This window comes from Kitasatospora sp. RG8, from assembly GCF_017813315.1.
Taxonomy (GTDB): Bacteria; Actinomycetota; Actinomycetes; order Streptomycetales; family Streptomycetaceae; genus Kitasatospora.
The window spans coordinates 341,298-398,968 of sequence record NZ_JAGIYX010000002.1; the positions used below are offsets into that span (position 1 = coordinate 341,298).

The following is a 57,671-nucleotide window of genomic DNA, read 5'->3' on the forward strand; positions in this document are numbered from 1 at the left end:
GGCCGGAGGTGGGCCTGGTCACCGTGGCGACGATCCGCATCAGCGAGGACTTGCCCGCGCCGTTGGGGCCGAGCAGTCCCAGCAGGCCGGGGCCCAGGTGCAGCGAGAGGCCGTCGACGGCCCGTTTGCCGCCCTTGTAGACCTTGGTGATGTCGATCAGTTCGAGCATGCGCTCCGCTTTCTCGGTCGGCCCGGTGGTGACGCGGACGAGCCTTCCGGACCGGCGGTCCGTTGCCATCTGCCGTTCGGCAGAGATCCACTCCCGACTTTCGACATACGCCCACCGCCCGCCGCCCCGGTCCTTCGTCATGCCCCGGCCTGTACGGCACCCCGCGGTGGCGCTCGCGGAGCATCCCGCCGCCGCTGCGGCAGCACCCCGATGCGTCCCCGTGGCAGCGCCCCGCCGCGCCCCGTGACACTGGGCCCCCGCCGCCCCGGTCCCGCAGAGCCCCGCCGCCCCCGCGGGGCCCCGACCTGCGTGGCAACCCTTGACAGTCGGTGCGGCGGCTGGATTACTTGGCCTTGTTCGAGGGCTGACCGAATGGTCGGTCGGCGAACGCCACACTCGGGCCCCCGGACGGCTGAGGAGACGCGATGAGCAGAGCGACCGGCCCGGAGCCCGCGCGGACGCGTCTGGGCGAGCCGCTCCCCGACGAGTTGCTGGACGCCGGCGAGCGGATGACCGGCGAGGAGCTGCGGGCGCACCAGCTCACCCACCTGCGCCGCACGTTGCGCCACGCGTACGACAACGTCGAGTTGTACCGGCGCAAGTTCGACGCGGCCGGCGTGCGCCCCGAGGACTGCCGGACCCTCGCCGACCTGGCCCGCTTCCCCTTCACCACCAAGGCCGACCTGCGGGACACCTACCCGTTCGGCATGTTCGCCGTCCCGATGGAGGACGTCCGCCGGATCCACGCCTCCAGCGGCACCACCGGGCGGCCCACCGTGGTCGGCTACACCGAGCACGACCTCTCGGTCTGGGCGGACGTGATGGCCCGTTCGATCCGCGCGGCGGGCGGCCGGGCCGGTCACAAGGTGCACGTCGCGTACGGGTACGGGCTGTTCACCGGGGGCCTGGGCGCGCACTACGGCGCCGAGCGGGCCGGCTGCACCGTGATCCCCGCCTCGGGCGGCATGACGGCCCGGCAGGTGCAGCTGATCCGGGACTTCCGGCCCGAGATCATCATGGTCACCCCGTCCTATCTGCTCACCCTGCTCGACGAGTTCGAGAAGCAGGGCGTCGACCCGCGCGGCACCTCGCTGAGGGTCGGCGTCTTCGGTGCCGAGCCGTGGACGGAGGAGATGCGCCGCGAGATCGAGGAGCGGATGGACCTCCACGCCGTCGACATATACGGCCTCTCCGAGGTGATGGGCCCGGGCATCGCCCAGGAGTGCGTGGAGACCAAGGACGGCCTGCACATCTGGGAGGACCACTTCTACCCCGAGGTGGTGGACCCGCTCACCGACGAGGTGCTGCCGGACGGCGAGAGCGGCGAGATCGTCTTCACCTCGCTCACCAAGGAGGCCCTGCCGGTCATCCGCTACCGCACCCGCGACCTCACCCGCCTGCTGCCCGGCACCGCCCGTCCGGCGTTCCGGCGGATGGAGAAGGTCACCGGGCGCAGCGACGACATGATCATCCTGCGTGGGGTGAACGTCTTCCCCACCCAGATCGAGGAGATCCTGCTCCGCACCCCGGCCGTGGCGCCGCACTTCCAGCTGCGCCTGACCCGCCGAGGCCGGATGGACCACATGACGGTCCGCGTCGAGGCCCGGCCGGACGCCGCCTCCGAGCAGCGGGAGGCCGCCGAGGCGGAGATCGTCCGGGCCGTCAAGGACGGTGTCGGGGTGACGGTGGAGGTGGAGGTCCTGGACCCGTACGGCCTGGAGCGCTCGGTCGGCAAGATCCGCCGGATCGCCGACCTGCGCGACCGGTAGCGCGGAGGGGGCGGACGGGGGAGCGGGCCGGGGCCGCGCGGTGACGCCGCCGGCCCCGGTGCGGCGTCCGGGCCGGGAACCCCGGGCGCCCTTCCCGTCCTGGGCCGGATCCACGCCGGCGGCTGCGTCGCCGGGTGCCCCGCCGGCCGCTGCGGGGCGGTGTCGGTGCCGCTCGCGGCGAGGGTGGTGAGACTGCCGGTCCGTGTCGTGCGACGAAGCCGGCCGGTGGGCCGTCAGGACACCGGTGGCGCAGCGTGAACCGGGGTGTGACCGGGCCAGGGGAGAACGGACGCGCCGCACGGCAGCGGCCCGAGGGGGCTCTCCATCCCCCTCGGGCCGGACCCCTCCTGCGGATCCTCAGTTCGCCGTGTAGACCAACTCGCCTCCCACGTAGGTGCGTTCGACTCGCGCCTCGGCGATCTCCGCGGCGGGGGCGGTGAGGATGTCGCGGTCCAGGACGACCAGGTCGGCCAGCTGGCCGGCCCGGAGGCTTCCGGCGTCGTCGTGGCCGTTCACGTGGGCGGAGCCCGCCGTGTAGGCGGCCAGCGCGGAGACCAGGTCGAGCCGCTGCTCGGGCAGGAAGACCCGTCCGTCGGTGGCCTCGGGCTCCATCCGGTTGACCGCCACGTGCAGCCCGGCCAGCGGGTCGGGGCTGCTGACCGGCCAGTCGCTGCCGGCGGCCAGGGTGGCGCCGGCCCGCAGCAGGTCGCCGAACGGGTACTGCCAGGCGGCGCGCTCGGGGCCGAGGAAGGGGATGGTCAGCTCGTCCATCTGCGGCTCGTGCGCCGCCCAGAGCGGCTGGATGTTGGCGATCGCGCCGAGCAGGGCGAACCGGGCGATGTCCTGCGGGTGGACGACCTGGAGGTGGGCGAGGTGGTGCCGGTTCCCGCGCCGGCCGTTGGCGGCGGCGGAGGCCTCGACGGCGTCCAGCGCCTCGCGCACGGCGCGGTCGCCGAGCGCGTGGAAGTGCACCTGGAAGTCGAGCGCGTCCAGTGCGGTGACGTGCTCGCGCAGGGCATCGGGGTCGACGAAGCTCAGGCCGCTGTTGGCGGTCGCGCAGCCGCAGCCGTCCAGGTAGGGGCTGGTCATCGCGGCGGTGAAGTTCTCCGCGATGCCGTCCTGCATGATCTTCACCGAGCCGGCCCGGAACCGGCCGTGCTCCAGCTCCTTGCGCCGGGCGACGAGCTCGGGGATCTGCTCGGCCCCGCGGGAACGGTCCCACCAGAGCGCGCCGGTGACCCGGGCGGTCAGCGTGCCGGCCCGGGCGGCGGCCAGGTAGGCGTCGGAGGGGTCGGGCTGGCCGTTGAACTCGCCGAGCAGCGCGTCCTGCCAGCCGGTGATGCCGAGCGAGTGGAGCAGCTGCTGCGCCCGCAGCAGGCCGGCCAGCCGGTCGGCGGCGGTGATCGGCGGGACGAGCTGGGCGACCAGCCTGGTGGCGCCCTCCTGGAGGACGCCGCTCGGGGAGCCGTCGGCCTCGCGCTCGATCCGCCCGTCGGCCGGGTCGGGGCTCTCCCGGGTGAGTCCGGCGAGCTCCAGGGCCCGGGAGTTGGCCCAGGCGCCGTGGTGGTCGCGGTTGACCAGGTAGACCGGGCGGTCCGGGACCACCGAGTCGAGCAGCTGCCGGGTCGGCAGGCCGCCCTCGAAGCTCTCCATCGACCAGCCGCTGCCGGTGATCCAGGCCTGGTCGGGGTTGGCGTCGGCGTAGGAGCGGATCCGGTCGAGGTAGTCGTCCACGCCGACGGTGCCGGTCAGGTCGCAGTCGGCCAGCTCGGTGCCGCCGTAGACGGCGTGGACGTGCGAGTCCTGGAAGCCGGGGATCAGCAGCTTGCCGGTGAGGTCGACGACCTCGGTGCCCGGCCCGACCAGCTCCCGCACCTCGTCGTGGCCGACGGCGGTGATCCGCTCGCCGGTCACGGCCAGGGTGGTCGCCCGGGTGCGGGCCGGGTCGCCGGTGTGGACCGGTCCGTGGGTGAAGACCAGGTCGGCCTTGCTCATGGGTGGTGCTCCAGACGGGTTCGTGTGCGGGTCGTCGGCGAGGTACCCCGGATGCTCCGGTGGTACTCGCCGTGGCCGACGGGACGTGGGGGACGTAGGGGCCCCGAGGGGCGCGAGGGGCGCGGGGGTGCGAGGGGCGGGGGCGGGGGCGTCAGACCGTCGGCGTCGCGGTGTCGGCCACGGCCGGCCGGTCGAAGTACGCCGAGCGGCGCCGCCACCGGGCCCAGGCCGCCGCCACCAGGCCGGAGGCGATCATCAGGACGGGCACCAGCAACTCGAACCAGCCGTTGTCGGCGGCGAGCTCGAAGTGGTCGGCGGAGTCGTAGAAGGTCCAGGCGAGGTAACCGCCGACGAAGAGCAGCGCGGCCGCGCCGAGCAGCGGCCCGACCACCGCGCGCAGGCCCTCCAGCGGCGCGGTGCGCAGCAGGTGGCGGAACCGCACGGCCGCGGCGACGGCGGTGAGCGCGTAGTAGAGGGCGACCACGATGCCGATCGCGTTGACGGCGGCGGAGATGAGGTCGCCGACGGTGGGGATGGCGATCGAGAGCAGGGAGAGCACGCAGGCGATGCCGGTGATCAGCAGGGTGCCGACCGCCGGGGTGGTGTGCTTGGGGTGCAGCTTCGTCCAGACCGGGCCGAGCACGCCGTCGCGTCCCATGGCGAACAGGCCGCGGGCGGTGGGGATGACGGCCGCCTGCAGTGACGCGACGGCGGAGAAGGTCAGGGCGATCAGCGGCAGCGCGGCGAGCGGCTGGTGGGCCAGCTTGGTGCCGAAGTAGGCCAGTCCCTGCGCGCCGTTGTCGGCCAGCTCGTCCAGTGGCAGGACCCGCTGGAAGGCGGTGCCGGCGAGCAGGAAGAGCAGCATCATCACGACCAGGGCGAGGATGCCCGCGCGGGAGGCGTCCCTCGGGTCGCGGACCTCCTCGCCGACGCTGAACACCGACTCGAAGCCCCAGTAGCAGAACACCGCGAGCACCATGCCCTGGGCGAGCGCGCTGAGCGAGGGGATGTCGAAGGGGTTGAACCACTGCAGCGAGAACGGCTGGTCCCCGGCGAACAGGCCGTAGCCGCAGAACGCGAGCAGCACGCCGTACTCGAAGACCAGCAGGTACTTCTGCAGGCGGGCGGCGAGGTCGAGGCCGCGGACGGCGACCAGCGAGGCGGCGATCAGCACGACCAGCCCGAGCAGGGTGCACTGGAGGGTGGAGTCCGGGTCCAGGCGCAGGCCGAGGACGGAGTGGACGGTGGCCTGGCCGAGCAGCTGGATGATCGCGGAGCCGGTCACCGTCGTGGTGTACGCCATGAAGACGACGGTGCCGACCGTGTTGACCCAGCCGGTGAGGAAGCCGAGCCAGGGGTTGAGCGTGCGGCCGACCCAGCGGTAGCTGCTGCCGGCGTCGGGGTCGACCTGGTTGAGCCGGCCGTAGCCGCCGGCGATGGCGAGCACGGGCAGGAAGGCGAGCAGCATGATCGCCGGGAGGTGGAGTCCGACGATGCCGGCGGTCAGCCCGAGGCCGATGCCGATGCTGCTGGTGGCCGCCGTACTGGAGGCGGCGATCGCCGCCCCGTCGAGCAGACCGAGGGACTTGCGCATGGAGACGGGGGAGTCGGTGGAGTGGACTCTCGGACCGGTACCCGTGTCCTGGACGGTTTCTGCCAAGGGAACACCGCCTTGCGTGTGGGGGGATGGGGTGGCGGCCGAACGGCCGGTGGCTGGCCATGAAACCGCCGCTCCCGCTGCACGTCAATGCTGTTGTCATAAGCCTGGGACGTGGCGGGACGGGCGGTCCCGGATGTGGCCGGGCGGGCGGTCCCGCAGTCGCGCGACAGCCGAACGGCCGGAGGGCCGCACTTATGTCAACACCATTGACGTTGTTGTGCGGGTGACGTTCTCATGGCGGGAGGAGGAGCCCGTCACTCCCGGCACCAGAAGGAGACCCGCATGGATCCCGTCCACGCGCTGCAGGACGCCCGGCCCACCCCGTTCTGGCTGGACGACCCCGGTCGGCCGGAGCCGCGCCCCGCGCTGGTCGGCACCACCCGGTGCGACCTCCTGGTGGTCGGCGGGGGCTACTCCGGCCTGTGGACCGCGCTGATCGCCAAGGAGCGGGACCCTTCGCTGGACGTCGTCCTGGTCGACGGCCACGAGGTCGGCTGGGCCGCCTCCGGCCGCAACGGCGGCTTCTGCGAGTCGAGCCTCACCCACGGCCTGGCCAACGGCCACGAGCGCTGGCCGGGCGAGCTGGCCAGGCTGGAGCGGCTCGGCGAGCAGAACCTCCAGGCGATGGAGGACGCCGTCAAGCGCTACGGCATCGACTGCGACTGGGAGCGGACCGGCGCGCTGACCGTGGCGACCGAGCCCCACCAGGTCGACGAACTGCACGGGTTCGCCGAACTGGCGGCCCGCTACGGCACGGAGCTCACACCGCTGGACGCCGCCGCCGTGCGGGCCGAGATCGACTCGCCGACCTTCCTGGGCGGGCTCTGGGACCGCGAGGGCGTGGCGATGGTCAACCCGGCGCGGCTCGCCTGGGGCCTCAAGCGGGCCTGTCTGGAGCGGGGCGTGCGGATCCACGAGCACACCCCCGCCGTCGCACTCACCGCCTCGGGCCCCGGCATCGCCGTCCGCACCGGGTACGGCCGGGTGCTCGCGGGCAAGGTCGCGCTCGCCACCAACGCCTTCCCCTCGCTGCTGCGGCGCCACCGCCCCTACACCGTCCCGGTGTACGACTACGCGCTGATGACGGAGCCGCTCACCGCCGATCAGCTCGCCGCCGTCGGCTGGCGGGGCCGCCAGGGCTTCTCGGACAGCGCCAACCAGTTCCACTACGTGCGGCTCTCCGCCGACAACCGGATCCTCTGGGGCGGCTACGACGCGGTCTACCACTACCGGGGCAGGGTCCGGGCCGAGCACGACCGCCGGCCGGAGACCTTCGCCACCCTGGCCCGGCACTTCGCCCGGACCTTTCCGCAGCTGGAGGGGCTGCGCTTCACCCACGCCTGGGGCGGCGCGATCGACACCTGCACCCGGTTCAGCGCCTTCTTCGACCTCGCGCACGGGGGGCGGGTCGCCTACGCGGCCGGCTACACCGGCCTCGGCGTGGGCGCCACCCGCTTCGGCGCGGAGGTGATGCTGGACCTGCTCGCGGGTGAGCGCACCGAGCGGACCGCGCTGGAGATGGTCCGCCGCAAGCCGCTGCCGTTCCCGCCCGAGCCGGTCCGCTGGGCCGGCATCACCGCGACCCGCTGGTCGCTCGCGCAGGCGGACCGCAACGCCGGCCGCCGCAACCTCTGGCTGCGGAGCCTGGACCGGCTCGGCCTCGGCTTCGACAGCTGACCGGCCCCGGCCGCCCCGTGACAAGGCCGCCCGTGACCAGGCCGCCCAGTGACAAGGCCGCCCAGTGACAAGGCCGCCCAGTGACAAGGCCGGCCGTGACCAGGCCGTCCCTGAGGTCCAGGCGCTCAAGCGGCCCGGGCGTTCAAGTGGCCCAGAATTCAGGGACACAACCGGCCCTGTCCATCGGTCCACATCACTCCTAGGCTGGGCACCGTGACCAACAAAGTCGACTTCTACTTCGATCCCGTCTGCCCCTTCGCATGGATCACCTCCCGCTGGATCCTGGAGGTCGAGCGCCACCGCGAACTCGACCTCACCTTCCGGGTGATGAGCCTCTCCGTCCTCAACGAGGGCCGCGAGGACCTCCCCGAGCGCTACCGCCGGCTGCTGGACACCGGCTGGGGCCCGGTGCGGGTCTGCATCGCCGCCGCCGAACAGCACGGGGAGCACGTCCTGCGCGACCTCTACACCGCGCTCGGCACCCGCCTGCACGACCAGGACCGGGCCGCCGACGACACCGTCCTGCGCGAGGCCCTGGTCGAGGCCGGGCTCCCCGAGTCGCTGGCCGACGCGGCCCACAGCACGGCGTTCGACGTCGCGCTGCGCAAGAGCCACCACGAGGGCATGGACCCGGTCGGCGAGGAGGTCGGGACGCCCACCATCCACGTGGACGGCACCGCGTTCTTCGGGCCGGTGCTCAGCGCGATCCCGCGCGGGCAGGACGCCGTGAACGTCTTCGACGGCGTGCGGCTGCTGGCCGGCTACCCGAAGTTCTTCGAGCTCAAGCGCACCCGCACGGGGTCGCTGGACTTCTCCTGAGCCGGGCGAACGAGCCGGGCGAACGAGCCGGACGAACACCGCTGCGCGCCAGGAGGGTGAGGCGCCGTCGAGGGGACATCGGGGGAGTGTCGGAGCCGTATCAGGGTGGCGGGCCGGGCTTGCCCGCGCATCGCGCGCCACCTCATCCCGCACTGCACCGCCCCTCCCGCACCACCCCTCCGGGTGCCGCCCGCCGCCGGTTGCCGGTGTCGTGACCGCGGTCGTGACCGGGGCCGCCGCCGGGAAGGCCGGGGGCGCGGGCCGGTCGGTGGCGCCGCGTGCGTACAGGTGGGCCGCCGCGTGCGCCCTCTACGATGAGCCCATGAGCGGGAGCCTTCAGCTATCAGGTGCGCATCGGTCGCAGCAGCCGGACGCCGACGAGCGGCTGCGGAACGACGAACGGCTGGAGACGGCCGCCGGGATCCTCGTGCTGCTCGCCGACCGCACCCGGCTCGCGCTGATGCAGCGCCTCGGCGAGGGCGAGGCCGATGTGACGACGCTGACCGAGGCCTGCGGCGCGGCCCGGCCCTCGGTCAGCCAGCACCTGAGCAAGCTCCGGCTGGCCGGGTTGGTCACCACCCGCAAGGACGGCCGGCGGGTCGTATACGCGCTGCGGCACGGGCACCTGCGCCGGCTGGTCAACGAGGCGCTGAACGTCGCCGACCACCAGATCAGCGGGCTGCCCCCGCACGACTGAGCGGCGGGGCGGTGGCCGGCGGCGGGGCGGCCGCGCGACGGACGGAAGACGGTGGGGCGGCGGCACGGCCGTGGGCGGGGCCTTCTTCCGATCAATAGGTGCACACGTATGCACATGTTGTCCTATGCTGATGTCGTCGCCCCGGTCCTCCGGCGTCCGCTCCGCCGCTGCTCGTGTTGCTGCCGTACGGCGGCCCTTCGTCCTGCGGCTGTCCGTGCGCCGTGCCGGTGCCCTGTCGTCCTGCGCGCCGTCGCCGTGCGCGCCGAGCCCGAGCGGGGTCCCCATGCTGTCCGTGCTGCGCGAGCCCACCTACCGGCACCTGTTCGCCGCCCAGGTCGTCGCCCTCGTGGGTACCGGTCTGGCGACGATCGCCCTCGGCCTGCTCGCCTACGACCTCGCGGGGGCGGACGCCGGCTCCGTGCTCGGCACCGCGCTGGCGATCAAGATGGTCGCCTACGTCGGCATCGCGCCGGTCGTCGGCGCGCTGGCCCACCGGATCCCGCGCCGCCGTCTGATGGTCGCCTCCGACCTGACCCGGGCGACCGTCGCCCTCGTGCTGCCGTTCGTCACCACGGTCTGGCAGGTCTACCTGCTGATCTTCCTGCTCCAGGCCGCCTCGGCGGCGTTCACCCCGGCGTTCCAGTCGGTGATCCCCGAAGTCCTGCTCGCCGAGCGCGACTACACCCGCGCACTGTCGCTCTCCCGGCTCGCGTACGACCTGGAGAGCGTCGCCGGTCCGGTGCTCGCCGCGGGACTGCTGGCGCTGGTCGGCTACCACTGGCTGTTCTGGGGCACCACGGCCGGGTTCCTCGCCTCGGCGGCCCTGGTCGTCTCCGTCGTCCTCCCCAAGCCGACGCCGTCCGCCCTCCCCGGCGGCGTCCTGGAGCGCTCGGTCCGCGGAGGGCGCCTCTTCCTGGCCGCGCCCCGGCTGCGCGCGATGCTCGCCCTCGACCTCGCGGTCGCCGCCGGCGGCGCTATGGTGATCGTCAACACCGTGGTCTACGTCCGCGACCAGCTCGGCCGCCCGGTTGGTGACGTCCCCCTCGCACTGGGCGCGTACGGCGCGGGCTCGATGGCCGTCGCGTTGCTGCTGCCCCGCGCGCTGGACCGGGTGACCGACCGCGCGGTGATGCTCCCGGCGGCGTTCGGCACCGCCGGACTCCTCGCCGCGCTCGCCGCACTCACGGTGGCCGGCCCGGACGGCACCGCCGGCTGGCGCTGGCCCGCCCTGCTCGCACTCTGGACCGGCTTCGGCGCCGCGGGTTCGCTGATCCTCACCCCGACCGGACGCGTCCTGCGCGACGCGGTGTGCCCGGCCGACCTGCCCGCCGTGTTCGCCGCCCAGTTCTCCCTCTCGCACGGCTGCTGGCTGCTGACCTATCCGCTGGCCGGCTGGCTCGGCGCCACCGCGGGCCTTCCGGCCGCGACGGTCGTCCTGGGCGTACTGGCGCTGGTGGCGGGCACGGTCGCGGCCCGGGTCTGGCCCGCGGGGCCGGCGCCGGAACCCCGGGCGACCGTCGACGCGGGCCCGGCGACCGCCCCCGTCGGCCGGGCCGCCGCCGGCCGGTCCGTCGGCCGGGCCCGGTAGGGAGGCCGGGCCCCGAGAGGGAGGTCGGGCCCCGAGAGGGAGGTCGGGCCCCGAGAGGGAGGTCGGGCCCCGCGCGGCCGGAAGGGTGGCCCTGCCGGACCCCGGTTGCGGCGGGCCTGGTGGGCGGGGGCGGGTGGCCACGAGGGTGGGGGCATGACCTCCACGGACAAGACCCCCACGGACAAGACCCCCACGGACGAGACCCCCGACACCACCTCCGCGAACGACACCTTCACGAACGACACCTCCGGCAACACCTCCGCGCGCGCGACCGCCCCGGACGAGGCCTCCGGAGGCTGGAAGGGCCGGTGCCCGGGCGGCTCCCGGGAGTTCGACGGCAAGGTGGTGCTGATCACCGGCGGCAGCCGGGGGATGGGCCTCGCCACGGCGAGGCTGCTGCTGGACGGCGGTGCGAGCGTGGTGATCACCGGACGGGACGAGGCCAAGCTGGCGCGCGCCGCGGCGGAGCTGGTCGCGGGTGGGCGCCTCCTCGCGGTTCGCGCCGATGCCGGCGTGCCGACCGAGCTGAAGCACCTGATGGACGTGACCGGCGAGCGGTTCGGGCGGTTGGACGGCGTGTTCGCCAACGCCGGCGTCGCCGTCTTCCAGCGCGGCGACGAGGTCACCGAGAAGGACTTCGACCACACCGTGGACGTCAACTTCAAGGGCGTCTTCTTCACCGTCCAGTACGCGCTGCCGCTGCTCGACGCGGCGGGTGGCGGGTCCGTCGTCCTCAACGCCTCCTGGACGCTGCACCGGGGCCCTGCCCACGCGTCGGTCTACGCGGCCACCAAGGCCGCCGTGCACAACCTCGCCCGCACGCTCGGCGGCGAGCTGGCCGGTCGGGGCATCAGGGTCAACTCGGTGAGCCCCGGGTTCATCGTCACCGACATCTTCGCGGAGGCCTTCCCGGACCCGGCGGACCACGGCGCCCTCCGGGCCCAGGTGCCGACCGGCCGGCTCGGCACCTCCGAGGACGTCGCCGAGACGGTGGCATTCCTGCTCTCGCCCCGCTCGTCGTACATCACCGCGCAGGACATCGTCGTGGACGGCGGCATGGTGACGGCCGTCCCGGCAGCCTGACGAGGCCCGGTCCCGGACGGTCCCGTCCCGAAGTCCTGTCCCGGAGTCCCGTCCCGGGCGGTCCCGTCCCGAAGTCCTGTCCCGGAGTCCCGTCCCGGGCGGTCCCGTCCCGAAGTCCTGACCCGGAGTCCCGCCCGGGGCGCTCCGGCCCGCAGCCTGGTCCTGCCAGGGCCAGGCTGCCGGCCACCGCCGGGGAGACAATCCTCCTGTGAACACCACCATCAGCCTGAGCGAGTTCCTCCGGACCAGGCGCGCCCGGCTCCGGCCCGAGGACGTCGACCTGCCCGACTTCGGCGGCCGCCGTCGGGTCGCCGGGCTGCGACGGGAGGAGCTGGCGCAGCTCGCCGGGGTGAGCGTCGACTACTACACCCGGCTCGAACAGGGCCGGGTCGGCAACCCGTCGGAGGCGGTGCTCGACGCGCTGGCCCGAGGCCTGCGGCTCGACCCCGACGAGGTCCGCCACCTGCACCGGCTGGCCCGCCCCCGCCCCGCCCGCCGCTCCGGCCGGGGCCCGTCCGCGCAGCGGGGTCCGCAGCCGGTCCGGCCGATGCTCACCCGGTTGCTGGAGAAACTGACCGATGCACCAGCGATGGTGATGGGCCGTCGGATGGACGTACTGGCCTGGAACCGTGCCGCCGCCGCCCTCTTCGGCGACTTCGAGAGGCTCGTTCCGGCGGAGCGGAACATCGCCCGGATCACCTTCCTCGACCCCGCCTCGCGCGAGCTGTACGTGGACTGGAGCTCCTGCGCGCGGGAGAACGTCGCCTTCCTCCACCTGGAGGCCGGGCGCCGGCCCGACGACCCGAGGCTGGCCGAGCTGATCGGCGAACTCTCCATGTGCAGTGAGGAGTTCCGCCGCTGGTGGGCGGAGCATCCGGTGCAGGACAAGACCTCCGGTCGCAAGCGCTTCTGCCACCCGCTGGTCGGCGGGCTGGACCTGGCCTACGACACCCTGCGCCCGGCCGACGACCCCGACCAGGCGCTGATCACCTACGCGGCCGATCCCGGTACGCCGTCGGACGACGCCCTGCGCATGCTGCTCTCCTGGTCCGCCGCCCCGGTCTCCTGAACGCCGCCGTCGTGACCGCGCGTTGAAGTGTGTCTGGACGTTGACTCGCGGCCGGGGGGTCGTCGTGAGTCAACGCTCTCGGGTGCGCGGCTGACGCCCAGCCGTCCGAGCAGGTCGTCCAGCATGTGGTCGAACAGTGGAAGGCAGTCGTCGAAGGTGGCGGCCAGGTGGCGGTAGACGGCCATGCAGAGCAGCCCGTAGATCTGCCGCCAGCAGGTGATCATCAGCAGTGCGACGCCCGGCGGGTAGTCCGGCCCCAACAGTTCGGCGTACAAGCGGAGTTGGCCGAGCAGTGCAGGGTCGATCTCCTCCTCGGCCGGGTACACCAGTCGGCCGTCCTCCCGGAGCCGGGTGAACAGGATGCCGAAGAGGCCGCCGAGTTCGCGGACGAGCACCTGGTCCAGTGACCGTTCGGAGGCGGCGAGCCGGGCGTAGCCGGCGCCCATGATGATGTCGAACTCGGCCGGGTTGGCGACCGCCCAGTCCAGGACGGCGCGGGTGGCGGCGTAGAGCTGGGCGCCCACGCCGTCGAACGCGGCCCGTTGGGCCGCGGCGGCGACCTCGGCCACGAAGTCGACGGTGACGTCCTCGTACACCGCCAGCACCAGGCCGCGCTTCCCGTCGAAGTACCGGTAGAGGGCGGGCGGGGAGACACCCACGCCGCGGGCGACGGCGGAGAGGCTGAGCCCCTCCACGCCGTGGGCGGCGGTCAGCCGGCGGGCCTCGGCCCGGGCGGCGCGTTCGAGTTCCGCCCGGAGCCGCTGGCGGCGGGTGGGGGAGCCGGATCCGCTGTCGTCCGGGGTGGTTCCCTGCATTCCTGCCGCCTCTTCGGTCGTGGGCGTCGGCCGCCGCGGGCGGCAGCCGTTCCGGCGTCAACATCGTTTCTGTACGCACTCCTTCGAGTGCATCGGCTTGCGCTGGCGCCATGGTAGGTCGTTAATGGTCTTCACGAAGTGACGATGGTTCACCAAATGAGCCCGTCCCTCGTCTCGAAGGCCTTCGTCCACCCCACCCGCCCTCTCCCCGGAGGAGTGCGCCCATGCGCCGCTTCCTGACCTCTCTGCTCACCCTCGGCTTCGCCGCCGTGTTGTCCGTCGCCGCCCCGGTGGCCGGCGCCGGCGCCGCCACGACCGGCACCGCCGCCTGCCCGTCGGGCTACCTCTGCGTCTGGGACCAGACCGAGTACCGCGGCAACATGTACAAGTTCAAGGACGCCAACTCCTGGGAGTCCTGGGCGATCAACAACCACGACGCCTCCTGGTACAACCACGGCACCTCGGGCCTGTGCGCCTACGTCTGGCAGTACTCGGACTACTCGGGCACCGTCAAGGTGATCAAGCCGGGCACCTCCTCCCCGAGCGACTCCGCCCACGCGCACCGGGGAAGCGCCAACAGCTGGGGCAACTGCTGACCCCACCGTACCGACCGCACCAGCCGGCCGGGCCCGCGCACCTCGCGCAGGCCCGGCCGGGGCGTCCCGCAGCGGAGTGATCCACCGGCCGCACGCCACCAACTCGCCGCCGCCGACACGGAATCGACCTGATCGAGTGAGACCGGCCGGGACACGCCGAGCGCCCCGCCGAGGCGCTGCCAGGATCGGGGACCGCACCGGCACCCGCCCCCGGAGCAGCGTGCTCCCACCCGCACCGCTGCGATCCCGACACGCCCGTCACCGGCCCGTCCGGCGGTCCGGGCTGCCCGTGCACAGCGCCAACCCCCGTACCAGCACCGGCCACCGGCCGCCGAACCGAGGGAGCAACGTGTCCGAGCCCAACACGCAAGATCCCAACACGCAGGAGCCCAAAACCAGAGAGCCCGGCCCGAAGCCGCCCGGCCCGAAGCCGCCCGGCCCGAAGCCGCCCGGCGCGAAGGAGCCCGGCACCCGGTCCGCCGCGAACGGGCCGGCCGCGAACGGGCCCGCCGTGAACGCACCCGGCCCGGGCCCGGCTCCGGAGCCGGACCACCCGGACCACGCGGACCACGCGGGACGCCCGCGAAACCCGGAACGGCCCGAGCAGGACGAACGCGACGAGGAGCTGCGCCTCCGCTTCCCCGGCGACAACCGGGCCAAGGCCGGCGCCTCGATGTCCACCACCGCCATGCTGCGCCGCCTCCCCCACCTGGTCCGCCGCGCCCTCGCCCTCGCCTGGGCCGCCGACCGGACCTCCACCGTGCTGCTGTTGGTCTGCCAGCTGCTGGCAGGCGTCTTCGGCGCCCTCGCCCTCTACGCCACCACCGGCACCCTGGACGCCCTGCTCGTCCCCGGCCCGGTCGCGGACCACCTGCACGCCGCCGCGCCGTCGCTCGTCCTGCTCACCACCGCGACGGGCCTGCGCGCCGTGCTGGGCATCACCGTCGTCGGCCTCTCCGGCCGGGTCTCACCGCGGATCAACCGCGAGGCCGAACTGGCCCTGGTCGCCGCCGGCTGCGCGGCCGAACTGAAGGCGTACGACGAACCCGCCTACAACGAGCAGTGGGAGGCCGCCGACCGGGGCGCCTCCACCACGCCCGACCTGCTCTCCAACGCCCAGGACGTGATCGCCTCCACGGTCTCGCTCGCCGCCGCGGCCGGAGTGCTCGCCACCCTGCACCCCTGGCTGGTGCCCTTCCTGCTGCTCGGCTCCGTCCCGACCGGAGTGGCCGCCGTCCGGACCGCCCGGATCCACTACCTCGCGGCCGTCACCACCGACGAGGACCGCCAGGCCCTGCGGGTCTACCGCTGGTTCCTCGTCGACAAGGCCCGCGCCGACCAGGTCCGTTCGGACCAGGTCACCCCCTTCATGATGGCGAAGTACCGCCGCGCCGAGGCCAAGATCGTGGCGGCCACCGACCGGGCCACCCGGGAGGCGGCCCGGGTCTCCCTGCTCGCCGCGCTCGGCACCGGCGCCGGCAGCGCGCTGATCTGGGGCACCCTGCTCTTCCTGGTCGCCACCGGGCGGATCGACCTGGCCGCGGCCGGCACCGCCACCTTCGCGCTGCGCACCGCCGCCTCCGGTCTGCAGGGCGTGGTAGGCAACGGCGCGCGGCTCTACCGGATGGGCCTCTACCTCGACGACTACTTCACCTTCCTGGACGAGGCCGGCGGCCACCGCATCCGGCGTGGTGACCACACCCCCGACGCCCCCGCCGTGGTGGAGGTCCTCGGGCTCTCCCACGCCTACCCGGGCGAACAACAGGAACCGGCGCTGCGGGACGTCAGCATGACGCTGCGCCGGGGCGAGGTGGTCGCGGTGATCGGGCAGAACGGCAGCGGCAAGTCCACCCTGCTCAAGCTCCTGGCCGGCCTCTACCTGCCGCAGCGGGGGCAGATCCTCTGGGACGGCGTGCCGGTCGAGCGGCTGGACGCCGAGGGGATGTGGACCAGGGTGGCGCGCGTCCCCCAGGAGTTCGCCCGCTGGCCGCTCGGCGCCGCCGAGAACATCCACCTGGGCCACCTCACCGACGACCTGATGGCCGAGGTGGAACGGGCCGCCCGGCAGACCGGGTTCGACGAGGTGGTGGCGCGGCTGCGCTCCGGCTGGCGCACCCTGCTGGCCCAGGGCTGGTGGGGCGGGGCCGAGTTGTCCGGCGGCGGCTGGCAGCGCGCGGCCGTCGCCCGGGCGCTCTACCGGACCACCCGCAGTCCGGGGCTGCTGATCCTGGACGAGCCGACCTCCGACCTCGACCCGCGCGCCGAGCACCGGATCCTGCACGCGCTGCGCGCACTCGCGCCCGGGCGGATCACCCTCCTGGTGACCCACAACATCGCCAACGCGGCGGTGGCGGACCGGGTGATCGTGATGGACGCGGGCCGGATCGTCCAGACCGGCACCTGGCACGAGCTGGCCGCCCTGGAGGATGGGCTCTTCCGGGAGCTGCTGGACCTCCAGCGCGACCGTTCGATCCCCGGCCAGCGCACCGCGGCGCCGTAGCCGGCGGCACCGGCGACGGGCGTCCCTCCGCATGACGCCGCGCCCGCCCGGACGGGGTCCGGGCGGGCGCGGCGTTCAGGACCGGTCTCCCGGTACTGCGTTCTTGGTACTGCGTTCTTGGTATCGGCAAATCCGGTTACGGTGTGACCACCGGCTTACTGGTACTGCGTGGTGACGCTGACGCCGCTGAAGGACTGGTTGGCGGCGAGGCTGAAGTACACCCAGCCGGACGGCGGGTTGGCGATGGTCAGGGTCTCGCCGTTGCCCGCGTTGGTGGACTTGGCCAGGAAGTTGCCGGTGGTGGCCCAGTTGCTGCCGCCGTAGTACAGGTCCGCGTTGCCGGTGCCGCCGCTGCTGGTGATGGTCAGCTGCTTGACGCCGGCCGGCAGGTACATGAAGTGGTAGTCGTAGTTGCCGGTGGTGGCGGACAGGTTGTCCCGGCGGCAGTCCTTGTCGAACTGGCGCGGGTCGGCGACGGTGCAGACCGGGACGTTCGGGGTGACCGGGCCGGTCGGGGCCTCCGGCAGCGGGCCGCAGTCGTTGCTTGCGCAGGCGGTCAGCCAGGCGTCGAAGCCGGCGTCGTAGCGGGTGCCGATGGTCTGCTTCAGGATGGTGCGGGCACCGTTCCAGTCGCCGGTGCGGTACTTGGCGAGGACGGCGTCCATGTCCGCGCGGTGCTCCTGGAGCATGTAGCGCACGGCCAGCCAGCCCCAGCGGTAGACGCGGTTGGAGTTGACGGTGGCGTCGCCGGTCTGGTCGTAGACGGTGTCGAACAGCTCGCTGAGCTTGTAGGTCTTCTTGGCGGCCTCGGCGATCGCGTCGTCGTTGCGCACGTTGCGGTAGCCGTACGAGATGTTCTCCGCGATGCCCTCGACCCACCAGATGGTCGGGGTGGTGATGCCGGCCTCGAAGTCGCCGTACATGTTGTAGCGGCCGTCGAGGTAGTGGGTGTACTCGTGGTTCAGGTTCCAGATCGAGAACGACGGCCGCAGCCAGGACGCCTCGTGGGCGATGAAGCGGGCCTGGTTGCCCGGCTTGCTCGGGTCGCCCTCCTCGTACATGCCGCCGTTGTCCACGTCGATGTCGTAGAAGGCCCAGGCGTACAGCGCGTACTGGTCGTAGTCGTCGAAGGCGACGACCTCCAGGTTGGTGTTCACGTCGCCGGGGATGGCGCCCTTGTCACCGATGATCTTGTGGAAGTAGGCGTCCTCGTTGATCAGGCTGGTGCACGTGGTGGCCAGCTGCTCCGGGGACATGTCCTGGGCGCGGATCTTCAGGCCGTCGTTGCAGACCTTCTGGGTCGGCAGGATCACCGGGATCAGGCGGGTGCCCAGGTCGCAGATGCCGTAGGACGAGCAGTTGCCCTTGTCGAACTGACGGGTCGCCCAGCCCAGGTTCATGGTGATCGGGGCGGTCGGTCCGACGTTCGGGTAGCGGTTGATCAGGTCCTTCATCAGCGGCCGGAGCGGGGCCTTGAGCTCGGGGACCTGGAGCGCGTAGCCGAGGTAGCGGCCGATGTTGCTGACGACGTCCCAGCGGTTCAGCAGCGGGCCGTTGCGGGTGATGAAGTCGGACCAGGTGTTGAGGATGCCGGGGTCGGCCTTGAGCGCGGCCTTGAAGCCCTGGGGGTCGCCGCCCTTCTCGTCGAAGGCCTCCTTGAGGATCCACTCCAGGTGCTCGACGGACTGGGTCATCGAGGCGGACCAGCTGCCGCCGTAGTTGGCCAGCAGCCACTTGACGACGCCGGCGTACCGGCCGAGCGAACGCGCCTGGCCGATCACGGTGACGACCTCGTTGAGGGTGTCGCCGTTGGCGCTGGTGACGTCCTTGCTGTGCGGGTTGGCGAAGAAGGCGTCCAGCGCGCCGTGGATGGCGGTGTCCAGCGCGGTGCCGTAGGTGCCGACGGTGTTCGGGTACGTGTCGTGGACGTAGTAGCCGGCGCGCAGGAACATCACCAGCTGGCCGACGGAGGTGCTGTTGTCGCCCGGGTAGGTGGCGGAGGCGTCGCGCAGCGCGTTGGCGACGGTCACCATCTGGGACTCGCTGAAGGTCTTCGCCGCGGCGTCGCCGGTGAGGTTGAACAGCGGGTACACGCAGGGGACGTTCGGCAGCGCCTTGAGCTGCTGGATCAGCGCGCTGCCCGTGGCGCTGATCCCCCCGGAGATGTCCGGACAGGCCTCCCCGGCGGCGGCGGAGAACTGCTTGGCCGCCTTGGCGGGCGCGGTGGCCGGCGCCGCCGGCGCCTTCGTCGCCTCGCCGGTGTCCTGTCCGGAGATCCTGAAGGGGTTGTTGGTCTTCGCGTCCGGCGACTTCGGAACCGGTATCGACCGCGGGGTCGAGGGGGTGGCGCTGGTGCCGGCCGGAGCCGCGGAGCCGACGGGGGCCGCCTGGCTCGCCGGGGCGAACAGGCCGAGCGAGATGAAGAAGGCGGCGCCGAGCGCAGGGAGTCTGCGCGCGTTGGCCTGGGAAATCCGGGAGGGACGCATCTGTGGGGGCCTCCGGGGCCGTTCGGGGCCGCGGTTTGGGGCGCGGCCACTCGATGTGTGACATGTAAAATGGCACATTGCGTACGGCGGTGGAAGACCTGGGAACGGATTGGTGTGCAGTGAAACCGAAACGTTGTCAGGGGCCGGTGATGTGGGGGCTTTCGGGGCCCGTCGGCCGGGTTGGGCCGAATCCGGCCCCGTTTCCCGAAACTCCGTAAGCTCCCGGAACGCCTGATTCGCCCCGGGAGGTCCGGAGCATCCGGGGCGTCCCGGGCATCCGGGGCATCCGGGGCATCCGGAGTGACCGGGGCGTCCCGGGGTCGGCTACGCCGCCACCGCCCGCGCGCGGGTGAGCGGGGTCAGTGCGGCGTACTCCAGCGGCGCGGAGGGATCGGTCGAGAGCTCCGCCGGTGCGGGCCCGGCCCCGGCGCGGACCAGCAGGTCTCCGACGGCGGCGACCATCGCGCCGTTGTCGGTGCAGAGTCGCGGCGCCGGCACCCGCAGGGTGATCCCGGCGGCGGCGCAGCGCTGCTCGGCGAGCGCCCGGACGCGGGAGTTGGCCGCCACGCCGCCGACCACCACGAGGGTGCCGATGCCGTGGTCGGTGCAGGCCCGGACGGCCTTGCGGGTGAGCACGTCGGCCACGGCCTCCTGCAACGAGGCGGCCGCGTCGGGGACGTGCGGCTCCGTCCCGGCCGTGCGGTGCGCCTCGACCCAGCGGGCGGCGGCGGTCTTGAGGCCGGAGAAGGAGAATGCGTACGGGTCGTCACGCGGCCCGGTGAGCGGGCGCGGGAGCCGGACGGCGTGCGGGTCGCCGTCGCGGGCGGCGCGGTCGATCGCGGGCCCGCCGGGGTAGGGCAGGCGCAGGATCCGGGCGACCTTGTCGAAGCACTCGCCGGCCGCGTCGTCCAGCGTGTCGCCGAGGTGGACGATCGGGTCGCGGGCCAGGTCGCGGACCAGCAGCAGCGAGGTGTGCCCGCCGGAGACGACCAGTACCACGGAGGGGTTCGGCAGCGGCCCGCCGTCCAGCGTCGCGGCGGCCACGTGCCCGGCCAGGTGGTGCACCCCGTAGAGCGGGACTCCGAGCGAGAAGGCGTAGCCCTTGGCGGCGGCCACCCCCACCTGGAGGGCCCCGGACAGCCCCGGGCCGGCCGTCACCGCGACGGCGCCGACGTCGGCGAGGCTGAGCCCGGCCCGGTCGAGGGCCTCGCGGATCACCGGTGCCATCGCGTGGACGTGCGCGCGGGCGGCGATCTCGGGCACCACCCCGCCGTAGCGGGCGTGCTCGTCCATGCTGGACGCCACCGCCTGGCCGAGCAGCACGCCGTCGCGGACCAGCCCCGCGCCGGTCTCGTCGCAGGAGGATTCGATCCCCAGCACCACCGGCGATCCGGTCACAGTCACTCATCCTTGTCGGTCATTACCTCCCGTTGCGACCATTGTGCCCGACGGGGCGTGAGGAATAAGCAGGAGCCCATGCTTCGCTGTTGCAACTGCTACGCAATAGTGTGGACCCGGCACGACCACCACCGTTCAACCCGCCGAAAGGGGCTGTGTCCTGATGGGCACCTACTCGCTTCCCGACCTGCCGTACGACTACTCCGCGCTGGAGCGGGCGATGTCGGCCGAGATCCTGGAGTTGCACCACTCCAAGCACCACGCCGCCTACGTCAAGGGCGCGAACGACACCCTGGAGCAGCTCGCCGAGGCGCGCGACAAGGAGCAGTTCGGCGGTCTGGTCGGCCTTCAGAAGACCTTCGCCTTCCACCTGTCCGGCCACGTGCTGCACTCGCTGTTCTGGCAGAACCTCTCCCCGGAGGGTGGCGACCGCCCCGAGGGCGAGCTGGCCGACGCCATCACCGAGCACTTCGGCAGCTTCGAGGCCTTCAAGAAGCAGCTCACCACCGCCACCACCGGCGTCCAGGGCTCCGGCTGGGGCATCCTCTCCTGGGAGCCGCTCGGCAAGCGCCTGATCGTCGAGCAGGTCTACGACCACCACGGCAACGTCGGCCAGGGCACCACCCCGCTGCTCGCCTTCGACGCCTGGGAGCACGCCTACTACCTCCAGTACCGCAACGTCCGCCCCGACTACGTCACGAAGCTCTGGGACGTCGTCAACTGGCAGGACGTGACGGAGCGCTTCACCGCCGCCAAGTCCGCCTGACGCGGGGGACGGCAGCAGGACGGCCCCGGACCGACCGGTCCGGGGCCGTTCCCGCGAACGACGAAGCGCCCCGCCCTCCCGGGAGAGGAGGACGGGGCGCTCGGGTTCCACGGAGCTACGGGGCGCCGAAGAAGCCGTCGAGGATCTGCTGCGCGGCCAGGCCCGCCGGGAGGGTGCCCGCCCGGACCCGGGCCTCCAGCTCCGGGGCGAGCCGCTGCACCTGCGGGTGTTCGTGGAGCCTGGCGAACAGCTGGTCGTGGACCATCGCCCACGTCCACTCCACCTGCTGCTCCCGTCGCTTGGCCGCCAGCGCGCCGGTGGCGTCGAGGACCTTGCGGTGCTGCTGGAGACGCTCCCAGAGCACGTCCAGCCCGGCGCCGTCCCGGCCGCTGCAGGTCAGCACCGGCGGCGTCCACGGCGCGTCCGGGGCCTGCAACAGCCGCAGCGCGCCCGCGAGTTCACGGGCCGCGGCCTTCGCGTCGGTCTCGTGCGGGCCGTCCGCCTTGTTCACCGCGATGACGTCCGCCAGCTCCAGCACGCCCTTCTTGATGCCCTGGAGCTGGTCCCCGGTGCGGGCCAGCGAGAGCAGCAGGAAGGAGTCGACCATGCCGGCCACCGTGGTCTCCGACTGCCCGACGCCGACCGTCTCGATCAGCACCACGTCGTAACCGGCCGCCTCCATCACCACCATCGACTCGCGGGTGGCCTTGGCGACCCCGCCGAGGGTTCCGGACGTCGGCGAGGGACGGACGAAGGCGTCCGGGTCGACCGCCAGGCGCTCCATCCGGGTCTTGTCACCCAGGATGGAGCCGCCGGTGCGGCTGGACGTCGGGTCGACGGCGAGCACCGCGACCCGGTGGCCCAGCCCCGTCAGCATGGTGCCGAAGGAGTCGATGAAGGTCGACTTGCCGACACCGGGAACGCCGGTGATGCCGACCCGGACCGCCCCGCCCGCGTGCGGCAGCAGCCGCTGGAGCAGCTGCTGCGCCAGGGCGCGGTGGTCGGGCCGGGTGGACTCGACGAGGGTGACGGCCCGCGCGATCCAGGCGCGCGAGCCCTCCAGGACACCCGTCACGTAGCTGTCGAGGTCGATCGTCCGCGGTGGCATCGGCTAGAGGCTCCGGCTCACAGCTCGTGGCCGAGATCGGCCGCCAGCGACTTCAGCAGGTCGTACGCGGCGTCCGGGATCACCGTGCCGGGCGGGAAGACCGCCGCGGCACCCGCCTCGTACAGCGCGTCGAAGTCGCCGGGCGGGATGACCCCGCCGACCACGATGGTGATGTCCTCCCGGCCGGCCGCGGCCAGCTCGGTGCGGAGCGCCGGCACCAGGGTGAGGTGACCGGCGGCCAGCGAGGAGACGCCGACGATGTGCACGTCCGCCTCGACGGCCTGGCGGGCCACCTCGGCCGGGGTCTGGAACAGCGGGCCCACGTCCACCGTGAAACCGAGGTCGGCGAAGGCGGTCGCGATCACCTTCTGCCCGCGGTCGTGGCCGTCCTGGCCCATCTTGGCGACCAGGATGCGCGGCCGCCGGCCCTCGGCCTGCTCGAACCGCTCGACCAGGTCCCGGGTGCGCTGGAGGGGCGCCGACGCCCCGGCTTCGTCTCGGTACACACCCGAGATCGTACGGATCTGGCCCGAGTGCCGGCCGTACACCTTCTCCAGGGCGTCCGAGATCTCGCCGACGGTGGCCTTCGCCCGGGCCGCGTTCACAGCCAGGTGCAGCAGGTTGCCGTCCAGCGAACCGCCGCGCTGCGGACCGGCCTCGGCGGCCCGGGTCAGCGCGTTCAGCGCGTCCTGGGTCGCGGCCTCGTCGCGCTCGTCGCGCAGCCGGCGCAGCTTCTCGATCTGCCGGGCCCGCACCGAGGAGTTGTCGACCTTGAGCACGTCGATCTGCTCGTCGCTGTCCACCCGGTACTTGTTGACCCCGATCACCGGCTGGCGGCCGGAGTCGATCCGCGCCTGGGTCCGGGCCGCGGCCTCCTCCACGCGCAGCTTGGGGATGCCCGCGTCGATCGCCTTGGCCATGCCGCCCGCCGCCTCCACCTCCTGGATGTGCTGCCAGGCACGGCGGGCCAGGTCGTGGGTCAGCTTCTCGACGTACGCGGAACCGCCCCACGGGTCGATGACCCGGCAGGTCCCGGACTCCTGCTGGAGCAGCAGCTGGGTGTTGCGGGCGATCCGGGCCGAGAAGTCGGTCGGCAGGGCGAGCGCCTCGTCGAGCGCGTTGGTGTGCAGCGACTGGGTGTGGCCCTGGGTCGCCGCCATCGCCTCCACGCAGGTGCGGGTGACGTTGTTGAACACGTCCTGCGCGGTGAGCGACCAGCCGGAGGTCTGCGAATGGGTGCGCAGCGACAGCGACTTGGTGTTCTTCGGGTCGAACTGCTTGACCAGCTTGGCCCAGAGCAGACGGGCCGCGCGCAGCTTGGCGACCTCCATGAAGAAGTTCATCCCGATCGCCCAGAAGAACGACAGCCGCGGCGCGAAGGCGTCCACGTCCAGCCCGACGTCCAGGCCCGCCCGCAGGTACTCCACGCCGTCGGCCAGGGTGTAGGCCAGCTCCAGGTCGGCGGTGGCCCCGGCCTCCTGGATGTGGTAGCCGGAGATGGAGATCGAGTTGTACCGCGGCATCTTCTGCGAGGTGTACGCGAAGATGTCCGAGATGATCCGCATCGACGGCTGCGGCGGGTAGATGTAGGTGTTGCGGACCATGAACTCCTTGAGGATGTCGTTCTGGATGGTCCCCGCCAGCTTCTCCGGCGGCACCCCCTGCTCCTCGGCGGCCACGATGTACAGCGCCAGCACGGGCAGCACCGCGCCGTTCATGGTCATCGACACCGACATCTTGTCCAGCGGGATGCCGTCGAACAGCTGGCGCATGTCGTAGATCGAGTCGATGGCGACACCCGCCATGCCGACGTCGCCGGTGACCCGCGGGTGGTCGCTGTCGTAGCCGCGGTGGGTCGGCAGGTCGAAGGCGACCGAGAGGCCCTTCTGGCCGGCCGCCAGGTTGCGGCGGTAGAAGGCGTTGGACTCCTCGGCGGTGGAGAAGCCGGCGTACTGGCGGACCGTCCACGGCTGGTTGACGTACATCGTCGGGTACGGGCCGCGCAGGTACGGGGCGATGCCCGGGTAGGTGCCCAGGAAGTCCAGGCCCGCCAGGTCGTCCGCGGTGTACAGCGGCTTGACGCCGATGCCCTCGGGCGTGTCCCAGAGCAGCTCGTCGACGTCCTTGCCGGTGGCCTGCCGCCAGGCGGTGCGCCACTGCCCGTCGGTGACGTCCGCCGCGGCGTCCCCGTCCAGCCCGATTCCGGTGAAGTCGGGGATCATCACGCCACTCCGCTTTCGTCGAGGCTTGCGCCCGTGATCTCGTCCAGCAGCCCGGTCAGGGTCGCGACGGCGTCGCCGCCCGCGAACACGAACTCGTCCACGCCGGCCGCTTCGTAGGCCTCCCGCTGCTCGCCGGGCCGGCCGGCCAGCAGCACCCGCCGGGCGCCCGCGGCCTTCAGCGCCGCGGTCACCGCCCCGGCGTGCTCGCCGTACAGCTGGTCACTGGAGCAGAGGCAGGCCACCCGCACGCCGGAGGCGGCGAACGCCTCGGCGAACGCGGCCGGGTCGGTGGACTCGACGGCCGTCGTCGCGATGCCGCCGGCCTGGAACAGGTTGGCCGCGAAGGTGGTCCGCGCGGTGTGCGCGGCGGCGGTCCCGATCGAGGCCAGGAAGAGCCGCGGCCGGTCGCCGGTCGCTTCGAGGACGGCGTCCGAACGGTCCCGCAGCGCCTCGTACGCCTCGGCGCGGCGCACCCGCGGCAGCCCGCCGCCCGGCCCGGCCGGGCCCGGCTCGCGGACCAGCGGCTGCTCGTCCAGGTTCGGGAACTCGCTGACACCGGTGACCGGTTCGCGACGCTTGGCCAGCCGGGCCGAACGCTCCGCCCAGGTCGCGGCGATCCGCTCGCCGACCAGGCCCGACGCCAGCGCGGCCGCCTGGCCGCCGGCCCGCTCGATCTCCTGGAACCACGCCCAGGCGGCGTGCGCCAGCTCGTCCGTCAGCTGCTCCACGTACCAGGAGCCGCCGGCCGGGTCGACCACCCGGGCCAGGTGCGACTCCTCCAGCAGGACGGACTGGGTGTTGCGGGCGATCCGCCGGGCGAACGCGTCCGGCAGGCCCAGCGCGCTGTCGAACGGCTGGACGCTCACCGCGTCCGCGCCGCCGACCCCGGCGGCCATGCAGGCCACCGTGGTGCGCAGCATGTTCACCCACGGGTCGCGCGCGGTCATCATCACGGCCGAGGTGACGGCGTGCTGACGCTGCGCCGACGCCTCCGGGGCGGCCCCCGACACCTCGGCCACCCGGGCCCAGAGGCGGCGCGCCGCACGGAACTTGGCGATCGTCAGGAACTGGTCGGCGTCGGCCGCGTAACGGAACTCCAGCTGGCCCAGCGCGGCGTCGACGGAGAGCCCGGCCCCGGTCAGCGCACGCAGGTAGGCGACGCCGGTGGCGAGCGAGCAGCCCACCTCCTGCGCGGGCGAGGCGCCGGCCTCGTGGTACGGCAGGGCGTCGACCGCCAGCGCGCGCAGGCCCGGGTAGCCGTCGGCGCAGCGCGCGGCGAGCGCCGTGGCGTCGGTGAGCAGCGCGTCGGTGCGCCCGGCGTCGCCGGTGCGGGCCGCCAGGCCCAGCGGGTCGGCGCCCAGATTGCCGGCGGCGGCGCCGGGGGAGACCTCGCGCTCCTGGTACAGCTTGAACAACTGCTCGGCGGCCTCGGCGAATTCGGCGCCCGCGTCGAGCACCACGCCGGCCAGGTCCAGGTAGACGCCGGTCAGCGCCTGCGGCAGGGCCGCGACCGGCAGGCCGTCGCCACCCAGTTCGAGCCAGAGCGAGCTGCCGCCGTTCTCCAGGTCGGCGAGGACCGCCTCGTTGGCGCGCCGCGGGTCGGGGTCGGCGTGGCGCTGGCGGACGTCCCAGCCGGCGACCGAGGAGCCCTGCGGCCGGCCGCCCCGGACGAACGGGGGGAAACCGGGGTAACCGGGCTCGGCCGCGGTGTCCTCGGCGGTGTACAGCGGGCGGGCGCGCAGCCCGTCCTGGAGGCCGGTGGTGAGCGCTCGCTCGGCGGCGGCGCCGTCCTCAGGCTGGGCACCGGACTTGCGCAGCACGCCCTCGACGAGCTGCTGCCACTGCTCACGGTGCGCGGCCGGGAACTCGGCAGCGAGGGGGAGCCCTTCGGGCGGGACCTTCATGACCGCAGGTTAGCGCTCGTTAGCGAGGGCGTAGGAGGGGAGACGCGTGTGACCTTGCCCTCGATTCGGCGAGGCCCCAGCACTCCGGGCGGCGAGGAGTGCCGCAGGCGGCGGCACCCGAGGTCAGCGGCGGTGTCACGGAGCACGGCCGGTCGCCCGGAACGGCCCGGAACAGGGGGGAAGGCCGGACCCCCGCCCCTCGTCCCCTGGGCCAAGCCGAACCCCCGTTCCCGCCTCCTCCGAGCCACCTCGAACGAGGCGGGCGGGGACGGCGTCCCGCGTACGTCCCGGCTCGCCGTCGCCGAGCCCTTCGCAATTCCCGGCGACTCGAACTGAACCTGCGAACCACCCTCGAGCGTTTTTCCAGTGTCCCTCCAGTACCTCCCGAAGGAGAGCCCACCGCCATGGGAAAGCGTCGCAAGCTCAGCCCCCCGAGCCGGGCCCGCCTGGTGGTCCTCACCACGGCCGTGGCCGGCGGCGCGGTCCTCGCCTCCGGTACGGCCCACGCCGAGCCCACCCCCACCCTCGCCTCGGTCAAGGAACAGGTGGACCAGCTCAACCAGGAGGCCGAGCAGTCCGCCGAGCGCTACAACGGCTTCCAGGCGAAGCAGCAGAAGCTCCAGGGCGAGGCCAGCCGGATCCAGGAGAAGGTCGCCCGCGGCCAGGAGGCCATGAACGAACTGCGCACCCGGCTCGGCGTGGTGGCCGCGGACCAGTACCGCAGCAACGGCATGGACCCGGGCATCCAGCTCATGCTCGACTCCGACCCGGCCGCCTACCTGGAGCGCGCCTCGGTGCAGAACCAGGTCTCCGACTCCCAGACGAACCTGCTCAAGCAGGCCCAGGACGAACAGCGCAAGCTCGACCAGGACCGCACCGAGGCCGCCGCCACCCTCGCCGAACTCGACGCCGTCGGTGCCTCGCTCGGGGCGCAGAAGAGCCAGGTCCAGGCCAAGCTCGCCCAGGCCCAGGCCCTGCTCAACAAGCTCAGCGCCGCCGACCGCGCCAAGATCAACGCCCAGGAGTCCGCCGACAAGGCCAAGGCTGCCGCCCAGCAGGCCGCCGCCGCCGACCGCGCCTCCCGCTCCGCCGAACGGCCCGACATGAGCACCCCGCCGCCGCCGGCCGCCGGTGGCCGCGCCGCCACCATCATCCAGTTCGCCAGCGCGCAGCTCGGCAAGCCCTACGGCTGGAGCATGACCGGCCCCAACAGCTTCGACTGCTCCGGCCTCACCGGCGCCGCCTACCGCGCGGCCGGCGTCAAGCTCCCCCGGATGTCCCAGGACCAGTGGAACGCCGGCGCCCGCATCGCCCGTGGCGACCTCCAGCCCGGCGACCTGGTCTTCTTCTACGACGACCTGCACCACGTGGGCATCTACATCGGCGACGGCAAGATGATCCACGCCCCCCGCACCGGCAAGAACATCGAGGTCCTCCCGATCGGCGTCATGCCCTACATGGGCGCCGTCCGGCCGTAGCGGCAGCCGGGGAGGCGATCCTCCTCCCGGCGGCCTGCGCCGGATGGCCTGCGCCCGCCCGCCGGACTCCGCCCTGGCCCCGCCCGCCGGACTCCGCCCTGGCCCTGCCGAAGGGCCCCGCCCCTGGCCCTGCCGAAAGGCCCCCGCCCGTGGCCCGCTCCTGCCCCGCCCGTCGTACGGGCGCGGCGCGGCGCGGCCCCGGTGTCGGGGGCCCACTTTATTTTCCCGCTCGCGGTTATCAGGCTGGCGTAGATAGAGAGTGCGTGCAACTATTGCACATGGTGCACAGTTGTCGTGGACCGCCGTCGCAGCACGCACAGGGCCCTCTCGTGTCACGTTTCCAGGAGTTGCCATGACCTCTCTCTTCACCCCCCTCGCCCTCAGGTCGCTCAGCATTCCCAACCGCGTCTGGATGGCGGCGATGTGCCAGTACAGCGCGGCCCCGGACGGGGACGCGGTCGGCGAGCCCACGGACTGGCACTTCGCGCACCTGGCGGCCCGCGCCGCCGGCGGGACCGGGCTGATCATCACCGAGGCCACCGCCGTCAGCCCCGAGGGGCGCATCTCCCCCTACGACCTCGGCATCTGGAACGACACCCAGGCCGCCGCGTTCCGGCGCATCACCACCTTCCTCAAGACCCAGGGCAGCGTCCCCGCCATCCAGCTGGCCCACGCCGGGCGGAAGGCGTCGACCGAGCGCACCTGGGTGGACCGCGGACGGCCGATCGCCCCCGACGAGGGCCACGGCTGGACTCCCGTCGCCCCCAGTGCCGTCGCCTTCAGCGAGAAGTCGACGACGCCGGTGGAGCTCACCCGGGAGCAGATCGGCGAGGTCGTCCGGCAGTTCGCCGACGCCGCCCGCCGCGCGCTCGCCGCCGGCTTCGAGGTCGTCGAGATCCACGGCGCCCACGGCTACCTCGTCCACCAGTTCCTCTCCCCGTTCAGCAACCACCGCACCGACGAGTACGGCGGCTCCTTCGAGGGGCGCATCCGCTTCGCCCTGGAGGTCGTCGACGCGGTCCGTGCCGTATGGCCGGACGACCTTCCGGTCCTGTTCCGCGTCTCCGCGACCGACTGGCTGGAGGAGAACCCCGAGGACGACCGCGCGGGCTGGACCGCCGACGACACCGTCCGGCTCGCGAAGGAGCTCCAGGCGCACGGCGTGGACCTGCTGGACGTCTCCACCGGCGGCAACGTGCCCGACGCGAAGGTCGTGGCCGGCCCCGGCTACCAGGTGCCCTTCGCCGAACGGGTCCGCCGGGAGACGGGCATGCCCACGGCGGCGGTCGGCATGATCACCGAACCCGTCCAGGCGCAGGGCATCCTCGCCGCCGGGCAGGCCGACGCCGCCCTGCTGGCCCGCGAGCTGCTGCGCGACCCCTACTGGGCGCGCCGGGCCGCCCGCGAACTCGGCGGCGAGGTCGCCTCCCCGGTCCAGTACCACCGGGCCTGAGCCGGAGCTGAGTTGGGCCTGAGCCGGGCTGGTCCCGGGCCTGACCCAGGCTGGTTCCGGGAGAGCGGCGCGGTGGCCGTAGCGCCACCAAGGAACCGCCACGGACCTGCGCGAGCATGGCGGCAGGTCGGGGCCGTCGAGAGGATGCGCGATCCGGCATCGGCCGGAGAACCGGTGCGAGACGGTCCCCGCACAACCCGCCCCGTCTCCCCGGCGACACCACCGGGGAGACGGGGCGCGAACGCGTTGACGGGCCACCCTCCGGGATCTCGGAGGGGTGGGTGAGGCAGTCCTTCTGAATGGGCGTCAACAGCGACACCGTTGCGTTGGGCCCGAAGCCTGCGGCGCAACGGCGTTGTGGCAGACCCCATGACAACCCTGTCACGTCGTCAACCTCGTGAATGCGCCGTAGGAGCGAGAGAGTTGAGTGGTGGCCGATTATCAATGCCGGTCCTGCTCCTGCGAGAGCAACGATCTCCGTGAGCTTCGACAGCACTCGCACCGGACGGGGCACGTCGGCATCCGCGAGACGGACGGCATCGAGACCCCTGAGGTCGCTGAGGCTGTGGAAGGGGCCAGGCCGACCGAAGGCAAGTCCGGCAGAGGCAGGGTCGCGCGCGTAAGGATCCGCTCGTGAAGTGCGATGTGTATGGACAGCCGATATGGCGGTGGCCGGTGGCGCCGACAGCGCGGAGAGGGGAGCTCTGCGCTGTTGCGTCCTGCCAGCCCGCGCGGACGGAGCGCAGGTGGCCGAGCGCGTCCTCAAGCGTGCGGAACCGTCGCAGCTTGAGACCGATGGCGGGACCGAGGCGGCTCTCGATGAGGGAGGCCGCCCGGATGCCGGTCACGATGTGGGGTTCGTGCGCGAGGACCGCCTCGACGTGCGGCCACGCCTCCCGGTTCTGGGCCTGCTCGGCCCTCCGTTGTCGGATCGCCCCCGCGGACCTCGACATGGGGGCTGCTTCCGGCGGATAGTCGGGCGGGCAGAGCGCCTGAAAGCGATCCTCTGTTACAACTGCCTTTGGGCTTGGGAGGATTCAAAGAGACGGAGGCGCAGCGCCGGCGTTTGACGAGGGGGACGAATGGAACAGCTTCTCGCGCATGACCCACAAAGTTTGGGGCCTTACACGCTGCTCGGCCGACTGGGCGAGGGTGGGATGGGCGTGGTGTATCTGGGTCGCACCCCCGGTGGTCGAGCCCTGGCCATCAAGACGATCCGCCGCGACCTGGCCGGCGTCCCCGGCTTCCTCGAGCGATTCGCGCGGGAGGTTCGTGCCGCTCGAAGGGTCAGTGGCACGGGAACGGTCCCGGTGATCGACTCCGATACCGGCGGGCCTATTCCGTGGCTTGCCACCGCCTATCTGCCGTCCCTGTCATTGGACGCGGCGGTGGCGGAGGCGGCGGTCTTGCCGGAAGCCTCACTGTGGCGGCTGCTGGGTGGGCTGGCTGAGGCGCTTGCTCACGTGCACGAAAGCGGCTTGATCCATCGGGACCTCAAGCCGACGAATGTGCTGCTCACCCTTGATGGCCCCCGGCTCATCGACTTCGGGATCGCCCGCGCCGTGGACGGTACCGCGCTGACGACGGCCGGGGTTGTGATCGGGTCGGCGGGCTTCATGTCACCGGAGCAGGCAGAGGGCCGACCAGTAGGGCCGGAGAGCGACGTCTTCTCCCTTGGTGCAGTCATCGCGTACGCGGCGACCGGGCGCGGGCCCTTTGGCGATGGGTCCGGAGCTGAACTGATCTACCGTGTCGTGCACCGTCACCCCGACCTACGAGGTCTTCCACCAGTTCTCCGGCAGAGTGTGACCGCCATGATGGCGAAGAACCCTGCCGAGCGGCCGCACGCGCTGGACCTGGTGCAGCAGACTCGTCGTCACCAAGGCTATAGCCAGGACTGGCTTCCTGGAGCGATTGCATGGGAGATCGCCCGGCGCGCCGCCGACCTACTGGCCTTCGACCTGGGTGACCGTGACATGCAGGGCCATCCTGCGACACAGATCGACGAGCCCATCTCGCAACCTGGACCAGCTTCCTCCGGGTCGGACACCGCGGTGCATACGGAGGCGGGGCCAGGATCGGCGGAGCGGCCCGCCACAGCGGGGGTGACGGAGGCCGCTAGGCCGACCCGCCGCAAGGTACTGATCGCTCTCTCGTGGGGTACGGGCATGGGCAGCATCTACTGGGCGCAGCGAAAGGTCAGGGAGGCCAACGATCCCACCCCCGACCTCAAGCATCCTTCCTGGGCCTACAAGCATAAGGATGCGATCACTTCGAACATGGAGCTCGATGGCGTCTCCGTCTATTTCGGGGACAGTGCGGGCTTCGTTGCCTCCGTGGGCTCCTCCTCAGGTTCCCCAAAGTTGAAATGGCGGACCCGGCTGGGTGAGGAAGCTGTTTCCCAGGTCCTGCGCGATTGGAGATCAAGCACCCTGATCGTCCGCGACAAGGCAGGGAGGATCGGTGCGCTAGATGACGATACCGGCGAATTGAAGTGGACGACGGCACGTGCCGGGGAGGCCGTCCTGGCTCCACAGCGACTGGACTACGAAAGGGTCGTCATTAGCTTTGGGTATCCCTTTCCGAGGCGCGTTGAAGTCCTTGACCTGAAGACCGGCGAGACCACTATGGCCAAGGATTTCGAAAGGAAACCTTACTCGCTGAGCAGTGACGGCTCCAGCATCACACTCGGGTCCCTCTCCGGCAGCTACCGCGTCATCAACGCCAAGGACGGTGGCGAAGAAGGTATTCTGCGCGTACCTGTCGGAGCGGGCGGACTCATCGGGCGGGTCGACGACACCTGCTATGCCCATACGCTCACGGGAGTGGCGGCCACGACGGACCCTGCCTCGGCCCTCCCCAAGATCGAGTGGTCATTTACGGCGGACGGAGACGACGTTGAGGTCGACCATGGCGCCCCCCTCATTATGAACGGCGCCGTCCTCTTCCGGTACGGTGCAGCTGTCTATGCTGTTGACCGCAGGAGCGGTGCTCGGCGCTGGAAGTTTCGCGCCGGCGGCTTGATCATATCGTCCATCATATTCGGCGACGAGAACAGCGGCCTCATATTTTTCGCCTCTAGTGACCGAAAGATCCATGCTGTGAGTACGGAAAACGGCAGCAATCTATGGTCGTTCGAAGGCATGGGTGCCATCGGCAGCATGGCTGCGGAAAGGGGCGTCGTATACGTCACCTCCGGGTCCAGCCTTTACGCGCTGGACCCGCGCGGCCCGCAGTGGACTTAAGGCGATAGCGAGCTTGCCGACTGCATAAGCGCGTCGCACCGATGTCCCTGAAAGAGCATTTTTTCCTGGCCGAGGCGTTTGATATCTCTCGGGTCGGCGGGGTTGGAGGTCGTGCAGATCCGCGTGTGAGGATCCGCTCGTGAAGTGCGATATGTTTGGACAGGCGATGTGGCGCCGGCAGCGTGGGGAGAGGAGCTCTGGTCCTGTTCCTGGTGTCATGCGGGTCGAGCTGGCGGAGTCGGTGTCGGAGAACGAGTACCTGAAGTCCGCCAGCGGCGCAGGGACGACGCTCAACAGCTATCGCGGACGCTGAGCTTGGTGTTTGAGCGCCGCTCGTGGCTGGCTCAACGAGCAGACCGCGAGCAGCGTTGTTCCACCGGCGGCAGGACAGCTGACCTGCGCTTCTCACAGGGACGCCCCGGCTCCAGGACTGCGAGCCGGGGCGTTCTTTCGTGTGGTCGGGGCCGACCAGCTGGTTGCTCGTCGGCGCCGCTGCGGGCTCAGGTGCGGGCCCGGTGGCTTCAGCTGTGGCCGGGAGGAGCGCCGTCGCGTCGGCCGTCTCCAGCTTGGCCGCCCCGAGGCTGGTCGGGCCGTGCCTGCGATCGGGCGGTCCGTGCCTGCGACCGGACGTCTCCGCTGGTCGGCGAGGACCTCGCGCCGGTGCGGGTCATCGGGCGAGTTCTTCGAGGGCCGTGGTGGCGAAGCCGTGGTCCTGCTCCGGGGCGCCGCCGCCGACGCCGATCGCGCCGATCAGGTGGCCGTCGCGGTGGACCGGGATGCCGCCGGCGATGAACAGGAGCGGCCGGTCGAGAGCGGTGGGCAGGGAGTGGAAGGGCCCGTCGGGCTTGACGAGGTCGACCAGGTCGGCGGTGGGGGAGTTGAGCTGCAGGGCGGTGTAGGCCTTGCGGGTGCTGGTCTCGCCGGAGATCAGCACGGCCCGGTCGTCCCGGCGGAAGGCGAGCAGGTGACCGCCGGCGTCGAGGACGGTGACGCTGACCGGGATCCCGGCCGTCCCGGCGGCGTCGCGGGCGGTCGCGACGAGGGTCTCGGCGTCGGCGGTGGTCAGCGGAGTGACTGCGGTGGTGCGCACGGTGGTGCTTCTCCTGGGGAGGGGGTGACGAGGAAGGTGGGGCGAGGGGTCAGCGGAGGGCGGGAGCGGGGGCCGGGGCGGTAGTGGCGGCGTCGGCCACAGCCTGCTGTGCGGGGCCGCGGCGCTCCAGGGCGGCGGACCAGAGGGCGAGGACCAGGGCCGCGGCGGCGAGTGCCGCGCCGACCCAGCTCGGGGCGGTGTAGCCGAGGCCGGCGGAGATGACCACGCCGCCGAGCCAGGCCGCGAGCGCATTGCCGAGGTTGAACGCGCCGATGTTGACGGCCGAGGCCAGGGTGGGCGCGCCGTGTGCCTGGTCCAGCACCCGCTTCTGCAGCGGCGGGACGGTGGCGAAGCCGAGCGCCCCGACGAGCATGATGGTGACGGCGGCGAGGATCTTGTTGTGTGCCGTCAGGGTGAACAGTGCCAGGACGACGGCGAGTCCGCCGAGGGTGGCGTAGAGCAGCGGCATCAGCCTGCGGTCTGCGTAGCGGCCGCCGAGCAGGTTGCCGAGGAACATGCCGGTACCGAACAGCACCAGCAGCCAGGTGACCGCGCCGTCCGAGTAGCCGGCCACGTGGGTCATCATCGGGGCGATGTAGGTGATCGCGGCGAAGACGCCGCCGAAGCCGAGCACGGTCATGGCCATCGCGAGCAGCACTTGCGGGTTGCGGAACGCGGTGAGCTCCCGGCGCAGGTGGGCGCCCTCCGTGCGCGGCATGGCGGGTACCAACCTGGCGATGCCGAGCAGGCCGACCACGCCGAGCGCGGCGACGACCCCGAAGGTGGTGCGCCAGCCGACGGCCTGGCCGATGAAGGTGCCCAGCGGGACGCCGACGATGTTGGCGACGGTCAACCCGGTGAACATGGTGGCGATGGCGCCGGCCTTCCTGTCCGGGGCGACCAGCTCGGCGGCGACCACCGAGCCGATGCCGAAGAACGCGCCGTGGGCGAGCGAGGCCACGATGCGCCCCGCGAGCATCGCGCCGAAGCTCGGTGCGAGGGCGGAGAGCAGGTTGCCGACGGTGAACAGGCCCATCAGCAGCATCAGCATCGTCTTGCGGCTGATCCTGGTGCCGAGCACCGTCATCAGTGGCGCGCCGACGACGACGCCGACCGCGTAGCCGGTGACGAGCAGCCCGGCGGTGGGGATGGACACGCCGTAGTCGCCGGCGATCTCGGGCAGCAGGCCCATGACCACGAACTCGGTGGTACCGATCCCGAAGGCCCCGATGGCCAGGGCGAGGAGCGCGAGTGGCATGAGCCTACCCTCCATGCGATTGCTAGTGCGCCTTACGTGCTCCGACAATAGTTGCATGCGCGGCATAACTGCAAATGCGGGCAATCGCCCCGCGCGTGGCGGTATCTCGACGTCCCGGTGCCGCGACGTCCCGGTGTCTCGATGTCCCGGCGTCCCTGGCACCCCCGGTGCCCCCCGGTGCCCCCCGGTGCTCCTGGGGCTCGCGACGTCACCCGCCTGCGCCCGATCCCGCCGGGGAAGAACTTGTGTAAGCCTTATATATGCTCACGCCGATATTTCAGTGCGTGGCTTATCCTGGATCCTGTCCCACCCGGAAGGAGACCTGGAGCCCATGACCGCCACCGACCCCGCGCTCACCGCCCTCGCCAACGGCTGGGCTGCCCTCTACGTCCTGTACGGCCGGATCGAGGCGCACGTCGAACGCGCCCTGCAGTCCGAGCACGACCTGAGCGTGCGCGAGTACTCGCTGCTCGACGTACTCGGCCGCCAGCACGACGGCGAGGGCGGCCACCTGCAGATGAAGCAGGTCGCCGACGCGGTCGTCCTCAGTCAGAGCGCCACCACCCGCCTGGTCACCCGCCTGGAGGACCGCGGTCTGCTCTCCCGCTACCTGTGCCCCACCGACCGTCGCGGCATCTACACCAACGTCACCGAGGACGGGCTGAAACTTCTCGGCGAAGCCCGGCCGACCAACGACGCCGCCCTCCGTGAGGCGCTCGACGAGGCCGCGCGCAACCCCGAACTGGCCCCCCTCGTCACGGCGGTCGAGGCGATGAACCCTCCGACGGTGCTCCGGCGCCCCTGAGCGGTCCGGCGGCCCAGCGGCCCAGCAGTCCGGCGGCCCGCCGGCTCTGAGCAGCCAGCGGCCCAGCGGCCCGCCGGCTCCTGAGCGGCCCGGAAGGGCGGCAGCCCCGAGCACTCCCGGCGGCCAGGGCGCCCGGCCGGTGGCGGACCGCGGCGGAGCGCCCGCCCCGGGATCCCCCTGCGTGACGGCTCTGCTCGGTCGTCCTGCCTGCGGTGTCGGCCGGACTCGGCGGCCGCTGGATCCGGAACGGCGGGATCCCTGTTCCGGTGGACGCGCGGTCGGCCTACACTGCGCCGGAGCGGAGGAGGTCCAGCTGATGAGTCGTCATATCCTGCGGCTGGTAGGTCGTCGCGCGGCACTTCGTTACCTCGCGATCGGCGCGATGGCGAGTGTTGTGTCCGCCTGTGGCGGCAAGGGCTCCGGCGGGGGCGTCTTCGGGCAGGCCTTCAAGGCGTTCGTGGTCGGGGACTGGCGGTACGAGTCGACCGCCGCTCACCAGGGCGTCGTCACCGTCGCCCCTGACGGTCACTGGTCCGCCGAAGTCGGAAAGGCCGGTGGGAAGTTGTCCACCGTCACCATCGAAGGACGGTGGGAGTTCGGCGGTGGTCGCCTCGCTGCCCACCTGGACTGGAGCGGTCCGCCGAAGACTGCGCCCTGCGTCGTTCCGGGTGCCCCCGACGGGGTCGGCGAAGGGTTCTCGGGCCGGTTTCCGATGGACAACGGCTGGAGCGAGGACCTGGGGGCGGCGACCGAGGTGACGTACAGAAACGGCGAGTTGACGTTGCACTTCCCGACCTACGCCGGGTTCGAAGAGGTGGAAGGTGCCGGTCTCACCGTGAGGTGCACCCGACGGAAGTGATCGCCTGAGCGATCCGCGTCACGGAACCCGGGACCCGACGGGGTCAGGCCCGCCGCCGAAGCCGCCGGGCGAGGTCGACGGCCGCCGCCGGCCACTGCGGGTGCTCGAAGCCGAACCCCGCGTCCCGGAGCCGGCCGGGCGTCACCGAGCGGCTCTTGAGCAGCAGTTCGGTGTCCGAGCGGAGGGCGAACGCGCCGAGCTCGGCCATCCGGCGGGTGGCGGGCAGACCGACCGGGATGCCCCAGGCCCGCCGGATCGCCTGCATGAACGCGCGCTGCGGCACCGGGTGCGGGGCGGCGAGGTTGACCGGGCCGGTCAGATCGTCACGGTCGAGCAGGAAGCGGACGGCGCGCACGAGGTCCCGGTCGTGGATCCAGGACATGTACTGGGCGCCGCCGTCGATCGGACCGCCGAGCCCGCACCGCGCCAGCCGCAGCATCAGGTCGAAGGCGCCGCCGCGGTCGGGGCTCATCACCATGGCGGTGCGCAGTGCGACCCGCCGGGTGTCCGGGGTGGGGGCGTTCTGCTGGGCGCGTTCCCAGGCCTTGGCGATGTCGATGCTCCGGTCCCAGTACCGGGGGACGTCGGGCTCGCCTCCGCCGAGGACACCGGTCGCCTCGTCCTGCGGGGTGCCGTAGTGGTGCGCGTAGATGGTGGCGGTGCTCATCTGGAGCCAGACCCGCGGCGGGCGCGCGGCGGCCCCGACGGCCTCGCCGACGACCCGGGTGGAGTCCACCCGGGAGGCCAGCATCTCGTGCTGGTTGGCGTTGTTGTAGCGGCAGTTGACGCTGCGCCCGGCGAGGTTGATCACGGCATCGCTGCCATCGACGGCCTCGGCCCAGCGGCCGAGGGTGCGGCCGTCCCAGTAGAGCTCGCGGTCGCGCCGCGGTCGCCGGGTGAGGATCAGGACGTCGTGGCCCTCGGCGGTCAGTGCGCGGTCCAGGATGCGGCCGATCTGCCCGGTTCCCCCCCGGTATGACGATTTTCATGGAGTCCCCCTCCGTAGTGTTGTCCTTAGCTTAATACAAAAATGAACGCGTTCAAAAGTCTGTCGGACCATCTGTGGGACGGTGGGTCGTTTTGCATGCCGCGGCGGGTTCGCACTAGGTTTCGACGCCGTCGGCGTGGGTGGCCGCGGGGGAGCTGACCACCGGTCATGTGACCGGCGCGCCCGGCCGCGTCGACCGCACCATCACATCGGGGGAAGGAAAAGTCAGTTGCGTACCAACGGATCCAGCGTGGCCACCAGGACGGCGATCGCCGCCGCGGCACTCCTCGGCATCGGCATGCTGAACGCCTGTGGGCCGGACAACAGCGGGGAGCAGAACGCCGCCCCGAGCACCGCCGCCACCGCGGCCGGAACCGCCGCCGCGTCGGGCGCGGCGGCACAGCCGTCGACCGCCGCCGCCAAGCCGTCCTCGGCCGGCCCCGCCGTCTCCAAGGACATCCCGGCCGGCGCCTGGATCAACCCGCGCGCCATCCCGCTCGACGCCACCTACAAGTGGCCGGCCCCGGCGGCCGGTGCCAAGGGTGTGAGCGGCAAGCCGACCTTCAAGCTCCAGGAGCTGTGCCACTCCAAGCTCTCCCAGGACAACGAGAGTCTCGGCGCCGGCCGGGCCGCCGCGCAGTCCGTGATCGGCGCCGGCGGGGCCGACCAGTGGCAGGCCCAGCAGACCCTGCTCTACCAGGGCGACCCGCGCCCGAGCAGCGGCATCGCGCAGAGCGCCCACCTGGTCCTCGGCGACCTTGAGGACGAGGTCAAGAACTGCGCCAAGACCGTCCCCGGCGCCACCGTCAAGGTGACCAGCCCCGCGGACGCGATGTACTTCGCCGCCACGGTGACCGTCCCGCAGGCCGGCGGCACCACCGTCACCCTGCACGAGTACCTGACCGCCCCGGACGGCACGGTGAACGAGCTCTCGCTCTGGACGGCCGCCAAGACCGGCGCCCAGCCCAAGGTCCCGTGGGCCGGCCCGGCCGACGCCGACGTGACGAAGGCGATGGACTCGGCGCTCTGCGACACCCTCAAGGACTGCTGAGTGCCGGCAACGGCTGACTGAGGGCGGCCGGGTGACGGCGGGTGGCGGGCGCGGGATGCGTCCGCCGCCCGCCGTTCCGTTCTCCGCCCGCCGTTCTCGGCGTGCCGTTCTCCGCGTGTCGCGTTCCGCGCGGCCCCCAGGTCCGGAAGCCCGGCCGGGGAGCGGGCCGAACGATCTGCGCTCCGGATGAGGGCGAGGGCGAGGCACCTCGGTGTAGTGGCTGGGGGATGATCTCCTGCGTGACGAGGGAAGCGGGTGCAGGTACGGGTGCGGGCGTTGATGAAGCCCGTGCATGGGACGCGCGGTTGGGCTGGGCGTTCGGGCTGGTGTCCGACGATCCCGCCGAACGGGCTGCGGCGCTGGTCCGTCTTGCCGATGCCCAGGGGAACGTGCGGGATGCTCTTGGTCGGTTCAATGAGTTGTGGCGCTTGACGCTGCCGCTCGGCGGACGGGAGCAGTGGCAGGATCCGGCTTTCCTGAAGGCCCATGAGATGTACGTCGAAGCCGGGAGGGGTTCGCTGCCCGACGCGTTGTGGAACCGTCCGCCGGGGGACGTCAGGACCTGGCAGGGTCTGCCCTATGCGCTCCTCTTCCTGGAATGGGAGGCAAGGTATCCGCAGGACTGGACCCGGCATGCCAAGAAGTGGGGCACGAAGCAGAGCCTCATACGGGACGTGGCGGTCGCCGACCACGGCGAGACGGTCAGGGCGAAGCTCACCGACCTGGTCGAGATCGTCGTCCAGAGGCCCTACCGTTGCAAGGACCGCGAATACCTGCGCGTTGCTCGGGCCGTCGACAGCGAGGATCTGCGCGGCAGGCTGGAAACGTCCGCCCGGTCTGACAACCCATGGGCACGGCGGCATGCGGGCTATGTTCTCCGGCTCCTCGATCGTCCTGAGGTGCCCAACACGATCCACGTCTGGCAGAACTGGATTGCGGCCGAAGCCTGACCTGGCCGGGGAACACCACCGGGGCCGTGCTCCCGAGGACCGACCTGCCGGACCTGCTGTTCGAGGTCCACACCCCGACCGGGTTCCTCGACGACATCTGGCCACGTCTCCGACCTGGTCAGGGCTCGCGCCCCTTCCGGGGCCCGGAGGCTGTTGAGGACGACGAGGATTGACGCCTGCGCACCCGCCCGTTGGGCCTCTCGTCGCATCCCGTGGAGGCCGGGCGCCCGACGCTGCGGGGGCCAGGACGAGGAGCGCCGAGCTGGCCTTGGCAGCCGGCTCAAGGACCTCGCGGAGCCCTAAACGGCGCCCTCGTGAACGAGATCACGGGATTTCGACTGGGCCGGATCACCGGCCGGGGCGGCGGCACGCAGCGCCGCCTCGACCCGGCGGTTGGTGGTCATGGTCGACGTGACGGCGGTCATGGTGAGGAGGAGGCCGGCGGCGGTGTAGAGCGGGGCGCGCACGTCGTAGACGGTGGCCAGCCAGCCGCCGAGGAAGGCGCCGAACGGGGCGCCGCACATGGCGAGCATGCGGGAGGTGGAGGCGACCCGGCCCATCAGGTGGGCAGGGACGATCGTCTGCCGGAGGGAGGGGCCGAGCACCATCGTGGCGCCCATGCCCGCTCCGCAGACGGCGAGCGCGAGGCCGGCGACGTACGGGTTCGGGGCGGCGGCGAGGCCCAGGATGGCGAGGCCCTCGGCTGCGGCCGTGCAGGTGAGCGCGGCGCCGGTGCCGAGCCGTCGGCCGAGGAAGGAGGCGATGCCCGCGCCGAGAAGACCGCCGGTGGCCTCCGCCGTAAGGAGCAGGCCGAAGCCGAAGGTGCCGATGCCGAGACGGTCGTGCGCGAAGAGGGCGAGTACGGTCTCCACGGCGAGGAAGGCGATGTTCCCGACCGCCGGGCGCAGCGCGAGCCCGAGCAGCAACTGGTCCCGGAAGACGTACGCGGCGCCGGCCCGCGCCTGCCGCAGCAGCGACTCACGGGCCTGCGGCGCGGGCGGGGGCGTGGCAGGCAGCGACCGTACGAGCAGTGCGGAGAGCGCGAACGACACCGCGTCGGCGAGCAGCGGAACCGCCCGCCCGAGCGCGAGCAGGGCACTGCCCGCAGGCGGCCCCGCGAAGCCCGACGCGGCGGTCTGGGCGCCGCGCAGGCGGGAGTTGGCGCGCTCCAGGAGCGCGGGGTCGCGGCCGAGCAGATCCGGCAGATAGGCCGTCGCGGCCGTGTCGAAGAAGAGTCCGCCGAGGCCGAGCAGGAAGGCGACGGCCGCGAGCAGTGGAATGCTCAGTACGTCGAGCGCGGCCGCTGCCGCCGGTATCGCGAGCAGCACCGCACGCGCCGCGTCCGTGACCCACATCGTGCGCCGACGGTCCCAGCGGTCCACCAGTGCGCCGCCGAGCACCCCGAAGAGCAGCCACGGCAGCGTTCCGGCGGTCGTGACGACGGCGAGCACCATCGGATCCCGCGTCAACGTCAATGCGAGCAGCGGCAGCGCGGCGTGCATCGCCCCGTCACCGAGCGAGGACACCGTCTGCGCGGTCCACAGCCGCCCGAACCCGGTCGGCAACTTCTGAACGTCCGACCTCACTTGGCGCCCCCTTCGGCCTGCTCGCGCTGCGCCGGGTGGAACAGTGCGAAGACGAGCGACGCGTCCGGCAGCGACGGATCGGACAGCTCCCGGTACTCGTCCGCCAGTGCCTGCAGCCGCGCCCCCAGCTCCGCGAACTGTTCTTCGGTGAGCCGCAGATGCGCCATTCGCACGTGCCGCTCGCCATCCACCGGCGCTGCCTCCAGGTCCGCCACCGCATGCCGCATCAGCACATCCGGGCCTCCCTCGCCACGTTCCGGCAGCACGATCGACCGCGCGGCCATGGCGTAGTACCGCTCGGTGACCCCCCGGACCTTGCGCGTCCGCACCACCTTCACCAGGCCGGCCCGTTCGAGCAGTCGTACGTGGTAGCTGGAACTCCCCTTCGCAAGGCCCACACGTTCGGCGATCTGCGTGATCGTCGCGGGCTCGAAGCGGAGCACGGCCATGATCCGGTGGCGCGTGAGGTTGGAGACGGCGCGTAGCTGCTCGTCAGTGGAGACGTGGAGCGCCTCGGGAAGATCGTCGGTAGGCATGCCCCCAATGGTCAACGTTTCTTGACCATTGGTCAAGGGGGTTCTTCTCGGGCTTCCGGAATCGGCTGTCCGGCACGTGAGGTCTGCACTCACCGGGCGCACCGCCCAAGCCCTTGGGTCGTCAAGAAGCCTTCGCTCTCTGAAGATCCCTCCCGGAGGGTCGCCCGATCGCCTTGATCGCCGAGCTGCGGTGTCTCCCCGGGCGCCCTGCGCAACCGCATCCCGGACCTGCGCGAAACTGCGCGCCGGCGCCGTACTCCGCCCGGCTCGACGTGCCCGCGAAGTGGGCCAACCCGACCGAGATCAATCTCGGCGGCACGGTCTGAACCTCGACTGTCACACCCGGGTTCGCGTCCGGCCCCGCCGCCGGGTGGCCGGAAACGTGTCCGGATCGAGGGAACCCCGGGCCCGCGCCGCACGACTGGTGGACCGGGCGCCGACGGGCGGCCGTGCCGGGCCGGGAGTCGGGGGCGGACCGCCCTGCCCGCCCACCCGGTCCGAGTCTGCCCGCCCCAAGGAGTGCACGCGCATGTGCGGAATCACCGGCTGGGCGTCCTTCCACCAGGACGTCCGCCACAGCGCCCCCGTCATCGAGGCGATGACCGCCACCATGGCCCTGCGCGGGCCCGACGCGGGCGGAGTCTGGCTCGGCGCCCACGCCGCGCTCGGCCACCGCCGCCTCGCCGTGATCGACATCGAGGGCGGCGCGCAGCCGATGGCCGACCGCCGCGACCGTCCGGGCGTCGTGCTGACCTACAGCGGCGAGGTCTACAACCACCACCGGCTGCGCGCCGAACTCCAGTCCAGGGGACACCGGTTCGAGACCCGCAGCGACACCGAGGTGGTGCTCCGCGCCTACCTGCAGTGGGGTGACGCGCTCGTCGACCACCTGGAGGGCATGTACGCCTTCGCCATCTGGGACGAGCGGGCGGAGCGGCTGCTGCTGGTCCGCGACCGGCTCGGCGTCAAGCCGCTGTTCTGGGCCGCCGTCGACGGCGGCCTCGCCTTCGGCTCCGAGCCCAAGGCGCTCTTCGCGCACCCGGAGATCACCCCGACCGTCGACGCCGACGGCCTGCGCGAGGCCTACAGCCTGCTCTTCAACACCGGCCCCACCGTCTGGGCCGGCGTCCGTGAGGTCCACCCCGGGGGTCTGCTCGTCCTCGACCGGGACGGCGTCCGCGAGCGCCGCTACTGGGAGCTGGAGGCCCGCCCGCACACCGACGACCTCGCAACTACCACCGAGCGGGTCCGCTCGCTGGTCAACCGTGCCGCCCGCGCCCAGCTGGAGGCCGACGTCCCGCTCTGCAGCCTGCTCTCCGGCGGCCTGGACTCCACCGTCGTCACCGCACTGGTCGCCGACGAACTCCGGCTGACCGAGGGCCCGCAGGCCAGGCTGCGCTCGTACGCCGTCGACTACAGCGACCAGGCCGAGCAGTTCACCGGCGACGTGCTGCGCACCGGCCACGACACCCCGTACGCCGCGGAGGCCGGCGCCTTCATCGGCAGCGACCACTCCACCGTCGTCCTCGACCCGAAGGCCCTGCTCGACCTGGACCACCGCCGGGCCGTCGTCGTCTCCCGTGACTCGCCGATCGGCGTCGGAGACATGGACACCTCGCTCTACCTGCTGTTCGGCGAGATCCGCCGGCACTCCACGGTCGCCCTCTCCGGCGAGGCCGCGGACGAGGTGTTCGGCGGCTACCCGTGGTTCCACAAGCCCGCGGCGCTCGCCGCACGGACGTTCCCCTGGCTGCTCGTCACCGGCGACGAGGCGGCCATGCCGATCAACCCGGACCTCGCCGCCCACCTGCGCATCGGCGAGTTCCGCGACGACACCTACCGCGGCGCGCTCGCCGCCGTCCCGCACCTGGACGACGAGAGCCCCGCCGAGCACCGGCAGCGGGAGATGCAGCACCTCTCGCTCACCCGCTGGCTGCGCCAGCTGCTGCACCGCAAGGACCGCCTCTCGATGGCCCAGGGCCTGGAGGTCCGCGTCCCCTACTGCGACCACCGGCTGGTCGAGTACGCCTTCAACATCCCCTGGGCGATGAAGAGCCACGACGGGCGGGAGAAGAGCCTGCTCCGCTCCACCGGCCAGGGCATCGCGCCCGACTCGGTGCTCTGGCGGCCGAAGAACCACTACCCGACCACCCATCACGCCGACTACAACAGCGGCCTCCAGCGGCTCGCCCGTGAGGCGCTCGATGTGCCGCACGTCCGTGACATCGCCGACGAGACGGTCCTCAAGGCGGGGCTCGGCACCCCGGCCGGCGAGCTGGAGTGGGGCCACCGGCTCCGTCTGGAGCGGGTCGTCGACCTCGCGCTCTGGCTCGACCACCACCGCCCGGCACTCGCGATCTGACGGTTCGCCTGCGGCCCGCCGCGGGGAAGGTGCGTCGTGCCGTGTCGTGCCGTGTCGTGCCACTGTCGTCCGCCGTCCCGACGCCATCTCGCCATCGGAGCACCGAACCGCCGAACCGCCGAACCGCCGCGGGCTTTGCAAAGCGCACTTTGCAAAGCGCTGGACCCCGCCCCGACCCAGCCCGGCGCCCGGCGCCCCCGCCCCGCCTCACGCCGCCTCACCCCTCCTCCCCCTCATCGACTCATCGCCCTGCCCCCGTCCCGGACACGCTCCGGGACGGGGGCGCCGGCGTTTCCGGAGGCGCGGCGGTCGGGTTCCGCGCCAACCGGGGGTTCGGCGTGACCGGGCGCCCGGGCGGGCGTAGAACGGACGGAACGACCACCGGACCCCACCGGACCCCACCGGACCCCATGGGATCCCATCGGACCCCACCGATCGCCACCCGACCGGACGCCGCACGACCGGAGGAGACAGGCTTGAAGACCGACCCCCGCCACGGCCCGCTGGTCACGATGCTGCTGGTGCTCACCGTCGTCACCGGGCTGGTCGACGCGGTCAGCTACCTCGCGCTCGGCCACGTCTTCGTCGCCAACATGACCGGGAACGTCGTCTTCCTCGGCTTCGCGCTAGCGGGCGCGCCCGGCCTCTCCGCGACGGCCTCGCTCGCCGCGCTGGCGGCCTTCCTCCTCGGCGCGCTCGCCGGTGGCCGGCTCTGCGAACTCCTGCCGGGCCACCGGGGGCTGCTGCTGGTCGTCTCCACGGTCGTGCAGGCCGCGCTGGTGGCCGGCGGCACCGCCCTCGCCGCGCTGGCCGGCTACACCGCCGACCCGGTCCGCTACCCGTTGATCGGCCTGCTCGGCTTCGCGATGGGCCTGCAGAACGCCGTCGTCCGCCACCTCAGGGTGCCGGACCTCACCACCACCGTCCTCACCATGACCATCACCGCCCTCGCCGCCGACCGCTCCGGCACCCGTCGACTGGCCTCCGCCGTCTGGATGTTCGGCGGAGCCCTGCTGGGGGCCGTGCTCGTCCTCCACGCCGACGTCCCGGCCGCACTGGGCCTCGCCCTCGCCCTCCTCGCCGCCGTCGCGATCCTCACCGACCGCGCGTCCCGCCCCCACTCCGGCCAGGACGGCCCAGGAGGGCCCGCCCCCGCCTGGACGGCTCCGGAGGGCGGGTCCTGACCGAAGGTCACCGTGCGCTCGGGGGACGGGGCCGGGGGCAGGGGACCAGGCACCGGAAACGGGGGAGGGGCGGTACACGCGCGGCCGCCGCGGGCTTCAGGGCGCGTCGGTGGCCCGCTTCGGCGGAGTCGTCCAGCCGGCGTCGACCCGTGCCCGCTCGGCCGCGATCAGCGGGCCGACCACGTCCTCGACCGTCCGGTGCGAGATCTCCGCGAACGCGCGCACCCAGTCGACGAGTTCGGCGGGCAGCTGGAGCGCGAGGCGGCGCGTCTCCGTCGCCCCGGCGGCCTCCGGGACGGCGAGGAAGGCGTCCGCCTCCACCCCGTACCACCGGGTCGTCCGCCCGACCGGTGTCATCCCGAGGCGCCGGCAGACGGCCGCCGAGGGGGCGTTGCCGGGGCGGACGACGGCGTGGATGCGGGTGAGGCCTTCGGCGAACCCCTTGGCGAGGGCGGCGCGGGCCGCCTCGGTGGCGAAGCCCTGGCCCCAGGAGTCGGGGTGGAGGTGCCAGCCGACCTCGACCTCCCCGTCGCCGTCGGGCAGCGGTACCAGCAGGACGGAACCGACGACGGTTCCGGTGTCCCGCCGTTCGAGCGCCCAGATGCCGTACCGGGGGTCGGCGGATCGCTGCCGGAACCGCTCGATCAGGGCCGGGGCCTCGTCGGGCGAGGCCAGCGCCCTCGGCTCGGCGCCGAGCCAGCGCGCCACCTCCCAGCGGGAGTAGATGTCGTAGACGCGCTCTCGTCGTGCGGCTCCCAGAGCCGGGCGGTGAGCCGGTCGGTGGTGAAGGCGATGTGCACAGTGGTCTCCGTCAGTCGTCCTGGGGCCCGCCGGGGCTGCTGGTGGTGCGGCCGCTCCACCGGGGCTCGTGCCGGGCCCAGGATTCCTCCCAGGCCAGGTCGGCCCGCCGGTTGAGGACGCGCAGGCGCAGCGCGAGGGCACCGACCAGCACGGTCGTGACGGTCAGGAACCCGGCGAGGCCGGCGCAGACCGCGTCGATGACGAGGCTGCTCCTGGTCGTGGGGGGAGTGGCGGGGGTGCCGGCCCGGTCGACCCAGAGGGTGACGGCGGAGCCGGCGACGGTGGTGTGGCGGACCTCGATCGTGCCGGTGCGCGGCTGTCCGTCGGGGGCGGTCCAGGAGGCTTCGGCGGGCAGCTGGTTCCGGTAACCGCCGGTGCGCCGGCCGCTGGTGGTGGCGGTGGGGTGGTCGACGCTCCGTACGACGGCGACGACCGGGTGGAGGCGGGCGCGGTCGGCGGCGGCGTCGCGCGCGGTGGCACGGTAGCCGAGCAGCGCAGCGGTGACGGCGGCCGCGAGGGTGAGGAGAACGCCCAGCACCGTGGCGGTCCGGGCGCGGCTGCGGGACCGGTCCAGCGGGCGGACGAGTGTCCGCGCCGACGCGTCGTCGTGCGCGCCGAAGACCCGCCGCAGCTTTCGGCCGGCCCGCCGCGGCAGCGACGCGGGCCGGGGCCGGCGGGGTGTGCTGGACACGATGCGGGCTCCTCGGGGTTCGCCGGGTTCGCGGGGCGACGGTGCGGTGGCGCCCGGCCGGGTTCCCCGCCGCGGTGCCCGTACTGCCGGGTTCCCATCTCACTCCGTCCCCCCGTCCGTGCACAAGAGCCGTGCGCGCCCGCACCACCGGGGAGTTTCGGGCGAACCGGGACGTTCGACCCTCGGCGGGGGAGGCCCGGGCGAGGCAGGCTGGAGGAGCCACGTCCCCGCATGGCCGGGACGTGACGGGTTCGGCCTGCTGTGGGGGCTTGCCGGGCCGTGGTGTGGAGCGGGGGGCGGTGTGGGGCCGCCTCCCGCTCACGCCTGCCCGGACGTCTCCTCCGAACGCCCCTTCCGGGTGCCTCTCCGCACGCCGTTCCCGGTACTCGCCCGCAGGCCTTCCCGGCGCTGTCCGCGGCTCGTTCCCGCAGGCGTTCCGCACGCCGTCCCCGGCTCGTTCCCGCAGGCGTTCCGCACGCCGTCCCCGGCTCGTTCCCGCAGGCGTTCGGCACGCCGTCCCCGGCGCCGCTCCCGCCCCGCCCGGGCGCAGTTGCGACTGCGCCGCTCACCAGATCCGCAGGTCAGAGACGTATTCTCGCCAGCTATACACTCGGAGTATACGCCTGATGTATGGTCATCTCATGAGTGTTCCTTTGACCCTTCTCGGGCTGCTGGAGCGAGAGCCGAGCCATGGCTACGACCTCAAGCGCGACTACGACGCCTTCTTCGGGCGGGGCAAGCCCCTGCCGTACGGCCAGGTCTACGCCACGCTCGGCCGGCTGGCGCGGGACGGCAAGGTCGTGGCCGGCGAGGCCGAGCCCGGCGACGGGCCCGAGCGCAAGCGCTACGTGATCACCGAGGCCGGCGTGACGGAGTTCGAGCACTGGCTCACCGAGCCCGTCTCGCCCGAACCCAACCTGCAGACGGTGCTCTTCACCAAGGTCGTGCTGGCCCTGATGCTCGGCCGCGACGCCGAGGTCTACCTCGACACCCAGCGCGCCGCCCACATGCACCGGATGCGCGAGCTGACCGACCTGCGCCGCAACGGCGCGCTGGTCGACGCCCTGCTCGCCGACCACGGGCTCTTCCACCTGGAGGCCGACTTGCGCTGGATCGACCTGACCACCGCCCGCCTGGACGCGCTCGCCGAGGCGGTGCGGTCATGACCCTGCTGATCGAGGCCCAGGACATCACCCTCGCCTTCGGCGAGACCCCCGCGCTGCGCGGCGCGAGCCTGTCCGTGAACGCCGGCGAGGTGCTCGCCATCATGGGCCCCAGCGGCTCCGGCAAGTCCACCCTGCTGCACTGCCTGGCCGGCATCCTCACCCCCGACTCGGGCGAGGTCCACTTCAACGGTCAGCGGATCGACACCATGGGCGAGGCCCAGCGCAGCGCCCTGCGCCGCGACAGGTTCGGCTTCGTCTTCCAGTTCGGGCAGCTCGTCCCGGAGCTGACGGCCGAGGAGAACGTCGCCCTGCCGCTGCTGCTGAGCGGCACCAAGCGGGCCGCCGCCCTGGCCGAGGCCCGGCCCTGGTTCGCCCGGCTCGGCCTGGACGGCATGGAGCGGCGCCGGTCCGGCGAGCTGTCGGGCGGTCAGGCGCAGCGCGTCGCGCTGGCCCGCGGTCTGGTGGCCCGGCCGCAGGTGCTGTTCGCCGACGAGCCGACGGGCGCGCTGGACTCGCTCACCGGCGAGCAGGTGATGGAACTGATGGTGGGCGCCGCGCGCGAGCAGGGCACCACCGTCATCCTGGTCACCCACGAGCCGCGGGTCGCCGCCTACGCCGACCGCGAGGCGATCGTCCGGGACGGCAGGGCCACCTCGCTCCCGGCAGGCCCGGCGGCGGGCCGCGCGGCGGAACGGATCGCCTCGTGATCGCCTTCTCGCTCCGACTGGCCGTCAGCGGAGGCCGGGAGGCCGTTGCCCGGCTGGTCATCATCGCCGCCGCCGTGGCGATCGGCGTCGGCCTGCTGCTCTCCACGCTGGCGAGCATCAACGCCGTCGGCAAGGCCAACGAACGGGTCCTGTGGACCAACTCCGGCGCGGCGAGCCGCACCGAGACGGCGCCGGTGGACCCGCTCTGGTGGTGGGACCACAGCGACTTCTTCGACGGCAAGGAGATCTTCCAGCTCGACGTCGCCGCCACCGGGCCGACCGCGCCCGTCCCGCCGGGCCTCACCAAGCTGCCCGCACCCGGCGAGTACTACGCCTCGCCCGCGTTGGCCGAACTGCTGCGCAAGACCCCGGCCGTCGAACTGGGCGACCGTTTCCCCGGCCGGATGGCCGGAGTTCTCGGCGCCGAGGCGCTGCCCTCCCCGGACTCGCTCTTCCTGGTCGAGGGCCGGACCCCGGGGGAGATCGAGCACATGCCCGGGGCGAGCAAGGTCACCACCATCGCCACCGCTCTCCCGCCCTCCTGCGACAACGACTGCCCGGGGCTGGGCACGCGCGGCGACGCCATGACGCTGATCCTCTCCGTCGTGGCCGGCGCGCTGATCTTCCCGGTGGTCATCTTCATCGGCACGGCGACCCGGCTCTCCGCCGCCACCCGTGAGCAGCGCTACGCCGCGATGCGGCTGGTCGGTGCCACCCCGCGGCAGGTTTCGGTGATCTCGGCGGTGGAGTCCACCGTGGCCGCGGTGGCCGGCACGGTCGTCGGCTTCGGCCTCTTCCTGCTGCTGCGCCCGCTGGTGGCGACCATCCCGTTCACCGGGAACCGGTTCTTCGCCGCTGACCTGACGCTCACTCCGCTCCAGATGGCGGCCACGGCGCTGGGTGTTCCCGCGGCGGCGGCGGTCGCGGCCCGGCTGGCACTGCGGCGGGTCACCATCTCCCCGCTGGGCGTCACCCGCCGGGTCACCCCGAAGCCGCCCGGTCACTGGCGGGTGGTCCCGCTGCTGGCCGGCCTGGCCGAGCTCGGTTACTTCGTCAACCGGCGCCCGGACACCACCAACGGGCAGACCGCGGCCTATCTGACCGGCTTTCTGACGATCATGCTCGGCCTGGTGATCGCCGGACCCTGGATCACCATGGTGGCCGCCCGCGCCGTCGCGCTGCGCACCAGCCGCCCGGCCACGCTGATCGCCGTCCGGCGGCTCGCGGACGACCCGAAGGCGGGCTTCCGGTCGGTCGCGGGCCTGGTCCTCGCCCTGTTCGTCACCACCGCGACCGTCTGCATCATCGGCACCATCAACGACAGCCGGGGCACGCTCAGCGGCGACCCGCAGACCCGGGTCGCGGTCGGGCAGAGCGGCCGGATGGAGGATCCGCCGATGACGGACGCCGTGTCGGCGAAGCTGCTGGCGGACCTCCGGGCGGTGCCCGGCTTCCGCGGCCTCTCCCTGGGCCACGACAACCCGCAGGGGCTCGGCAGGATGCCGGGTGAGCGCCCCTGGTTCTCGCCGAGCCTGGTGCTCTGCTCCGACCTCGCCCAGGTCCCGGTCGTGGGCCACTGCCCGGCCGGCGCGAGCGTTGCCGGCGTCCCGCAGTGGGCCTTCCTGGACCTGCGCTCCAACGCCAAGGCCGAGTGGCCGGCCGCCCCGGTCTCCGCCGAGGAGGTGGCCGGGCTGCCGGTGCGCAACATCTACGTGACCACCGACGGCTCCGCCGCCGCCATGGAGCAGACCCGGACGCTCCTGACCAAGGCCCATCCGGCGTACGCGTCCCGGACCGTGGGCGACTGGGGTTCCGCCCAGCAGAGGCAGCTCGCGGGCTGGCGGCAGCTGGCCAACGTGGTCCTGCTGACCACCCTGCCGATCGCCGGCTGCAGCCTCGCGGTGAGCGTGGTGGCGGGCCTGACCGACCGCAAGCGGCCATTCGCGATGCTGCGGCTCACCGGAGCGCCGCTGCGGCTGCTGCAACGGGTGATCGGGCTGGAGAGCGGGCTGCCGCTGCTGGTGGTGGCGGCGATCGCGACCGGGACGGGCTTCGCGGCCTCCGCGATGTTCCTCAAGTCGCAGATGAACTACGACCTGGTGTCGCCGGGCGCGGTGTACTTCGTTCTGGTGGCGCTCGGCCTGGCGACCTCGCTCGGGATCATCGCCTCCACACTCCCGTTGCTGAAGCGGATCACCGGCCCGGAGGCGGCCCGCAACGGCTGACCCGCCCGCAACTGCGGCCCCGCCCGCGTCGGCTGACCCGCCCGCGACGGCTGACCTGCTTCGGAGGCGGCCCCGCCCCGGATGGCCGGCCGGCTCCGCGCCCTACCCCGTCACCCGGCTCCCGCCGGTGACGGGGTAGGCGTGCGTTCCGGGCCGGAGCACCGAGGGGGCGTCCGGCAGCCAGCTGCCGAGCACGAGCGCGGACGGGTAGAACATCGGCCCGGGCAGTGCGTCGAGCGGGAAACGCTCCCAGCCTGCGCACGCGTGCGGCTCGGTGACCTCGGCCGCGGCCAGGCTCGGCGGGGCGAGCACGGCCGCGGTCAGCCGGGGGCGGCCCAGCTCGTGGTCGAGCAGCACGGCCAGGACGCGCATCCGCTCGGCCGGCAGCACGATGCCGGTCTCCTCGGCCAGCTCCCGGGCGGCGGCCTGTTCGAAGGACTCGCCCGGGTCGTCCACCTTGCCGCCCGGCAGGCTCCAGGTCGGCGGCTCGCCGGCGGTGATCCGGCGGCCGAGCAGCACCCGGCCGTCCCCGGTGGGGACGATGACGCCGGCGCCGAGCAGCGGTGCGGTGGTCAACTCGGTTCCTCCCTGTACGGGTTACCTCGTGCGGGTTACCAGGCGGAGCGGTCGAAGTCCTTGAGGAAGCAGCCGTAGAGGTCCTCGCCCTGCTCGCCGCGGACGATCGGGTCGTACACCCGGGCCGCGCCGTCGACCAGGTCGAGCGGGGCGTGGAAGCCCTCGTCGGCGAGGCGCATCTTGTCCGGGTGCGGACGCTCGTCGGTGATCCAGCCGGTGTCGACGGCGGTCATCAGGATGCCGTCGGACTCGAACATCTCCTGCGCGCTGGTGCGGGTGAGCATGTTCAGCGCGGCCTTGGCCATGTTGGTGTGCGGGTGTCCGGCGCCCTTGTAGCCGCGCTGGAACACGCCCTCCATCGCGGAGACGTTGACCACGTACTTGCGGCGGGACGCCGAGGCGGCCATCGCCGGGCGGAGCCGGCTGATCAGGATGAACGGCGCGGTGGAGTTGCAGAGCTGGACCTCCAGCAGCTCCACCGGGCCGACCTCGTTGACGGTCTGCACCCAGCTGTTGGTGGGCGCGAGGTCGGGCACCAGGCCGCCGGCGTCGATCGCGGTGCCGGCCTCGATCCGGGCGGGCGTCGCGGAGCCGGTGACCAGGGCGAGCGAGGTGACGTCCTCGGCGGACAGCCGCTCCTCGTCGCCGCTCGCCTGCGCGGGCAGGGCCGGCAGGTCGACGCTGCCGCTTCCGAAACGGCCGATGGTGGTGGACTGCGGCAGCTCGCCGGCCGGCAGCGGCGCGTTCTCGGCGTTGACCAGCTCGCGGTAGGACTCCGGCGGGCGGCGCACGGTCTGCGCGGCGTTGTTGATCAGGATGTCCAGCGGGCCGTCCGCGGCGACCTCGTCGGCCAGCGCCATCACCTGGGCGGGGTCGCGCAGGTCGATCCCGATGATCTTGAGGCGGTGGATCCAGTCGGCGCTGTCCGGCATCGCGGTGAAGCGGCGGATCGCGTCGTTCGGGAAGCGGGTGGTGATGGTGGTGTGGGCGCCGTCGCGCAGCAGCATCAGCGCGATGTACATGCCGATCTTGGCCCGGCCGCCGGTGAGCAGCGCGCGCTTGCCGGTGAGGTCGGCGCGGGCGTCGCGGCGGGCGCGGTTCTTCACGGCGCAGGTCTGGCAGAGGTTGTGGTAGAAGGCGTCCACCTCGACGTACCGCTGCTTGCACGTGTAGCAGGAGCGGGGGCGCTCCAGGATGCCGGCGATCTCGGTGGTCGTGACCGTGGTCAGGCCGAAGGCGCCGGCCGTCTCGTCGTCGATCCGGGTCGGCGCACCGGTGGCGGTACGGGCGGTGACGGCACGGTCGTTGGCGGTCTTCCGGGCCCGGGTCTCCTGGCGGCGACGCTGCTTGAGCGTGCGGAATATGCCGCCGACCGCCTGGCGGACGGTGATCGCGTCCGGGTGGTCGACGTGCAGCCCGTCCAGCTCGGCGAGCACGTCGAGGCAGAGCCGCAGCCGCTCCGGGTCGAGGCCGGGACCGTAGTCGATCTCCTCCTCGATCCCCTCGGTGCCGTTGCCCTGCTGGATGTCCACGCCCGCCGTCATCGCCCGCTGCCGCTTTCCTGGATTGCCTCGCCGTTACCGCGTGAATGCTACGGGAGCGGCCCTGGCCGGGGCGAAAAGCCGGACGGTTGGAGGAATCTCCAAGCCTGGGAGCCGTGCGGCGATCATGGTTTGTGCGGTGCCCCAGCAAACGTCCTCGAACTGGCTTTTGCCCCCACGGTGCCGGAGAATCGAATGTTGGGTGCGGGGCGCCCGAGTGCGCCCCGCGGCTTCGTCGCAACCGCACCCGAGGTGTAACTTCTCCCAGCCAGAGAGCCCTTTTTCATGCGCTTCCTGAACGACCTCAAGCCCTCGTACGACCTCACGTACGACGACGTCTTCATGGTCCCCAGCCGCTCCGCCGTGGGCTCCCGGCAGGGCGTCGACCTGTCCTCGAACGACGGCACCGGCACCACCATCCCGCTGGTCGTCGCCAACATGACCGCGATCGCCGGCCGCCGGATGGCCGAGACCGTCGCCCGTCGCGGCGGCCTGGTCGCCATCCCGCAGGACATCCCCACCGAGGTGATCGCCGACGTCATCGGGTGGGTGAAGCAGCGCCACCTGGTGCACGACACCGCCATCACCCTCGACCCCGGTGCCACCGTCGCCGAGGCGCTCTCGCTGCTGCCCAAGCGGGCGCACGGCGCGCTCGTCGTGGTCGAGGACGGCAAGCCGGTCGGCGTCGTCACCGACTCCGACTGCCAGGGCGTCGACCGCTTCACCAGCCTCGCCGACGTCATGTCGCGCGACCTGCTGCTGCTCGACGAGGGCATCGACCCGCGCGCGGCCTTCGACAAGCTGACCGAGGCGCACCGCAAGCTCGCCCCGGTCGTGGACGCCGAGGGCCGGCTGGTCGGCCTGCTGACCCGCAAGAACGCGCTGCGCGCCACCCTCTACACCCCGGCCGTGGACGCGCGGAACCAGCTGCGGATCGCCGCCACCGTCGGCATCAACGGCGACGTGGCCGGCAAGGCCAAGGCCCTGATCGAGGCGGGCGCCGACGTGCTGGTGGTCGACACCGCGCACGGCCACCAGGAGTCGATGATCAGCGCGCTGCGCGCGGTGCGCGGACTGGACCCGCAGATCCCGATCGTGGCCGGCAACGTGGTCTCCGCCGCCGGTGTCCGCGACCTGGTCGAGGCGGGCGCCGACATCCTCAAGGTCGGTGTCGGCCCCGGCGCCATGTGCACCACCCGGATGATGACCGGCGTCGGCCGCCCGCAGTTCTCCGCCGTCCTGGAGTGCGCCGCCGAGGCGCGCAGGCTCGGCAAGCACGTCTGGGCCGACGGCGGTGTCCGCCACCCGCGCGACGTGGCGATGGCGCTGGCCGCCGGTGCGTCCAACGTGATGATCGGCTCCTGGTTCGCCGGCACCTACGAGTCGCCCGGCGACCTCCAGACCACCGCCGACGGCCGCCAGTACAAGGAGAGCTTCGGCATGGCCTCGGCCCGCGCGGTGAGCAACCGCACGGCCCAGGACTCCTCGTACGACCGGGCCCGCAAGGCGCTGTTCGAGGAGGGCATCTCGCACTCCCGGATGTTCGTCGACCCGGCCCGCCCCGGCGTCGAGGACCTGATCGACTCGATCGTCGCCGGCGTGCGCAGCTCCTGCACCTACGCGGGCGCGTCCAGCCTGGAGGAGTTCCACGAGAAGGCCGTGGTCGGCATCCAGAGCGCGGCCGGCTACGCCGAGGGCAAGCCGCTGCACTCCAGCTGGGCCTGATCCCGCTCAGCGGACGGCCGGCCGGTTCCTCGCCACGGGGAGCCGGCCGGCCGTTCCGCCGTGGGTGCTGCGGGCGTCGAGGGTGCTGCGGGCGCCCTGTGCTGCGTGGGCGCCGTGGGCCTGGTGGGCCGGGTGGGCCTGGTGGCCGTGGCGGGTGCCGTGGCTCTCGTGGGCCTGGTGGATGTCATGGGTGCCGGCGGCGCCGTGGAAGCCGAGCGGGGTGAGCAGGGCGCGGCCCAGCAGGCCGACCGCGACGTCCAGCGCGGAGGCGAGCGCCGCCGCCGCGTGCGGAAGCTCTCGCAGCTCCCAGAGCGCGGCGACGCTCGCCCACGCCGCGTCACGGGCCGAGTCCACCGACCAGGCGCCCACCCGGTGCGTCAGCGGCTCGGCGCGTTCCAGCACGTCCGGCCCGGGCATCAGCTGTTCCCGGACCGCCGTCTCCACGGCGGCGAGCAGTCCGTTGATCCGGTGGTAGTCGGCGCAGAGGTCCTCGGGGGACCGGCCGAGCCGGCGGCAGGTGTCGATCACGGCGAGCGGCAGGTCGTGCTGGATGTGGGCGTTCATCCCGGCCAGCGCGAACTGCAACGGGTGCACCCCGGGGTGCCCGCGCAGCTCGAACAATGGCCGCCAGCAGGCCGGCGGCCGGCGCCCCGCCGCGACGGCGTCCACGGCCAGCAGGTACCGCCCGGCGAACACCGCGTCCAACTCGGCCATCGCGGCCGGGTCGGCGAAGTACAGGCCCGCCAGACGGCGGCGCACCGCCTCCGTCACGGTGAGGTACATGCGGTTGAACACCGCGACGCCGTCGCCGGCCGGAAGACCGGCGCCGATCTCCCGCAGCCGGCGGATCACCTCGTCCACCGCACGTGCCGTGTCCCGAGCCATCCATCACCCTCCGCGATCGACCGTGCGCTGATCGCATCATCGTGACAGTGCCGGGCCGGCGCGGTGCCGGCGCCGCGCGGACGGTCCGGCCGGCCGGCTCAGCCCAGCTCGTACTCCAGGACGTAGGTGTGACCGCCGTCGTCCACGGTCAGCTCGAACGTTCCGGTGATCCCCGCCAGCTCGCCCGCGCCGGTGCCCGCCACCACCCGGACGGCCAGCCGCTCGCCCTGGCTGCCCGGCGCCGAGTGCTGGAGCACGAACGAGCCCTTCCGGCCGTCCAGCTCCCCGGTGAAGCGCTCCACCGCGACGTACGCCGCCGGTCCGCCCGCGCCGTCCAGCACGGAGAGCATCCGGACCACGCTGCTGCCCGTCAGGCCGCCCGTGAACTCCTTCGTCAGCCGCACCCGGCCGAGCGTCGCCCCGGGCTGCTCGTCGGTCTCCTCGGGCTCGAAGGCGGTCACCTCGAACGCCCCGCTCGTCTTGATCCCCATGCCACCGTTCCCCTCGGCCACCCCTGCGGACGGCACCCCGCCGACCGCGCTCACACCTTTGCACACGCCACCGACAATCGACCCGAACCGCCGACGGTGGTGCCGGGCCGGGCCCGCCACCGCCCGGCGGATGCGGCGCGCCGGCGGGTGCGGCGCGCCGGCGGGTGCGGCGGGGCGGATGTCGTGCTCGGGCCAGGGCTCAGCGGGTGCGGCACTCAGCGATCCCAGCGGAGCGCCAGCAGGGCCGCGTCGTCGGCCAGACCGACGTCACCCACCCAGGTGCGGACCTCCGCCAGCAGCTCGTCCAGCACGTCCTCCGGGTTCCCGGCGGAGAGCCCGGCCAGCCGTTCCTCGAGCGGGAAGAACCGGCCCGCCGCGTTCCGGGCCTCGGACACGCCGTCGGTGTAGAGCAGCAGCAGGTCGCCGGTGCGCGGTTCGAAGCCGCCCGCCCGGTAGTGCCCGCCCAACAGCCCGAGCAGCCCCAGCGGCGGGGCGTGCTGCGGCGGCTCCAGCTCATCCACCCGGCCGGCCCGGCGCAGCAGCGGGTGCGGATGGCCGCAGTTGACCAGCCGTGCCGCGCCGCCGGTCCCGTCCACGCCCAGCAGCACCGCCGTGACGAACCGCTCGTTCACCGGGCGGCCCGCCAGTGCCGAGTCCAGCCGCTCCGCCACCCGGGCCAGCTCCGGTTCGGTGCGGGCCGCCTCCCGGAAGACCCCCAGCACGTCCGCCGCCGTCTCCACCGCCGGCAACCCGTGCCCCTGCACGTCCCCCAGCAGGATCCGGATCCCGTGCGGACCCTCCGCGACCTCGTACAGGTCCCCGCCGATCCGGGCCTCGGCCGCCGCCGCGACGTAGCGCACCGCCACCCGCAACGGCCCGAGCCGCTCCGGCGGCGGCCGCAGCAGCGCCCGCTGCGCCGCCTCGGCCACCGTCCGGACCTGGAACAGCTCGTGCTCCCGGGCCGACACCAGGACGACGCTCCCGGCACTGGCCAGCGTCGCGGCGAGCACGGTGACCAGCGCGCTGACGTGGACCGAGCCGGGCAGTCCGCGGTTGCTGAGCTCCAGCAGACCGGCCGCGAGGACGGCGACGGCTCCCGTGACCAGCACCACCCGGGCGCGCCGGGTGGTCGCCCCGGCCAGTACCGGCGCCACCGCGAGCACGGGGGACAGGGTCGTCCCGGGCCCGGACACCAGGTCGGCCACCACGGCGACGACCAGCAGGAGGTAGGCGCAGACCAGCAGCAGCCTGGTCCGCCGCGGCAGATGCAGCGGCGGCACCGCGTCCTGCGGTCCGGCGGTGGTCACGCGGGCGCCTCCAGTGGGCGTGGGCGGGGGCCTCACTGTCCACTCTCCACCGCAGCCGGGGGCACCGGCATGTCGGACGGGAGCCTCGGCCGGTGCGGGTCGGCCGGTGCGGGTCGGCCGGTGCGGGGTCCGATGCGGCGTCCGGTGCGGGGCGTCCCGGGCGGGCCTTCCCGGGGCGGGGAGGCGGGTGGCCGCGGGACGGGTGGCCGGCGGGCGGTCGGTCGGTCCCGGCTAGGCTGGCGGCGAGATGAGACGCAAGAGCAAGCCGCCCGCCCCCCTCCCGCAGCGACTCGGGGTGGACCCGGTGCACCTGCGGCTGCCCGTCGAGGGACCGTGGCCGACGGTGCGCGCGTACCTGGCCGACCGCCTGCCCACCGTGGCGCCGGAGCG

At 72.8% G+C, this 57,671-nt stretch carries 44 protein-coding genes and 1 pseudogene (2 of these 45 cut by a window edge); 24 read left to right on the forward strand and 21 right to left on the reverse strand.

Going from position 1 to position 57,671, the window contains the following annotated elements:
• On the reverse strand, positions 1 to 169 hold the start of the coding sequence (locus J5Y04_RS04390; RefSeq protein WP_209410429.1) for an ATP-binding cassette domain-containing protein. 761 nt of this gene lie to the left of the window's left edge; the window shows 169 of its 930 coding nt (coding positions 1–169); the start codon lies at positions 167 to 169; the stop codon falls past the left edge of the window.
• A gap of 425 nt (positions 170 to 594) precedes the next feature.
• Between J5Y04_RS04390 and paaK the strand changes: the two genes are divergently transcribed.
• The gene (paaK, locus tag J5Y04_RS04395) at positions 595 to 1,938 is read left to right on the forward strand and encodes a phenylacetate--CoA ligase PaaK (RefSeq protein WP_209410430.1); all 1,344 of its coding nucleotides are present in this window, start codon (positions 595 to 597) and stop codon (positions 1,936 to 1,938) included.
• 357 nt (positions 1,939 to 2,295) lie between these two features.
• Here the strand turns inward: paaK and J5Y04_RS04400 are convergent, their stop codons facing one another.
• On the reverse strand, positions 2,296 to 3,933 hold the full coding sequence (locus J5Y04_RS04400) for an amidohydrolase (RefSeq protein ID WP_209410431.1): 1,638 nt from the start codon (positions 3,931 to 3,933) through the stop codon (positions 2,296 to 2,298).
• A 151-nt stretch (positions 3,934 to 4,084) separates the two neighbouring features.
• Positions 4,085 to 5,527, reverse strand: a complete 1,443-nt coding sequence (locus J5Y04_RS04405) for an APC family permease (RefSeq protein ID WP_209410621.1) — start codon at positions 5,525 to 5,527, stop codon at positions 4,085 to 4,087.
• A gap of 348 nt (positions 5,528 to 5,875) precedes the next feature.
• Between J5Y04_RS04405 and J5Y04_RS04410 the strand changes: the two genes are divergently transcribed.
• The 6 genes from J5Y04_RS04410 to J5Y04_RS04435 all read left to right on the forward strand — a co-directional run bounded on the left by J5Y04_RS04410 (position 5,876) and on the right by J5Y04_RS04435 (position 12,526).
• Complete coding sequence (locus tag J5Y04_RS04410) at positions 5,876 to 7,270, forward strand: FAD-binding oxidoreductase (RefSeq protein ID WP_209410432.1); 1,395 nt, start codon at positions 5,876 to 5,878, stop codon at positions 7,268 to 7,270.
• A 213-nt stretch (positions 7,271 to 7,483) separates the two neighbouring features.
• Entirely contained in the window at positions 7,484 to 8,089 is a 606-nt protein-coding gene (locus tag J5Y04_RS04415) for a disulfide bond formation protein DsbA (RefSeq protein ID WP_209410433.1), read from the forward strand.
• A 322-nt stretch (positions 8,090 to 8,411) separates the two neighbouring features.
• A complete protein-coding gene (locus J5Y04_RS04420) occupies positions 8,412 to 8,786 on the forward strand; it encodes a helix-turn-helix transcriptional regulator (RefSeq protein ID WP_148646491.1) in 375 nt (124 codons plus the stop codon).
• A 283-nt stretch (positions 8,787 to 9,069) separates the two neighbouring features.
• Positions 9,070 to 10,374 carry an MFS transporter gene (locus J5Y04_RS04425; RefSeq protein WP_209410434.1) on the forward strand — a complete coding sequence of 435 codons (1,305 nt, stop codon included), beginning with the start codon at positions 9,070 to 9,072 and terminating at the stop codon, positions 10,372 to 10,374.
• Positions 10,375 to 10,527: 153 nt separating this feature from the next.
• The gene (locus J5Y04_RS04430) at positions 10,528 to 11,457 is read left to right on the forward strand and encodes an SDR family NAD(P)-dependent oxidoreductase (RefSeq protein WP_209410435.1); all 930 of its coding nucleotides are present in this window, start codon (positions 10,528 to 10,530) and stop codon (positions 11,455 to 11,457) included.
• A 208-nt stretch (positions 11,458 to 11,665) separates the two neighbouring features.
• Positions 11,666 to 12,526: a helix-turn-helix transcriptional regulator gene (locus J5Y04_RS04435; protein WP_209410436.1), complete on the forward strand. Its 861-nt coding sequence runs from the start codon at positions 11,666 to 11,668 to the stop codon at positions 12,524 to 12,526.
• Here the strand turns inward: J5Y04_RS04435 and J5Y04_RS04440 are convergent.
• Positions 12,448 to 13,341, reverse strand: coding sequence for a TetR/AcrR family transcriptional regulator (locus tag J5Y04_RS04440; protein WP_209410437.1), 894 nt, complete (start codon positions 13,339 to 13,341; stop codon positions 12,448 to 12,450). The genes J5Y04_RS04435 and J5Y04_RS04440 overlap by 79 nt on opposite strands.
• Positions 13,342 to 13,565: 224 nt before the next feature.
• Between J5Y04_RS04440 and J5Y04_RS04445 the strand changes: the two genes are divergently transcribed.
• Positions 13,566 to 13,937, forward strand: a complete 372-nt coding sequence (locus J5Y04_RS04445; RefSeq protein WP_209410438.1) for a peptidase inhibitor family I36 protein — start codon at positions 13,566 to 13,568, stop codon at positions 13,935 to 13,937.
• A 511-nt stretch (positions 13,938 to 14,448) separates the two neighbouring features.
• Complete coding sequence (locus tag J5Y04_RS04450) at positions 14,449 to 16,437, forward strand: ABC transporter ATP-binding protein (RefSeq protein WP_307852921.1); 1,989 nt, start codon at positions 14,449 to 14,451, stop codon at positions 16,435 to 16,437.
• 155 nt (positions 16,438 to 16,592) lie between these two features.
• Here J5Y04_RS04450 and J5Y04_RS04455 read toward each other — a convergent pair whose 3' ends face one another.
• Positions 16,593 to 18,923: a M9 family metallopeptidase gene (locus J5Y04_RS04455; protein ID WP_209410439.1), complete on the reverse strand. Its 2,331-nt coding sequence runs from the start codon at positions 18,921 to 18,923 to the stop codon at positions 16,593 to 16,595.
• Between the two features lie 324 nt (positions 18,924 to 19,247).
• The gene (tsaD, locus tag J5Y04_RS04460; protein WP_307852923.1) at positions 19,248 to 20,321 is read right to left on the reverse strand and encodes a tRNA (adenosine(37)-N6)-threonylcarbamoyltransferase complex transferase subunit TsaD; all 1,074 of its coding nucleotides are present in this window, start codon (positions 20,319 to 20,321) and stop codon (positions 19,248 to 19,250) included.
• 163 nt (positions 20,322 to 20,484) lie between these two features.
• Between tsaD and J5Y04_RS04465 the strand changes: the two genes are divergently transcribed.
• Positions 20,485 to 21,087: a superoxide dismutase gene (locus J5Y04_RS04465; RefSeq protein WP_209410440.1), complete on the forward strand. Its 603-nt coding sequence runs from the start codon at positions 20,485 to 20,487 to the stop codon at positions 21,085 to 21,087.
• A 115-nt stretch (positions 21,088 to 21,202) separates the two neighbouring features.
• On the opposite strand, the gene meaB is transcribed toward J5Y04_RS04465, so the two are convergent.
• From meaB to J5Y04_RS04480, 3 genes are read right to left on the reverse strand one after another with little or no spacing between them, the layout of a single operon-like run.
• A complete protein-coding gene (gene meaB / locus J5Y04_RS04470) occupies positions 21,203 to 22,195 on the reverse strand; it encodes a methylmalonyl Co-A mutase-associated GTPase MeaB (RefSeq protein WP_209410441.1) in 993 nt (330 codons plus the stop codon).
• A 17-nt stretch (positions 22,196 to 22,212) separates the two neighbouring features.
• Positions 22,213 to 24,417: a methylmalonyl-CoA mutase gene (gene scpA / locus J5Y04_RS04475; protein WP_245204225.1), complete on the reverse strand. Its 2,205-nt coding sequence runs from the start codon at positions 24,415 to 24,417 to the stop codon at positions 22,213 to 22,215.
• On the reverse strand, positions 24,417 to 26,321 hold the full coding sequence (locus J5Y04_RS04480; protein ID WP_209410443.1) for a methylmalonyl-CoA mutase family protein: 1,905 nt from the start codon (positions 26,319 to 26,321) through the stop codon (positions 24,417 to 24,419). Before J5Y04_RS04480 ends, scpA begins: the two co-directional genes overlap by 1 nt.
• 404 nt (positions 26,322 to 26,725) lie before the next feature.
• Here J5Y04_RS04480 and J5Y04_RS04485 point away from each other — a divergent pair, with 404 nt between their 5' ends.
• The 3 genes from J5Y04_RS04485 (at position 26,726) to J5Y04_RS04495 (ending at position 32,497) form a co-directional block, all read left to right on the forward strand.
• A complete protein-coding gene (locus tag J5Y04_RS04485; protein ID WP_209410444.1) occupies positions 26,726 to 27,799 on the forward strand; it encodes a C40 family peptidase in 1,074 nt (357 codons plus the stop codon).
• Positions 27,800 to 28,151: 352 nt separating this feature from the next.
• Positions 28,152 to 29,252 carry an NADH:flavin oxidoreductase/NADH oxidase gene (locus J5Y04_RS04490; RefSeq protein WP_209410445.1) on the forward strand — a complete coding sequence of 367 codons (1,101 nt, stop codon included), beginning with the start codon at positions 28,152 to 28,154 and terminating at the stop codon, positions 29,250 to 29,252.
• Between the two features lie 1,082 nt (positions 29,253 to 30,334).
• Complete coding sequence (locus tag J5Y04_RS04495; RefSeq protein WP_209410446.1) at positions 30,335 to 32,497, forward strand: protein kinase; 2,163 nt, start codon at positions 30,335 to 30,337, stop codon at positions 32,495 to 32,497.
• Positions 32,498 to 33,164: 667 nt separating this feature from the next.
• Here J5Y04_RS04495 and J5Y04_RS04500 read toward each other — a convergent pair.
• Together J5Y04_RS04500 and J5Y04_RS04505 are read right to left on the reverse strand one after the other, a co-directional pair.
• The gene (locus J5Y04_RS04500; RefSeq protein ID WP_209410447.1) at positions 33,165 to 33,587 is read right to left on the reverse strand and encodes a heme-binding protein; all 423 of its coding nucleotides are present in this window, start codon (positions 33,585 to 33,587) and stop codon (positions 33,165 to 33,167) included.
• A 49-nt stretch (positions 33,588 to 33,636) separates the two neighbouring features.
• On the reverse strand, positions 33,637 to 34,845 hold the full coding sequence (locus J5Y04_RS04505; protein WP_209410448.1) for an MFS transporter: 1,209 nt from the start codon (positions 34,843 to 34,845) through the stop codon (positions 33,637 to 33,639).
• Between the two features lie 331 nt (positions 34,846 to 35,176).
• Here J5Y04_RS04505 and J5Y04_RS04510 point away from each other — a divergent pair, with 331 nt between their 5' ends.
• Both J5Y04_RS04510 and J5Y04_RS04515 read left to right on the forward strand, forming a co-directional pair.
• Complete coding sequence (locus J5Y04_RS04510; protein ID WP_209410449.1) at positions 35,177 to 35,650, forward strand: MarR family winged helix-turn-helix transcriptional regulator; 474 nt, start codon at positions 35,177 to 35,179, stop codon at positions 35,648 to 35,650.
• Positions 35,651 to 35,831: 181 nt separating this feature from the next.
• Complete coding sequence (locus J5Y04_RS04515) at positions 35,832 to 36,509, forward strand: hypothetical protein (protein ID WP_209410450.1); 678 nt, start codon at positions 35,832 to 35,834, stop codon at positions 36,507 to 36,509.
• Between the two features lie 43 nt (positions 36,510 to 36,552).
• Here J5Y04_RS04515 and J5Y04_RS04520 read toward each other — a convergent pair.
• Positions 36,553 to 37,498 (reverse strand): annotated as a pseudogene (locus J5Y04_RS04520) (TIGR01777 family oxidoreductase).
• Between the two features lie 228 nt (positions 37,499 to 37,726).
• Here J5Y04_RS04520 and J5Y04_RS04525 point away from each other — a divergent pair.
• The gene (locus tag J5Y04_RS04525) at positions 37,727 to 38,548 is read left to right on the forward strand and encodes a hypothetical protein (protein WP_209410451.1); all 822 of its coding nucleotides are present in this window, start codon (positions 37,727 to 37,729) and stop codon (positions 38,546 to 38,548) included.
• Positions 38,549 to 38,787: 239 nt separating this feature from the next.
• Entirely contained in the window at positions 38,788 to 39,498 is a 711-nt protein-coding gene (locus tag J5Y04_RS04530) for a hypothetical protein (protein ID WP_307852924.1), read from the forward strand.
• A gap of 299 nt (positions 39,499 to 39,797) precedes the next feature.
• On the opposite strand, the gene J5Y04_RS04535 is transcribed toward J5Y04_RS04530, so the two are convergent.
• Together J5Y04_RS04535 and J5Y04_RS04540 are read right to left on the reverse strand one after the other, a co-directional pair.
• Entirely contained in the window at positions 39,798 to 41,084 is a 1,287-nt protein-coding gene (locus J5Y04_RS04535; RefSeq protein WP_209410453.1) for an MFS transporter, read from the reverse strand.
• A complete protein-coding gene (locus J5Y04_RS04540; protein WP_209410454.1) occupies positions 41,081 to 41,620 on the reverse strand; it encodes a transcriptional regulator in 540 nt (179 codons plus the stop codon). The genes J5Y04_RS04535 and J5Y04_RS04540 overlap by 4 nt, the downstream gene beginning before the upstream one ends.
• 529 nt (positions 41,621 to 42,149) lie before the next feature.
• Between J5Y04_RS04540 and asnB the strand changes: the two genes are divergently transcribed.
• Together asnB and J5Y04_RS04550 are read left to right on the forward strand one after the other, a co-directional pair.
• Positions 42,150 to 43,982, forward strand: a complete 1,833-nt coding sequence (asnB, locus tag J5Y04_RS04545) for an asparagine synthase (glutamine-hydrolyzing) (protein WP_209410455.1) — start codon at positions 42,150 to 42,152, stop codon at positions 43,980 to 43,982.
• A 512-nt stretch (positions 43,983 to 44,494) separates the two neighbouring features.
• Entirely contained in the window at positions 44,495 to 45,166 is a 672-nt protein-coding gene (locus tag J5Y04_RS04550) for a YoaK family protein (protein WP_245204325.1), read from the forward strand.
• A 96-nt stretch (positions 45,167 to 45,262) separates the two neighbouring features.
• On the opposite strand, the gene J5Y04_RS04555 is transcribed toward J5Y04_RS04550, so the two are convergent.
• Together J5Y04_RS04555 and J5Y04_RS04560 are read right to left on the reverse strand one after the other, a co-directional pair.
• On the reverse strand, positions 45,263 to 45,874 hold the full coding sequence (locus tag J5Y04_RS04555) for a GNAT family N-acetyltransferase (RefSeq protein WP_209410457.1): 612 nt from the start codon (positions 45,872 to 45,874) through the stop codon (positions 45,263 to 45,265).
• A gap of 103 nt (positions 45,875 to 45,977) precedes the next feature.
• Positions 45,978 to 46,658, reverse strand: coding sequence for a hypothetical protein (locus tag J5Y04_RS04560; RefSeq protein ID WP_209410458.1), 681 nt, complete (start codon positions 46,656 to 46,658; stop codon positions 45,978 to 45,980).
• A 641-nt stretch (positions 46,659 to 47,299) separates the two neighbouring features.
• Between J5Y04_RS04560 and J5Y04_RS04565 the strand changes: the two genes are divergently transcribed.
• From J5Y04_RS04565 to J5Y04_RS04575, 3 genes are read left to right on the forward strand one after another with little or no spacing between them, the layout of a single operon-like run.
• Complete coding sequence (locus J5Y04_RS04565; protein ID WP_209410459.1) at positions 47,300 to 47,824, forward strand: PadR family transcriptional regulator; 525 nt, start codon at positions 47,300 to 47,302, stop codon at positions 47,822 to 47,824.
• Entirely contained in the window at positions 47,821 to 48,531 is a 711-nt protein-coding gene (locus J5Y04_RS04570) for an ABC transporter ATP-binding protein (RefSeq protein WP_209410460.1), read from the forward strand. The genes J5Y04_RS04565 and J5Y04_RS04570 overlap by 4 nt, the downstream gene beginning before the upstream one ends.
• Positions 48,528 to 50,756 carry an FtsX-like permease family protein gene (locus tag J5Y04_RS04575; RefSeq protein ID WP_209410461.1) on the forward strand — a complete coding sequence of 743 codons (2,229 nt, stop codon included), beginning with the start codon at positions 48,528 to 48,530 and terminating at the stop codon, positions 50,754 to 50,756. Before J5Y04_RS04570 ends, J5Y04_RS04575 begins: the two co-directional genes overlap by 4 nt.
• Positions 50,757 to 50,858: 102 nt before the next feature.
• On the opposite strand, the gene J5Y04_RS04580 is transcribed toward J5Y04_RS04575, so the two are convergent.
• Positions 50,859 to 51,332, reverse strand: a complete 474-nt coding sequence (locus J5Y04_RS04580) for an NUDIX hydrolase (RefSeq protein WP_209410462.1) — start codon at positions 51,330 to 51,332, stop codon at positions 50,859 to 50,861.
• Between the two features lie 35 nt (positions 51,333 to 51,367).
• Complete coding sequence (locus J5Y04_RS04585) at positions 51,368 to 52,876, reverse strand: SDR family NAD(P)-dependent oxidoreductase (RefSeq protein WP_209410463.1); 1,509 nt, start codon at positions 52,874 to 52,876, stop codon at positions 51,368 to 51,370.
• 282 nt (positions 52,877 to 53,158) lie between these two features.
• Here J5Y04_RS04585 and J5Y04_RS04590 point away from each other — a divergent pair, with 282 nt between their 5' ends.
• Positions 53,159 to 54,598, forward strand: coding sequence for a GuaB1 family IMP dehydrogenase-related protein (locus J5Y04_RS04590; RefSeq protein WP_209410464.1), 1,440 nt, complete (start codon positions 53,159 to 53,161; stop codon positions 54,596 to 54,598).
• Positions 54,599 to 54,604: 6 nt separating this feature from the next.
• On the opposite strand, the gene J5Y04_RS04595 is transcribed toward J5Y04_RS04590, so the two are convergent.
• The 3 genes from J5Y04_RS04595 to J5Y04_RS04605 all read right to left on the reverse strand — a co-directional run bounded on the left by J5Y04_RS04595 (position 54,605) and on the right by J5Y04_RS04605 (position 57,281).
• Positions 54,605 to 55,483, reverse strand: a complete 879-nt coding sequence (locus J5Y04_RS04595) for a DUF5995 family protein (RefSeq protein ID WP_307852926.1) — start codon at positions 55,481 to 55,483, stop codon at positions 54,605 to 54,607.
• Positions 55,484 to 55,581: 98 nt separating this feature from the next.
• Positions 55,582 to 55,974, reverse strand: a complete 393-nt coding sequence (locus tag J5Y04_RS04600) for a DUF3224 domain-containing protein (protein WP_209410465.1) — start codon at positions 55,972 to 55,974, stop codon at positions 55,582 to 55,584.
• 215 nt (positions 55,975 to 56,189) lie between these two features.
• Entirely contained in the window at positions 56,190 to 57,281 is a 1,092-nt protein-coding gene (locus tag J5Y04_RS04605) for a PP2C family protein-serine/threonine phosphatase (RefSeq protein WP_209410466.1), read from the reverse strand.
• Positions 57,282 to 57,528: 247 nt separating this feature from the next.
• Between J5Y04_RS04605 and J5Y04_RS04610 the strand changes: the two genes are divergently transcribed.
• Positions 57,529 to 57,671, forward strand: the beginning of a protein-coding gene (locus tag J5Y04_RS04610; protein WP_209410467.1) for a pseudouridine synthase. Its footprint extends 790 nt past the window's final position; only the first 143 of its 933 coding nucleotides appear in the window; the start codon lies at positions 57,529 to 57,531; its stop codon lies beyond the right edge, outside the window.

Excerpts from the sequence above, each read along its gene's own strand:
- J5Y04_RS04445 (WP_209410438.1), top strand. The coding sequence starts at position 13,566 with ATGCGCCGCTTCCTGACCTCTCTGCTCACCCTCGGCTTCGCCGCCGTG.
- scpA (WP_245204225.1), bottom strand. The coding sequence starts at position 24,417 with ATGATCCCCGACTTCACCGGAATCGGGCTGGACGGGGACGCCGCGGCG.
- J5Y04_RS04600 (WP_209410465.1), bottom strand. The coding sequence starts at position 55,974 with ATGGGGATCAAGACGAGCGGGGCGTTCGAGGTGACCGCCTTCGAGCCC.
- asnB (WP_209410455.1), top strand. The coding sequence starts at position 42,150 with ATGTGCGGAATCACCGGCTGGGCGTCCTTCCACCAGGACGTCCGCCAC.
- J5Y04_RS04455 (WP_209410439.1), bottom strand. The coding sequence starts at position 18,923 with ATGCGTCCCTCCCGGATTTCCCAGGCCAACGCGCGCAGACTCCCTGCG.
- J5Y04_RS04505 (WP_209410448.1), bottom strand. The coding sequence starts at position 34,845 with ATGCCACTCGCGCTCCTCGCCCTGGCCATCGGGGCCTTCGGGATCGGT.
- J5Y04_RS04440 (WP_209410437.1), bottom strand. The coding sequence starts at position 13,341 with ATGCAGGGAACCACCCCGGACGACAGCGGATCCGGCTCCCCCACCCGC.
- J5Y04_RS04485 (WP_209410444.1), top strand. The coding sequence starts at position 26,726 with ATGGGAAAGCGTCGCAAGCTCAGCCCCCCGAGCCGGGCCCGCCTGGTG.
- meaB (WP_209410441.1), bottom strand. The coding sequence starts at position 22,195 with ATGCCACCGCGGACGATCGACCTCGACAGCTACGTGACGGGTGTCCTG.
- J5Y04_RS04490 (WP_209410445.1), top strand. The coding sequence starts at position 28,152 with ATGACCTCTCTCTTCACCCCCCTCGCCCTCAGGTCGCTCAGCATTCCC.
- J5Y04_RS04565 (WP_209410459.1), top strand. The coding sequence starts at position 47,300 with ATGAGTGTTCCTTTGACCCTTCTCGGGCTGCTGGAGCGAGAGCCGAGC.
- J5Y04_RS04585 (WP_209410463.1), bottom strand. The coding sequence starts at position 52,876 with ATGACGGCGGGCGTGGACATCCAGCAGGGCAACGGCACCGAGGGGATC.
- J5Y04_RS04540 (WP_209410454.1), bottom strand. The coding sequence starts at position 41,620 with ATGCCTACCGACGATCTTCCCGAGGCGCTCCACGTCTCCACTGACGAG.
- J5Y04_RS04405 (WP_209410621.1), bottom strand. The coding sequence starts at position 5,527 with ATGCGCAAGTCCCTCGGTCTGCTCGACGGGGCGGCGATCGCCGCCTCC.
- J5Y04_RS04495 (WP_209410446.1), top strand. The coding sequence starts at position 30,335 with ATGGAACAGCTTCTCGCGCATGACCCACAAAGTTTGGGGCCTTACACG.
- J5Y04_RS04465 (WP_209410440.1), top strand. The coding sequence starts at position 20,485 with ATGGGCACCTACTCGCTTCCCGACCTGCCGTACGACTACTCCGCGCTG.
- J5Y04_RS04595 (WP_307852926.1), bottom strand. The coding sequence starts at position 55,483 with ATGGCTCGGGACACGGCACGTGCGGTGGACGAGGTGATCCGCCGGCTG.
- J5Y04_RS04550 (WP_245204325.1), top strand. The coding sequence starts at position 44,495 with ATGCTGCTGGTGCTCACCGTCGTCACCGGGCTGGTCGACGCGGTCAGC.
- J5Y04_RS04570 (WP_209410460.1), top strand. The coding sequence starts at position 47,821 with ATGACCCTGCTGATCGAGGCCCAGGACATCACCCTCGCCTTCGGCGAG.
- J5Y04_RS04420 (WP_148646491.1), top strand. The coding sequence starts at position 8,412 with ATGAGCGGGAGCCTTCAGCTATCAGGTGCGCATCGGTCGCAGCAGCCG.
- J5Y04_RS04400 (WP_209410431.1), bottom strand. The coding sequence starts at position 3,933 with ATGAGCAAGGCCGACCTGGTCTTCACCCACGGACCGGTCCACACCGGC.
- J5Y04_RS04510 (WP_209410449.1), top strand. The coding sequence starts at position 35,177 with ATGACCGCCACCGACCCCGCGCTCACCGCCCTCGCCAACGGCTGGGCT.
- J5Y04_RS04590 (WP_209410464.1), top strand. The coding sequence starts at position 53,159 with ATGCGCTTCCTGAACGACCTCAAGCCCTCGTACGACCTCACGTACGAC.
- J5Y04_RS04410 (WP_209410432.1), top strand. The coding sequence starts at position 5,876 with ATGGATCCCGTCCACGCGCTGCAGGACGCCCGGCCCACCCCGTTCTGG.
- paaK (WP_209410430.1), top strand. The coding sequence starts at position 595 with ATGAGCAGAGCGACCGGCCCGGAGCCCGCGCGGACGCGTCTGGGCGAG.
- J5Y04_RS04425 (WP_209410434.1), top strand. The coding sequence starts at position 9,070 with ATGCTGTCCGTGCTGCGCGAGCCCACCTACCGGCACCTGTTCGCCGCC.
- J5Y04_RS04430 (WP_209410435.1), top strand. The coding sequence starts at position 10,528 with ATGACCTCCACGGACAAGACCCCCACGGACAAGACCCCCACGGACGAG.
- J5Y04_RS04480 (WP_209410443.1), bottom strand. The coding sequence starts at position 26,321 with ATGAAGGTCCCGCCCGAAGGGCTCCCCCTCGCTGCCGAGTTCCCGGCC.